Source organism: Ideonella flava (assembly GCF_051857595.1).
GTDB lineage: Bacteria > Pseudomonadota > Gammaproteobacteria > Burkholderiales > Burkholderiaceae_C > Ideonella.
Genome location: NZ_JBPZHD010000004.1, coordinates 167,677 through 222,612, shown reverse-complemented (window position 1 = coordinate 222,612; position 54,936 = coordinate 167,677). Strand labels below are relative to the sequence as shown.

General features: G+C 68.4%; 51 protein-coding genes (2 of these 51 cut by a window edge). 31 read left to right on the top strand and 20 right to left on the bottom strand.

Annotation, left to right across the window (positions count from 1 at the left end; translation table 11 throughout):
- From ACS5PM_RS10155 to ACS5PM_RS10130, 6 genes are all read left to right on the top strand, one after another.
- Positions 1-1,517: the 3' portion of a thioredoxin fold domain-containing protein gene (locus tag ACS5PM_RS10155; RefSeq protein ID WP_439387492.1), read on the top strand. The gene continues 67 nt to the left of window position 1, outside the view; the window shows 1,517 of its 1,584 coding nt (coding positions 68-1,584); its start codon lies off the left edge, out of view; the stop codon is at positions 1,515-1,517.
- 118 nt (positions 1,518-1,635) lie between these two features.
- Entirely contained in the window at positions 1,636-2,016 is a 381-nt protein-coding gene (locus ACS5PM_RS10150) for a glutaredoxin domain-containing protein (protein WP_439387491.1), read from the top strand.
- Positions 2,013-3,587: an alpha/beta fold hydrolase gene (locus ACS5PM_RS10145; RefSeq protein ID WP_439387490.1), complete on the top strand. Its 1,575-nt coding sequence runs from the start codon at positions 2,013-2,015 to the stop codon at positions 3,585-3,587. Before ACS5PM_RS10150 ends, ACS5PM_RS10145 begins: the two co-directional genes overlap by 4 nt.
- The gene (locus ACS5PM_RS10140) at positions 3,584-4,387 is read left to right on the top strand and encodes an ABC transporter ATP-binding protein (protein WP_439387489.1); all 804 of its coding nucleotides are present in this window, start codon (positions 3,584-3,586) and stop codon (positions 4,385-4,387) included. The genes ACS5PM_RS10145 and ACS5PM_RS10140 overlap by 4 nt, the downstream gene beginning before the upstream one ends.
- A complete protein-coding gene (locus ACS5PM_RS10135; protein WP_439387488.1) occupies positions 4,384-5,562 on the top strand; it encodes an ABC transporter permease in 1,179 nt (392 codons plus the stop codon). The genes ACS5PM_RS10140 and ACS5PM_RS10135 overlap by 4 nt, the downstream gene beginning before the upstream one ends.
- A gap of 24 nt (positions 5,563-5,586) precedes the next feature.
- Positions 5,587-6,801 (top strand): MFS transporter, encoded by a 1,215-nt coding sequence (locus tag ACS5PM_RS10130; protein ID WP_439387487.1) that lies wholly within the window; start codon positions 5,587-5,589, stop codon positions 6,799-6,801.
- Here ACS5PM_RS10130 and ACS5PM_RS10125 read toward each other — a convergent pair.
- The gene (locus ACS5PM_RS10125) at positions 6,789-7,019 is read right to left on the bottom strand and encodes a DUF4902 domain-containing protein (RefSeq protein ID WP_439387486.1); all 231 of its coding nucleotides are present in this window, start codon (positions 7,017-7,019) and stop codon (positions 6,789-6,791) included. The genes ACS5PM_RS10130 and ACS5PM_RS10125 overlap by 13 nt on opposite strands.
- A 248-nt stretch (positions 7,020-7,267) precedes the next feature.
- Between ACS5PM_RS10125 and ACS5PM_RS10120 the strand changes: the two genes are divergently transcribed.
- Positions 7,268-7,990, top strand: coding sequence for an autoinducer binding domain-containing protein (locus ACS5PM_RS10120; RefSeq protein ID WP_439387485.1), 723 nt, complete (start codon positions 7,268-7,270; stop codon positions 7,988-7,990).
- Positions 7,991-8,126: 136 nt separating this feature from the next.
- Complete coding sequence (locus tag ACS5PM_RS10115) at positions 8,127-8,276, top strand: hypothetical protein (RefSeq protein ID WP_439387484.1); 150 nt, start codon at positions 8,127-8,129, stop codon at positions 8,274-8,276.
- A 287-nt stretch (positions 8,277-8,563) separates the two neighbouring features.
- Here ACS5PM_RS10115 and ACS5PM_RS10110 read toward each other — a convergent pair whose 3' ends face one another.
- Positions 8,564-8,848, bottom strand: a complete 285-nt coding sequence (locus ACS5PM_RS10110; protein WP_439387775.1) for a YkgJ family cysteine cluster protein — start codon at positions 8,846-8,848, stop codon at positions 8,564-8,566.
- A 91-nt stretch (positions 8,849-8,939) separates the two neighbouring features.
- On the opposite strand from ACS5PM_RS10110, the gene mnmG reads away from it, so the two are divergent.
- The 4 genes from mnmG (at position 8,940) to ACS5PM_RS10090 (ending at position 14,371) form a co-directional block, all read left to right on the top strand.
- Positions 8,940-10,928 carry a tRNA uridine-5-carboxymethylaminomethyl(34) synthesis enzyme MnmG gene (gene mnmG / locus ACS5PM_RS10105; protein WP_439387774.1) on the top strand — a complete coding sequence of 663 codons (1,989 nt, stop codon included), beginning with the start codon at positions 8,940-8,942 and terminating at the stop codon, positions 10,926-10,928.
- A 100-nt stretch (positions 10,929-11,028) separates the two neighbouring features.
- Positions 11,029-11,724, top strand: coding sequence for a 16S rRNA (guanine(527)-N(7))-methyltransferase RsmG (rsmG, locus tag ACS5PM_RS10100; RefSeq protein ID WP_439387483.1), 696 nt, complete (start codon positions 11,029-11,031; stop codon positions 11,722-11,724).
- 138 nt (positions 11,725-11,862) lie between these two features.
- Positions 11,863-12,657 (top strand): ParA family protein, encoded by a 795-nt coding sequence (locus ACS5PM_RS10095; protein WP_439387482.1) that lies wholly within the window; start codon positions 11,863-11,865, stop codon positions 12,655-12,657.
- A gap of 112 nt (positions 12,658-12,769) precedes the next feature.
- A complete protein-coding gene (locus tag ACS5PM_RS10090; protein ID WP_439387481.1) occupies positions 12,770-14,371 on the top strand; it encodes a S41 family peptidase in 1,602 nt (533 codons plus the stop codon).
- 20 nt (positions 14,372-14,391) lie between these two features.
- Here ACS5PM_RS10090 and argC read toward each other — a convergent pair whose 3' ends face one another.
- Entirely contained in the window at positions 14,392-15,333 is a 942-nt protein-coding gene (gene argC / locus ACS5PM_RS10085) for an N-acetyl-gamma-glutamyl-phosphate reductase (protein ID WP_439387480.1), read from the bottom strand.
- Positions 15,334-15,419: 86 nt separating this feature from the next.
- Between argC and ACS5PM_RS10080 the strand changes: the two genes are divergently transcribed.
- From ACS5PM_RS10080 to ACS5PM_RS10060, 5 genes are all read left to right on the top strand, one after another.
- Positions 15,420-15,992 (top strand): RBBP9/YdeN family alpha/beta hydrolase, encoded by a 573-nt coding sequence (locus ACS5PM_RS10080; protein WP_439387479.1) that lies wholly within the window; start codon positions 15,420-15,422, stop codon positions 15,990-15,992.
- Positions 15,993-16,020: 28 nt separating this feature from the next.
- Entirely contained in the window at positions 16,021-16,944 is a 924-nt protein-coding gene (locus tag ACS5PM_RS10075; RefSeq protein WP_439387478.1) for a ParB/RepB/Spo0J family partition protein, read from the top strand.
- 405 nt (positions 16,945-17,349) lie between these two features.
- Positions 17,350-19,272, top strand: coding sequence for a PrkA family serine protein kinase (locus ACS5PM_RS10070; RefSeq protein WP_439387477.1), 1,923 nt, complete (start codon positions 17,350-17,352; stop codon positions 19,270-19,272).
- Positions 19,273-19,310: 38 nt separating this feature from the next.
- A complete protein-coding gene (locus ACS5PM_RS10065; RefSeq protein ID WP_439387476.1) occupies positions 19,311-20,594 on the top strand; it encodes a YeaH/YhbH family protein in 1,284 nt (427 codons plus the stop codon).
- 77 nt (positions 20,595-20,671) lie between these two features.
- Complete coding sequence (locus tag ACS5PM_RS10060; protein ID WP_439387773.1) at positions 20,672-22,210, top strand: SpoVR family protein; 1,539 nt, start codon at positions 20,672-20,674, stop codon at positions 22,208-22,210.
- Between the two features lie 248 nt (positions 22,211-22,458).
- Here the strand turns inward: ACS5PM_RS10060 and ACS5PM_RS10055 are convergent, their stop codons facing one another.
- Positions 22,459-23,862, bottom strand: coding sequence for an FAD-binding oxidoreductase (locus ACS5PM_RS10055; protein WP_439387475.1), 1,404 nt, complete (start codon positions 23,860-23,862; stop codon positions 22,459-22,461).
- 219 nt (positions 23,863-24,081) lie between these two features.
- Here ACS5PM_RS10055 and ACS5PM_RS10050 point away from each other — a divergent pair, with 219 nt between their 5' ends.
- Together ACS5PM_RS10050 and ACS5PM_RS10045 are read left to right on the top strand one after the other, a co-directional pair.
- Positions 24,082-25,044 (top strand): hypothetical protein, encoded by a 963-nt coding sequence (locus tag ACS5PM_RS10050; RefSeq protein WP_439387474.1) that lies wholly within the window; start codon positions 24,082-24,084, stop codon positions 25,042-25,044.
- Between the two features lie 31 nt (positions 25,045-25,075).
- Positions 25,076-26,002 (top strand): hypothetical protein, encoded by a 927-nt coding sequence (locus ACS5PM_RS10045; RefSeq protein ID WP_439387473.1) that lies wholly within the window; start codon positions 25,076-25,078, stop codon positions 26,000-26,002.
- A gap of 14 nt (positions 26,003-26,016) precedes the next feature.
- On the opposite strand, the gene ACS5PM_RS10040 is transcribed toward ACS5PM_RS10045, so the two are convergent.
- From ACS5PM_RS10040 to ACS5PM_RS10030, 3 genes are all read right to left on the bottom strand, one after another.
- Complete coding sequence (locus ACS5PM_RS10040) at positions 26,017-27,297, bottom strand: RNA polymerase sigma factor (protein WP_439387472.1); 1,281 nt, start codon at positions 27,295-27,297, stop codon at positions 26,017-26,019.
- Positions 27,298-27,310: 13 nt separating this feature from the next.
- Positions 27,311-27,724 (bottom strand): YciI family protein, encoded by a 414-nt coding sequence (locus ACS5PM_RS10035; RefSeq protein WP_439387471.1) that lies wholly within the window; start codon positions 27,722-27,724, stop codon positions 27,311-27,313.
- 88 nt (positions 27,725-27,812) lie between these two features.
- Positions 27,813-28,178 (bottom strand): YciI family protein, encoded by a 366-nt coding sequence (locus ACS5PM_RS10030; protein ID WP_439387470.1) that lies wholly within the window; start codon positions 28,176-28,178, stop codon positions 27,813-27,815.
- A 248-nt stretch (positions 28,179-28,426) separates the two neighbouring features.
- On the opposite strand from ACS5PM_RS10030, the gene ACS5PM_RS10025 reads away from it, so the two are divergent.
- Positions 28,427-29,449 (top strand): hypothetical protein, encoded by a 1,023-nt coding sequence (locus ACS5PM_RS10025; protein ID WP_439387469.1) that lies wholly within the window; start codon positions 28,427-28,429, stop codon positions 29,447-29,449.
- A gap of 40 nt (positions 29,450-29,489) precedes the next feature.
- Positions 29,490-30,074 (top strand): cob(I)yrinic acid a,c-diamide adenosyltransferase, encoded by a 585-nt coding sequence (locus ACS5PM_RS10020; protein WP_439387468.1) that lies wholly within the window; start codon positions 29,490-29,492, stop codon positions 30,072-30,074.
- Between the two features lie 25 nt (positions 30,075-30,099).
- Here the strand turns inward: ACS5PM_RS10020 and ACS5PM_RS10015 are convergent, their stop codons facing one another.
- Positions 30,100-31,248: a 3-deoxy-7-phosphoheptulonate synthase gene (locus tag ACS5PM_RS10015; protein WP_439387467.1), complete on the bottom strand. Its 1,149-nt coding sequence runs from the start codon at positions 31,246-31,248 to the stop codon at positions 30,100-30,102.
- 513 nt (positions 31,249-31,761) lie between these two features.
- On the opposite strand from ACS5PM_RS10015, the gene ACS5PM_RS10010 reads away from it, so the two are divergent.
- From ACS5PM_RS10010 to ACS5PM_RS10000, 3 genes are all read left to right on the top strand, one after another.
- A complete protein-coding gene (locus tag ACS5PM_RS10010; RefSeq protein ID WP_439387466.1) occupies positions 31,762-33,081 on the top strand; it encodes a hypothetical protein in 1,320 nt (439 codons plus the stop codon).
- 96 nt (positions 33,082-33,177) lie between these two features.
- Entirely contained in the window at positions 33,178-33,951 is a 774-nt protein-coding gene (locus ACS5PM_RS10005; RefSeq protein ID WP_439387465.1) for an acyltransferase, read from the top strand.
- Between the two features lie 65 nt (positions 33,952-34,016).
- Positions 34,017-34,751 carry an acyltransferase gene (locus ACS5PM_RS10000; RefSeq protein ID WP_439387464.1) on the top strand — a complete coding sequence of 245 codons (735 nt, stop codon included), beginning with the start codon at positions 34,017-34,019 and terminating at the stop codon, positions 34,749-34,751.
- Here ACS5PM_RS10000 and ACS5PM_RS09995 read toward each other — a convergent pair.
- On the bottom strand, positions 34,748-35,869 hold the full coding sequence (locus ACS5PM_RS09995; protein ID WP_439387463.1) for a GSCFA domain-containing protein: 1,122 nt from the start codon (positions 35,867-35,869) through the stop codon (positions 34,748-34,750). The genes ACS5PM_RS10000 and ACS5PM_RS09995 overlap by 4 nt on opposite strands.
- 12 nt (positions 35,870-35,881) lie before the next feature.
- Positions 35,882-37,345 (bottom strand): metalloprotease TldD, encoded by a 1,464-nt coding sequence (tldD, locus tag ACS5PM_RS09990; protein ID WP_439387462.1) that lies wholly within the window; start codon positions 37,343-37,345, stop codon positions 35,882-35,884.
- A 157-nt stretch (positions 37,346-37,502) separates the two neighbouring features.
- On the opposite strand from tldD, the gene ACS5PM_RS09985 reads away from it, so the two are divergent.
- The gene (locus tag ACS5PM_RS09985) at positions 37,503-37,889 is read left to right on the top strand and encodes a hypothetical protein (RefSeq protein WP_439387461.1); all 387 of its coding nucleotides are present in this window, start codon (positions 37,503-37,505) and stop codon (positions 37,887-37,889) included.
- Between the two features lie 20 nt (positions 37,890-37,909).
- Here the strand turns inward: ACS5PM_RS09985 and rsmI are convergent, their stop codons facing one another.
- On the bottom strand, positions 37,910-38,836 hold the full coding sequence (gene rsmI / locus ACS5PM_RS09980) for a 16S rRNA (cytidine(1402)-2'-O)-methyltransferase (protein ID WP_439387460.1): 927 nt from the start codon (positions 38,834-38,836) through the stop codon (positions 37,910-37,912).
- On the opposite strand from rsmI, the gene ACS5PM_RS09975 reads away from it, so the two are divergent.
- From ACS5PM_RS09975 to ACS5PM_RS09965, 3 genes are all read left to right on the top strand, one after another.
- Entirely contained in the window at positions 38,835-39,251 is a 417-nt protein-coding gene (locus ACS5PM_RS09975) for a YraN family protein (protein ID WP_439387459.1), read from the top strand. The two genes, rsmI and ACS5PM_RS09975, sit on opposite strands and share 2 nt — an antisense overlap.
- A gap of 148 nt (positions 39,252-39,399) precedes the next feature.
- Entirely contained in the window at positions 39,400-40,008 is a 609-nt protein-coding gene (locus tag ACS5PM_RS09970; RefSeq protein ID WP_439387458.1) for an SIS domain-containing protein, read from the top strand.
- A gap of 61 nt (positions 40,009-40,069) precedes the next feature.
- Positions 40,070-40,699 carry a BON domain-containing protein gene (locus ACS5PM_RS09965; RefSeq protein ID WP_439387457.1) on the top strand — a complete coding sequence of 210 codons (630 nt, stop codon included), beginning with the start codon at positions 40,070-40,072 and terminating at the stop codon, positions 40,697-40,699.
- Between the two features lie 54 nt (positions 40,700-40,753).
- On the opposite strand, the gene ACS5PM_RS09960 is transcribed toward ACS5PM_RS09965, so the two are convergent.
- The 3 genes from ACS5PM_RS09960 to ACS5PM_RS09950 form a co-directional block, all read right to left on the bottom strand.
- On the bottom strand, positions 40,754-41,641 hold the full coding sequence (locus ACS5PM_RS09960; RefSeq protein ID WP_439387456.1) for an NAD(P)-dependent oxidoreductase: 888 nt from the start codon (positions 41,639-41,641) through the stop codon (positions 40,754-40,756).
- 158 nt (positions 41,642-41,799) lie between these two features.
- Positions 41,800-42,936, bottom strand: a complete 1,137-nt coding sequence (locus tag ACS5PM_RS09955; protein WP_439387455.1) for a PilT/PilU family type 4a pilus ATPase — start codon at positions 42,934-42,936, stop codon at positions 41,800-41,802.
- A 13-nt stretch (positions 42,937-42,949) separates the two neighbouring features.
- On the bottom strand, positions 42,950-43,993 hold the full coding sequence (locus ACS5PM_RS09950) for a type IV pilus twitching motility protein PilT (protein ID WP_439387454.1): 1,044 nt from the start codon (positions 43,991-43,993) through the stop codon (positions 42,950-42,952).
- An 87-nt stretch (positions 43,994-44,080) separates the two neighbouring features.
- Between ACS5PM_RS09950 and ACS5PM_RS09945 the strand changes: the two genes are divergently transcribed.
- Positions 44,081-44,791 carry a YggS family pyridoxal phosphate-dependent enzyme gene (locus tag ACS5PM_RS09945; RefSeq protein WP_439387453.1) on the top strand — a complete coding sequence of 237 codons (711 nt, stop codon included), beginning with the start codon at positions 44,081-44,083 and terminating at the stop codon, positions 44,789-44,791.
- A 7-nt stretch (positions 44,792-44,798) separates the two neighbouring features.
- On the opposite strand, the gene ACS5PM_RS09940 is transcribed toward ACS5PM_RS09945, so the two are convergent.
- The gene (locus tag ACS5PM_RS09940) at positions 44,799-45,020 is read right to left on the bottom strand and encodes a hypothetical protein (protein WP_439387452.1); all 222 of its coding nucleotides are present in this window, start codon (positions 45,018-45,020) and stop codon (positions 44,799-44,801) included.
- Between the two features lie 138 nt (positions 45,021-45,158).
- Positions 45,159-45,641, bottom strand: coding sequence for an Lrp/AsnC ligand binding domain-containing protein (locus ACS5PM_RS09935; RefSeq protein WP_439387451.1), 483 nt, complete (start codon positions 45,639-45,641; stop codon positions 45,159-45,161).
- 108 nt (positions 45,642-45,749) lie between these two features.
- On the opposite strand from ACS5PM_RS09935, the gene ACS5PM_RS09930 reads away from it, so the two are divergent.
- A complete protein-coding gene (locus ACS5PM_RS09930) occupies positions 45,750-49,451 on the top strand; it encodes an L-glutamate gamma-semialdehyde dehydrogenase (protein ID WP_439387450.1) in 3,702 nt (1,233 codons plus the stop codon).
- Positions 49,452-49,502: 51 nt separating this feature from the next.
- Here the strand turns inward: ACS5PM_RS09930 and ACS5PM_RS09925 are convergent, their stop codons facing one another.
- The 4 genes from ACS5PM_RS09925 to ACS5PM_RS09910 form a co-directional block, all read right to left on the bottom strand.
- A complete protein-coding gene (locus tag ACS5PM_RS09925; RefSeq protein WP_439387449.1) occupies positions 49,503-50,300 on the bottom strand; it encodes a hypothetical protein in 798 nt (265 codons plus the stop codon).
- A 93-nt stretch (positions 50,301-50,393) separates the two neighbouring features.
- Positions 50,394-51,383, bottom strand: coding sequence for a Bug family tripartite tricarboxylate transporter substrate binding protein (locus ACS5PM_RS09920; protein ID WP_439387448.1), 990 nt, complete (start codon positions 51,381-51,383; stop codon positions 50,394-50,396).
- A gap of 36 nt (positions 51,384-51,419) precedes the next feature.
- Positions 51,420-52,538 carry a CsgG/HfaB family protein gene (locus ACS5PM_RS09915; RefSeq protein WP_439387447.1) on the bottom strand — a complete coding sequence of 373 codons (1,119 nt, stop codon included), beginning with the start codon at positions 52,536-52,538 and terminating at the stop codon, positions 51,420-51,422.
- 290 nt (positions 52,539-52,828) lie between these two features.
- Complete coding sequence (locus ACS5PM_RS09910) at positions 52,829-54,103, bottom strand: Glu/Leu/Phe/Val family dehydrogenase (protein ID WP_439387446.1); 1,275 nt, start codon at positions 54,101-54,103, stop codon at positions 52,829-52,831.
- 184 nt (positions 54,104-54,287) lie between these two features.
- On the opposite strand from ACS5PM_RS09910, the gene proC reads away from it, so the two are divergent.
- Positions 54,288-54,936, top strand: partial view of a pyrroline-5-carboxylate reductase gene (proC, locus tag ACS5PM_RS09905; protein ID WP_439387445.1) — the 5' portion only. It continues 179 nt past the right edge of the window; 649 of the gene's 828 nt are visible here — the first part of the coding sequence; it begins with the start codon at positions 54,288-54,290; its stop codon lies off the right edge, out of view.

Here is a 54,936-nt window from a genome sequence, read left to right as displayed (position 1 = left end):
TGGCGGCCGGTACCCAGGTCATGGCCAATCCCGCGCCCGGGGCCTCGGCCCAGGTCGCCTGGCAGGCCGCCGCGGCCGACGCCGACATCGAGCGTGCCTTCGCCCAGGGCAAGGCCGAGAAGAAACCGGTGCTGGTCTACTGGGGTGCCAAGTGGTGCCCGCCGTGCAACCAGCTCAAGGCGACCCTGTTCAACCGGCAGGACTTCATCGAGCGCTCCCGCAGCTTTGTGGCAGTGAGCATCGACGGCGACCTCCCCGGCGCGCAGAAGCTCGGGGCGCGCTTCAAGGTGCGCGGCTACCCGACGATGATCCTGTTCAACACCGACGGCGCCGAGATCACCCGGCTGCCCGGCGAGGCCGATGCGCCAGCCGTGATGAACGTCCTGCAGATGGGCTTGTCCGGCGGGCGCCCGGTGAAGACTGTGCTGGCCGAAGCGCGCGCCGGCAAGCCGGTCTCGCCCAACGAGTGGCGCATGCTGGCCTTCTACTCCTGGGATACCGACGAGGCGCAACTGGTGCCCGAGGCCGAACGGGCCGGCCTGTTGGCGACGCTGGCCGCCAGCTGCCCGGCCACCGAGGCCGAGACGGCGACCCGCCTGCGCTTGAAGTCGCTCGCCGAGAGCAACGAGATGCAGGGAGTCAAGCCGGACGCCGCCCTGCGCGCCCAGCTGCTGAAGCTGCTCGCCGATCCGGCCGCCAGCCGCGCGCAGATGGACGTGCTGGTCAACGCGGCACCGGACATCGCCAAGGCCGTCGCGCCCACGGCCGGGCCGGACCGGCAGGCCGTGGTTCGGGCGCTCGATGGCGCGCTGGTGCGGCTGGCGGGCGATGCCACGCTGTCCCGTGCCGACCGCATGTCGGCCCTCATCGGCCGCGTGGAGCTGGCCCGTCTGGACCAGCCCAAGGATGCGCTCGCGCCCAAGCTGCCGCAGCCTCTGTTGCGTGAAGTGAAAGACGCTGCGGCGCAGGCCGACCGCGAGATCGTCGACGGCTACGAGCGACAGGCGGTGATCACCGCGGCGGGCTACATGCTGGGGCAGGCGGGGCTGTGGAAGGACAGCGACGCGCTGCTGAAGGCGAGCCTGGCCAAGAGCCATTCGCCGTACTACCTGATGAGCCAGCTGGCGGGCAATGCGAAGAAACAGGGCCGCAAGGCCGAGGCGCTGGACTGGTACCAGAAGGCCTACGAAAGCAGCGAAGGGCCGGCCACGCGCCTGCAGTGGGGCTCGTCGTACGTGACGAGCCTGGTCGAGCTCGCGCCGCAGGACGAGGCCCGCATCGAGAAGGCCGTCGCGGCCCTGATCCGCGAGGCGGATGGCCAGCAGGCGGCCTTCTACGAGCGCAGCGCCCGCTCGATGCAGAAGGTGGGCGACCAGCTCGCCACCTGGTCCGCCAAGGGCCAGCACCGCGCGGTGGTGGAGCGGTTGCGCGCGCAGCTGAGCCCGGTTTGCGCCAAGCTGCCCGCGGGCGACTCGCAGCGCGCCGCTTGCGATGGCGTGCTGAAGAAGGTCGCCTGAGCGGGGGCGCCGACTTCGCCCGGCTCGCTGCCTGCCCGCGGGGACCGAGCACGCCAGGCTTCGGTGCCCGCGCCTCTGTTAGATTGCGCCGCATCGCGTTGACACCTGCCGAACGTCCATGCCGCGTGCCGTCCTAGCCGAGGAGTCGATCCACCCTGCCGTGCGGGAGCGCGTGGCCCTGCACCAGTCGGCCATCGTCCGCGAGGTGCAGGAGGCGGTGGCCGCGCATCCGGTGGTGGTCGTGGGCATGGCGATGAACCCCTTCCCTCGCAAGGCGCGCCGCCTCCTGGACGCCGCCGGCATCGCTCATCACTACCTCGGCTACGGCAGCTACCTCAGCCAGTGGCGACGCCGCAACGCGCTGAAGATGTGGACCGGCTGGCCGACCTTCCCCATGGTCTTCGTCCAGGGCCGGTTGATCGGCGGCGCTGACGATCTCGAGCGACTCCTCGCCAGCGGCGAGCTGCAACGCCTGCTCGCGCCGGCGCCGCAGCCTTGAGCGCGCTTTCTTCGCGGCGGCGCCGCTGGGCGGCTTCGTTGCTCGGCTTGGCCCTGGCCTGGCCCGCCTTCGGTGCCAAGTCGCCGCTCGCGCTGCAGCCTTGCCGCCTGAAGGGCGTGGAGCACGATGCCTTCTGCGGCAAGCTCGATCGGCCGTTGGACCCTGCGCGTGCAGACGGGCCCCAGATCGCCATCCACGTGGCGGTCCTGCCGGCCGTCGCTCGAAACAAGAAGCCCGATCCGGTGCTGTTCTTCGCCGGCGGGCCAGGGCAGAGCGCGATCGACCTGGCCGGGCTGGTGTCGCGCCTGTACACGCGCTTCCTGAACCGGCGCGACATCATCCTCGTCGACCAGCGCGGTACCGGCCGCAGCGCGCCGCTGATGTGCGATCCCGAGGCGCCCACCCGTCCACTGGTCGACAGCGTCGATCCGGCGCGCCAGGCCAAGCTGGTGCTGGAATGCCGCGACGCCCTGCAGAAACTGCCTTATGGCGACTTGCGGCAGTTCACGACCTCGATCGCAGTGGCCGACGCCGAAGCCGTGAGGCAGGCGCTGGGCGTGCCGAAGGTCAACCTCATAGGCGGTTCGTACGGCACGCGCGCGGCACTGGACTACATGCGCCAGTTCCCGCGCAGCGTGCGGCGGGTGGTGATAGACGGCGTGGCGCCGCCGGACATGTCGCTGCCGGGCTCTTTCTCGCCCGACACCCAGCGTGCATTCGATGCTCTGCTGGCGGATTGCGAGTCCGATGCCGCTTGCCATGGGCGCTTTCCCACGCTGCGAGCCCAGTGGAAGTCGCTGCTCGCGGCCATGCCACGCGAGATCACGGTGGTGCACCCGGTGACCGGCCGGGACGAGCGTTTCATGCTGACGCGAGACATGCTTCTCGGCCTGGTCCGGCTGCCGCTGTACTCGCCGGCGCTGGCGTCGGGGCTGCCGTTCGCGATCAGCGAGGCCGCGTCCGGCCGCTTTGATGCCGTCGTGGGGCTGGCCAGTGCCATGGGCAACAGCGGCGGCCGCTCGCTGGAGCTGGCGATGGGCATGCATTTCTCGGTGGTGTGCAGCGAGGACATGCCCCTGCTCGGCAAGAACGCCGACAAGCCGGGCAGCGACTTCGGCGACGCGGCGCTGAGCATGTACAAGCAGGCGTGCGCCGCCTGGCCGCATGGCAACGTGCCGCCCGCGTTCTATACCCTGCCGCCGGCGTCGGCGCCGACGCTGGTGCTGTCCGGGGGCGACGATCCCGCCACGCCGCCGCGACACGGTGAGAGGGTGACGAAGGCCCTGGGCGCGCAGGCCCGCCACGTGGTGGTGCCGCACGCCGGTCACGGGACGCTCTCGCTCGCCTGCCTGCGCGACGTCGTCTATCGCTTCGTCGACAACGAGGACGACGCCCAGGCGCTGGGCGCGGTGGAGGCGGACGCCCGCTGTGTGGGCGACCTGCCGCGTCCGCCTGCCTTTGCCTTGCCGATGCCTCCGACGGCACCGGTGCCGCTGACACCGCCTCCACCGGCGCCGCGGCCGCGCGAGAGTTCGCCCGATGCGGCCCGCTATTCGAAGGCCGACAGATGATCGAGGTCGAACAACTCGCCAAGCACTTCGTCCAGGGCCGGGGCCGGCATCGCCATGAGGTGCGCGCCGTCGACGGCATCAGCTGGCGCGCCGAGGATGGTCGCATCACCGGCCTGCTGGGCCCCAATGGAGCCGGCAAGACGACCACGCTGCGGATGATCGCTGCCTTGGTCCAGCCCGACGCCGGCCGGGTGCGGGTGGATGGCATCGAGGTGGCTGCCGACCCGATGGCGGCCCTCGCGCGCGTCGGCGTGCTGTCGGACGCGCGCGGCCTGTATCCGCGTCTGACGGCGCGCGAGAACATCGTCTACTACGGCCGCCTGCATGGCCTTTCCGATGCCGCCGCCAGCGCGCGGGCGGACATCCTGGCCCGCGTGCTGGAGATGGAACCCTTGCTGGACCGCCGCACGGACGGCTTCAGCCAGGGCGAGAAGATGAAGACGGCCCTGGCCCGGGCGCTGGTGCACGACCCACCGAACATCGTGCTCGATGAACCCACCAACGGCCTGGACGTGCTGGCCACGCGCGGCCTGCGGGAGGCGCTTCGGCGCCTGCGGGACGACGAGGGCAAGTGCATCGTCTTCTCGACCCACATCATGCAAGAGGTGGAGCGGCTGTGCGACCGGGTCGTGGTGATCTCGCACGGCCACATGGTGGCCGAGGGCACGGTGGCCGAACTCTCCGCACGCACCGGCCAGCAGGATTTCGAAGAGGCCTTCGTCGAGCTGGCTTTCACCCGCCGCGAGCGCGACGAGGCCGGCGACCACAGCGTGACGCCGATCGAGGAGGAGGGCCGATGACCGCCCACATGCTGCGCGCGGCCCGGGCGGTTTTTCACAAGGAGCTGCTGGACGCCCTGCGCGACCGCCGCACCCTGATGACCGTCTTCCTCAGCTCGGTGGCCATGGGGCCGCTGGTGCTGGTGCTGATCTCGACGCTGGTGACCAGCATCGAGCAGAGGGCCGAGGCCCGCGAGCTGACGGTCGTCGGACTGGACGCCGCGCCGACACTGCGCAACTACCTGCTGCGCCAGACCTACACCCTGAAGGCGGCGCCCAAGGACTACGAGCAACAGATCAAGGACAGCCGCCTCGCCGATCCCGTGCTGGTCGTGCCGCGCGAATTCGAAGAGGACCTGGCCCGCGGCGAGACGCCGGTGCTGGAGATCGTTTCGTCCAGCGCCAACCAGCGGGCCCAGAGCGGCGTCGGGCGCCTGGGCCGGCTCCTGGACGGCTTCAACCAGGAGCAGGGCACCTTGCGGCTGGCCGTTCGCGGCGTGGCACCCGGCGCGGTCCAATCGGTACAGATCGAGGAGCGTGACCTGGCCAACCCGGCTTCGAGGGCGGCCCAGTTGACGGCGATGCTGCCCTTCTTCGTGCTGATGGCGGTGCTGTACGGCGCGCTCAACGCGGCCCTGGACACGACGGCCGGCGAGCGCGAGCGCGGCTCGCTCGAGCCGCTGCTGATGAATCCGGCGCCGAGGCTGGCGCTGGTGCTGGGCAAGTGGGGCGCGGTGTCGGCGGTGGGAATGCTGATCGCGGTGCTGTCCACCTTCAGCTTTCTGCCCGGGCAGTGGCTGTTGCGCAGCGAGACGCTGGCGGCGATGTTCCAGTACGGCCCGGGCGAGGCCTTCGCCTTCCTCGTTCTGCTGCTGCCCCTGGCAGGCGCCTTGTCGGCGCTCTTGATGGCCGTGGCCATACGCTGCCGCAGCTTCAAGGAAGCGCAGGCCAACGCGACGGTCATTGTGCTGGCCCTGTCGCTGCTGCCGATGGTCGCCCTGTTCAGCCAGGAAGGCGAGCGGCCCTGGCACCTCTGGGTGCCGGCGCTGGCCCAGTCGACGCTGATGGCCCGGGTGCTCAAGGGCGAGCTGATCAGCTGGCCGGACCTGCTCGTGCCGGCCCTGGGTTGCTTGGTGCTGGGGGCGGTGTGCCTGGCCTATGTGACGCGCCAGTTCGCACGGGCCGCCGTTCGCTGAGACCGGCGCCATGAGGGCCGCGACATGACGGAAGGCCGCGGCGTGCATCCGGTGCGCTACGGCTTGCTGATCCTTCCATTCGGCGTCACGGCCGGCTTCCTGACGGTGACGATGGCCTGGCTGCTCCACGCGGAGGGCGTCGCGGCCACCGACATCGCGGCGCTGATCGCCCTGAGCTATCTGCCTCACACCTGGAAGTTCTTCTGGGCGCCGATGGTGGACCTGAGCTGGCGCCGCAAGGGCTGGTACCTGCTGGGTTGTACCGGTTGCGCGACGGGCACCTTCGCCACCGGTGCGCTGGCCGCGACGCCCGGAAACCTGTCGTGGATGAGCGTGGCCGTGCTGGCCACCAACGTCGCCGCGACCTTGCTCGGCATGTCCATCGAATGCCTGATGGCGCAAGCGACGCCTGAAGCGCAGAAGGGCCGTGCCGCCGGTTGGTTCCAGGCCGGGAACCTGGGCGGACTGGGCGTCGGAGGCGGCGCGGGGTTGTGGATGGTCCAGGTCAGCGGGCTGAGCGCCCCGGCTGCCGCGGCCGTCCTGGGCGGGCTTTGCGGCCTGTGCGGGCTGGCGCTGATCGGCCTGCGCGAGCCGCCACCCTCGGCGGCTTTGAATGAGGCGCGTGGCGGCCGCTTGCGCGAAGCCGCGGCCGACCTCTGGGCCGTGGCCCGCTCGCGCCGGGGCGCGCTCGCGATCCTCGTGTGCTTCCTGCCCGTCGGCACCGGGGCGGCGACCAACCTCTGGTCGGTGGTCGCGGGCGATTGGCAGGCCTCCGCCGCCACGGTGGCACTGGTCAGCGGCACGCTCGGCGGGGTGATCTCGGCCGCGGGCTGCCTGGCCGGCGGCTTCGTCTGCGACCGCCTGGACCGCCAGCGGGCCTACTGCCTGTTCGGACTGGTGATGGTCGCCGTCGCGCTCGCCATGGCGTTCGCTCCACGCAGCGAGACGTCGTTCGTCGTTTTCGCCAGTGCCTACGCCTTTGTCCAGGGCCTGACCTATGCCGGCTTCTCGGCCGTGGTGCTGGAGGCGATCGGCCGCGGGGCGGCGGCCACGAAGTACAACCTGCTGGCCTCGCTCTCGAACATGCCCATCGCCTGGGTCACCCTGGTCGATGGCTGGACCTACGAGCACCGCGGGCCCGCGGCCTTCCTCTGCGCCGACGCGGCGACCGGTCTCGGCGGCCTGCTCGTCTTCGCGGGCGCGGTGGCCTGGTCGCGTCGACGCCTTCAGGCCGCCTGAGCGGCGCGCCAGACCTCGTCCTGCCAGGGCATCTGGCAGACCAGCCGGCTCAGGTGCAGGGCCGACTCGCGTGCAGCCAGCAGCTCGCCGTGTTCGCCCACCAGGCGCAGGTTCGTCAGCACGCACAGCGGGTTGGCCATGGCCACCACGCCTTCGGCGATCTGGATCCAGTCCCAGGCGATGCCGGCCTCGCCTTCGTCGAGGTGTTCACTCCACACGGTTTGGCCCGCTTTCGGCACGCCGGGCTCATCTGTCGAGGTGACCCGGGTTCCCAAGTGAACGAATCTTGCCTTACGCTTGGCGCTCGCCTGACAAAATACGGCGGGCCAGGCGTAAAGCGCCCAGGGGGGTGGCATGGAGACGCAGGAGGTCGTGTGCATGATGGCCTTCTTCTTCGTCCGAAGAACCCGAAGTCTGGAGACCTCGTGTTGCACCGACTAGCTGTCAATCCTGTCAGGTTTGTGAAATGACCGCCGCGCTGCTCAGCTCCAGCTACCTGGCGATCGCCGAGGCCCGGTCCTCGGATGCCTTTCGCGAGCAGATCATCCGGTTCGCCAATCAGCTCGGCTTCCGGTATGTGTCGGCGATGACGGTGATCGACCATTCGCTGACGAAATCCGACTTCATCAGCGTCGACAACATGCCCGAGGCCTGGCGCGATTCGGGCGCCTTCAACGGCCAGAACCGGGACCCGGTGATGCAGCACTGCAAGCACGGTGCGCTGCCCATCATCTGGGACCAGAGCACCTACCTTCGCCAGGGCTCGATCGACCTGTGGGAAGAGCAGGCGGTGTTCGGCTATCGCACGGGCATCGCGCTGGCACTGCACCTGCCCGAGGGGCGTCACTTCATGCTGAGCGTCGATCGCGACCAGCCGCTGGAGCAGCCCGCGCAGGAGCTCACCCGCATGGTGGCCGACCTGCAGCTGTTTGCCGTGCATGCGCAGGACACCGCGCTGCGCCTGTTCGTGCCGGCGGAGCAGCTGGTGGAGACCCCTTCGCTCACGCCCCGCGAACTGGAAGCCCTTCGCTGGACGATGGAAGGCAAGACGGCCTGGGAAGTCGGCAGCATCCTGGGCATCAGCGAGCGCACGGCGGTGCTGCACATCCAGAATGCGATGCGCAAGCTGGGCTCCGTGAACAAGCACCAGGCGGTGCTCAAGGCCTTGCGACTGGGTCTGATCCACTAGCGGCGCTGCGCCGTGGGCGCCGGTGCAGTGACAGCCGGTTACCCGCACCTGTAAGAGTTGACAGTGTCCGAATCGGGGGCCGATTGCTTCAATGGCGACGTGCGCTGCATCAGCGCTTCAACGTCGCGGAGCCCCCATGAAGCAAGCCCTGTTGTCTCTGATTCGTCGTACGTTTGCTCGGCAAGTCGTTGCCATCGCGGCAGCGCCTCGCGTGCTGGCCCACGCCGAATTGCGCTTCGTGGTCGGGGGCGACGGCGGCACGGATGCGCCCCGCGTCGGTTGGTGAGCCACTGGTTGAGATGAATTGATTAAACGGGCCGTGACGACTGGCGACAAGCCGGCACGCGACCCGTTTCGGACCGTATCCCTCCACAACCAGCGTCGGGCTTGGTCAGGCCGTATCCAACCGATACAGCCCCCGGGTTTGGCTTGGTTGACTTTCCGGGTGCTGGCGTCGCTTGTCGCCGTCAGCACCTTTCTTTTTTTGGAGCGGGCTCAGACGGCCGAATCGTTGGCGAGGACGTGTTGGGGAAGACGACGGCATGGGTCGCCATCGCGAGCGGGCGCTGAGGGTCATACCGTGACGGGTATGGCGGCGACGGGCGCGGTGGCGGCCTCCAGCCTGGTCAGCCAGTGCATCGCGTGCTGCCTGTCGGGGCCGCACATGGCGGCGCTGGGCGACAGGGAGCCGCACACGGCGGGACGCCGGGGATCGCCGAAGAGTCGGCAGCGCTCCTGAGCGTCAAGCTGCACGCAGCGAACGCCTGCAGGTTTGCCGTGAGGCATGCCCGGAATCGGGCTCGAGATCGATGGTGCGATGCAGCAGGCGCCGCAATGCGCCCGACAGGCCTGAGGGATCGTGCTCACCAGGTCATTCTTGCCCCGCGACGCGAATCCGGGCGGGCTTTTAAAATCAAGCCTTTGCGCGCGCTCCGGCGCCCCAACGCCCGTGCTTTACCCCCAGGAATTCGATGTCATCGTGGTTGGTGGTGGCCACGCGGGCACCGAAGCTGCGCTCGCCGCTGCCCGCATGGGCTGCGCCACCCTGCTGCTGACCCACAACATCGAGACGCTGGGCCAGATGAGCTGCAACCCCTCGATCGGCGGGATAGGCAAGGGCCATCTCGTCAAGGAGGTCGATGCGCTGGGCGGCGCGATGGCCCTGGCCACCGACGAGGCAGGCATCCAGTTCCGGATCCTGAATTCAAGCAAGGGGCCGGCGGTGCGGGCCACTCGGGCCCAGGCCGACCGGGTGCTGTACAAGGCGGCGATCCGTCGTCGCCTGGAGAACCAGCGCGGGCTCTGGCTCTTTCAGCAGGCGGTCGACGACCTGATGGTGGAGGGCGACCGCGTCGTCGGTGCCGTGACCCAGGTGGGCATCCGCTTCCAGGCCCGCACGGTCGTGCTGACGGCGGGGACGTTCCTCGATGGCCGAATCCATGTCGGCCTGCAGAACCACAGCGGCGGTCGCGCCGGCGACCCGCCGGCGGTCAGCCTTTCCGCGCGCTTGAAGGAGCTGAAGCTGCCGCAGGGCCGGCTGAAGACCGGAACGCCGCCGCGAATCGATGGTCGCTCCATTGACTTCTCGCGTCTGGTCGAACAGCCGGGCGATGACGATCCCGTGCCGGTTTTCAGCTTCATGGGCTCGGCGGGGATGCATCCCCGGCAGTTGCCATGCTGGATCACCCACACCAACGAGCGGACGCACGAGATCATCCGCTCCGGCTTCGACCGCAGTCCGATGTTCACCGGCGTGATCGAAGGGGTCGGTCCCCGCTACTGCCCGAGCATCGAAGACAAGATCAATCGCTTCGCCGACAAGACGAGCCACCAGATCTTTCTGGAACCCGAAGGCCTGAGCACCCACGAGTTCTATCCCAACGGCATTTCCACTTCGCTGCCATTCGACGTGCAGCTGGCCGCCGTTCGGTCGATGCCAGGGCTCGAGGGGGCTCACATCCTTCGGCCGGGCTACGCCATCGAATACGACTACTTCGATCCACGGGGGCTCAAGTCCAGCTTCGAGACGCGGGAGATCCAGGGTCTCTTCTTCGCTGGCCAGATCAATGGCACGACAGGCTACGAGGAGGCGGCAGCCCAGGGCTTGTTTGCTGGCGTGAACGCAGCGTGCCAGGCCTTCGGCCGCGATCCTCTTTTGCTGCGGCGGGATCAGGCCTATCTCGGCGTTCTGGTCGACGACCTGGTGACGAAGGGCGTCACGGAGCCGTACCGCATGTTCACCAGCCGGGCCGAATATCGCCTGCAACTGCGAGAGGACAACGCCGACGCCCGTCTGACGGAGATGGGGCGGGAACTCGGCCTGGTCGACGATGCGCGCTGGATGGCCTTCGAGCGCAAGCGGGAAGCGGTGGCCCGGGAAACGGAGCGCTTGCGCTCGACGTGGGTTCACCCTGGAATCCTCCCGCGAGAAATCGCGGAGCCTGTGCTGGGCAAGGCCCTGGAGCACGAATATCACCTGGCGGATCTGCTGCGCCGCCCTGGAGTCGGGTTCGACGAGGTAGCAGCCTTGGCTGCGGCAGCGCGGCCTGAAGCGGGTGTTTCACGTGAAACGTTGGAGGCAGTGTTAGGCGCCGAAACGGCGAGGGCCGTCATTGAGCAGATCGAGATCTCCATCAAGTACGCCGGCTACATCGACAAGCAGGTCGAGGAGGTCGGTCGCGCACTGGCCTTCGAAAATCTGCCGCTGCCGGCGGAACTGGACTATTCGCAGGTCACGGCCTTGAGTTTCGAGGTCCGGCAGAAGCTGAATCGACATCGTCCTGAAACCCTGGGGCAGGCGGCGCGGATCTCCGGAATCACGCCCGCGGCCATCTCCTTGTTGCTGGTGCATCTGAAGAAGAAGCGCATGGGCGGTTTCCACGGGGCTGCCCCGGCCAACGACATACCTGCCGAAGCGCCGTCCGCCGACGCCGCTTGAGCATCCGTCCGACCGGCCGTCTCCCGAGGAGCGGCCGATTCGTCGCCGCCGTGGCAGGCGCTAAAGCAGGCCCGACCATTTGCCTTCTCGAAGCTGCACGATGTCCCCCCCATCCCCTGAAGATCCCCTGGCGCCGGCGCTTGCCGAAGGCCTCGCGTCGATGGCGCTTCCGCTGGACGAGTTGACGCAGCGGCGGTTGCTGCAGTACCTGCGACTCATCGCCCAGTGGAATCGCGTCTACAACCTGACGGCTGTGCGAGAACCCGCAGCGATGCTGACCCAGCACTTGCTGGATTGTCTGGCCATCATTCCGCCATTGCGCCGCCATTTCGCGGCTGCCGACGCTGTGGGGGAAGGGCGGGGCGATGGTTCGACCCTGCTGGACGTGGGCAGTGGCGCTGGTTTGCCAGGTGTCGTGATCGCCATTTGCGAACCTGCTTGGCGGGTGACCTGCGTGGACACGGTGGCCAAGAAGACCAGTTTCATTCGCCAGGTGGCCGTTGAGCTTGGGCTGTCAAATCTCGAGGCCCGGCACGAACGAGTGGAAGCCATGCGCGATAGCGGCTTTGACGTGGTCACTTCGCGGGCCTTTGCATCCCTCGCTGATTTCGTCAACCTCACGCGGGACCGACTGGGGCAGGGGGGATGCTGGCTGGCCATGAAGGCGCAACTGTCTTCGCAGGAGCGGGCTGGGCTGCCCTCCGACGTGGAAGTGTTTCACGTGGAACCACTTCGGGTGCCGTCGCTGGATGCGGCCCGCTGCCTGGTCTGGATGCGGCCACCCGCGGACGCGTAGGGGCGTTTCGCTCCACCGGCAGCCCACAGCCGGTCCACCGGTCATCCACCGGGCCATCCACAAGCTTGTCCACAGGTACCTCCGCTTGACGCTTGGAGGCGACGGCAGGTGAGGCATCTCAAGCGACAATCGTTCTCCATGACCCGCATCTTCTGCATCGCCAACCAGAAAGGCGGCGTCGGCAAGACGACGACCTGCGTCAACCTCGCCGCCGGGCTGGCCCGGGTAGGGCAGCGGGTTCTGCTGGTGGACCTGGACCCCCAGGGCAATGCCACGATGGGTTCGGGAGTCGACAAGCGCAAGCTCGAAGCCAGCGTCTATGACGTGCTGCTGGAGAGTGCCTCCGTCGCCGAGGCACGGGTCCGGTCGGAGGCCGGAGGCTACGACGTGCTGGGCGCCAACCGCGAGCTGGCCGGAGCCGAGGTGGAACTGGTCGCGCTGGACCATCGGAACGAGCGCCTGCGCCGGGCCCTGCACCTGACGGACGGCGACTATGACTTCGTCCTCATCGATTGCCCCCCGTCGCTCAGCCTGCTCACGCTGAACGGCTTGTGTTCCGCCCACGGCGTGATCGTGCCGATGCAATGCGAGTACTTCGCGCTCGAAGGGCTCACCGACCTCGTCAACACGATCAAGCAGGTGCATGCGAACCTGAACCGCGACCTGCAACTCATCGGCCTGCTGCGGGTGATGTTCGATCCCCGCATCACCCTCCAGACGCAGGTCAGCGACCAGCTCAAGTCGCACTTCGGCGACAAGGTTTTCAACTCGGTGATTCCGCGCAATGTCCGTCTGGCCGAGGCGCCCAGCTATGGTGTGCCGGGCGTGGTGTTCGACCCTGCTGCCAAAGGCGCCCAGGCCTTCATCGAGTTCGCGCGAGAAATGGTCGAGCGGGTGAGGGCTGCTGATCCGGTGACCAGTCGAGTGGCGTGATGAATTTGGCACGCGGTGAGGCTGTGCGTGAACTCGTCATGGCTCCGTTAGGGTGTTGGCAGGGTCCGTGAGGAGAATCCCCGGACCATTCGCTCACTCGTAGGGGACTCATTTGACTTCGACGCCCGGGACCGCGCCGCTCGCCATCGCCCGCTTCACCCACTACTTTTGCGACCACAACGCACGCCATCTTCCTCCGCTGGGTCGGCTGGCTCAGTTGCTCACAGCTGTTGGCCTTGCCAGCACGCTCGCCGCCTGTGGCGGCGGCGGTGGTGCCTCGTCTGCCCCCGCCATCGACGATTCGGCCCAGCTCTGCGCGCCGACGAACCCGTACGTCGCCGACGCGTCGGGCCCGACGACCATGGGCACCCTGGCCAACGAGAAAGCCTGGCTGCACACCTACATGAGCGGCGCCTACCTCTGGTACGGGGAAATGCCGAGCGTTGATGCGGATCTGGCGGCCTACAGCAACACGGCCGACGTCTACGGATCGCTCGACAGCTACTTCCAGGCGCTGAAGTCGCCAGCCCACACGGCCTCCGGCAAGCTGCGCGACCAATTCAGCTTCACCTACCCGACCCGGGCCTGGAGCGACCTCATCAACTCGGGTTCGGTGTCGGGCTACGGCATCGAGTGGTACATGGCCTCGCCGACCCCGCCCCGCGGCATCCGGATCGCGTACGTGGAGCCGGGCTCGCCGGCGGCCTCCGCCGGCCTGTTGCGCGGCGACGTCCTGGTGAGTGCCGATGGCGTAGGCGCTGACGACGGCACGTCGTCCGGCGTCGATACGCTCAACGCGGCCTTGTGGCCGTCCGCCAACGGCCAGAGCCACTCCTTCGTGGTCAGCCGCGCCGGCAGCAACGTGAGCAAGGCGCTGGTCAGCGCCACCGTCACCAAGCAACCGGTGCCCACCACGACGGTGATGAACAGTGGCGGTCGCAAGGTGGGCTACATCGTGTTCAACGACCACCTGGCCAGCGCCGAGCAGCCGTTGATCGATGCCATCACCACACTCAAGACCGCTGCGGTCGACGACCTGGTGCTGGACCTGCGCTACAACGGCGGCGGCTACCTGTACGTCGCCAGCGAACTGGCCTACATGATCGCCGGCAGCTCGCGCACCAGTGGCAAGGTCTTCGATCAGGCGCAGTACAACGACAAGCGCAGCGCCGAAACCAACAGCGACGATGCCAAGACGTACTTCTACGACACCTCGTGCATCCTCAACGACAGCTACGAGTGCACGAGCCGCAAGCCGCTACCGACCCTGGGCTTGTCGCGCGTGACCGTCATCACCACCGATGCGACCTGTTCGGCCAGCGAGGCCGTGATCAACGGACTGCGCGGGGTGGACGTGGAAGTCCGGCTGATTGGTGGCACGACCTGCGGCAAGCCGTATGGCTTCACGGCCAAGGACAACTGCGGCGTCTCCTACTTCCCGATCGAGTTCAAGGGCGTCAACGCCAAGGGCTACGGCGACTATGCCGACGGCTTCTCCGCCACCTGTCCGGCCAGTGACGACTTCGATCATGCGATGGGCGACAGCAGCGAGGGCATGCTCGGTGCCGCGCTGTACAACCTGCAAAACAACGCCTGCAACGTGGCGGCCGCCCAGGCCGCGCGCCGCTCGGTGCTTTCTGGCGGAGCGCACCCGCAGGGTCGCTTGCTGCGCGGGCCCGAGCGCGAGGCAAAGATCGCGCTTCCGCGCCGCTGAAGCGGCAGGCGCTCGGGACCCTACAGCCCGAGCGCCTCGTCCTTGCCCGTGTGCACGTTCATGGCCTGCACCGCCGCTCCGCTCGCCCCTTTGCCCAAGTTGTCCAGGCGCGCCATGAGAATGGCCTGGCGGTCGTTGGCGAAGACGAAAAGGTCGACGCGGTTGGTGTCGTTGCAGGCCTGGACGTCGAAGAAGCCGGAGGCCAGGGTCTGCGGATCCGACAGCGGCATTACCCGCACGAAGCGCTCCTGCGCGTAGCGCGCTGACAGCGCGTCGTGCAGCTGGGCGCCGGTCGTGATGCCTGGCAGCTGTGAAAGATGCAAGGGCACACTTACCGCCAGACCCTTGTAGAAATTGGCCACGATGGGCATGAAGACGGGCGTCTCCCTCAGCCCGGTGTGCGCCTTCATTTCGGGCAGGTGCTTGTGGGCGAGCGCCAGGCCGTAAGGGCGGGGGGCCGTCAACGCCGGGTCGCCGCCTGACTGGTACTCGTCGATCATCTTCTTGCCCCCGCCGGAGTAGCCGGTGATCGAGGTGGCGGTGATCGGGGTGTCGGCCGGCACCAGGCCGGCATCCACCAGCGGCCGCAGCAGCAGGATGAACGCGCTGGCGTGGCAGCCGGGATTCGAAATGCGCTTGGAGCGGCGAAGCAGGTCGCGTTGGCCCGGCGCCAGCTCGGGCATGCCGAAGACCCACTCGGGTGAAGTGCGGTGGGCCGTGCTGGCGTCGATCAGGCAGGTGTTCGGGTTCGTGACCATCGCCGCGGCCTCTCGCGAAGCCGCGTCCGGCAGGCACAGGAAGGCGACGTCGGCGGCATTGAGCAGGCGGGCGCGCTCGGCCGGATCCTTGCGCTTGTCGGGGTCGATCCGCAGCAGGTCGATGTCGCCACGCCGCGCCAGGTAGTCGTGGATGCGAAGGCCGGTGGTGCCTTCCTGGCCGTCGACGTAGACGCGGGTCGTCATGGGGCAAATCCTGGAAATGCGGGCGCAGCTGCCCGGGCCGCAGAATGCGGGAATTCCCGAAAGCATACGGCAAGCGCCGGACCCGAATGACGACGAACGCGACCGCTGCACCGGCCCGTGTGCTTCTGCTTCCAGGCTGGCTCGATTCCGGACCAGGCCATTGGCAGACTGTGTGGGAACTGCGACATGGTGATCAACGCGTGCAACAGGCCGATTGGCAGTGGCCGCGCCGCGGGGACTGGATGGCGCGGCTCGAAGAAGTGCTTCTGGACGATCCGCGCCCGGCGCTTCTCGCCGCGCACAGCCTGGGTTGCCATCTGGTCGCCGCATGGGCCGCCCATACCCGGCATCCCGATCGGGTGCTTGGCGCGCTGCTCGTGGCGCCACCCGACCTGGAGCGGCCCGACATGCCTCCGCAGCTTCACGGCTGGCGACCGGTCGTGAAGCAGAGGCTTCCGTTTCCATCCGTCCTGGTCTACAGCGACGACGATCCTTTCTGCGCACCGTCCACCAGCCTGGCACTTGCCGCCGCCTGGCAGGCGCAGCCACACGCGGCAGGCGCGTTGGGTCATGTCAACGGCGACTCGGGCCTCGGTGAATGGCGTGAGGGCCGCCGCTGGCTCGAGGCCCTCGCGACGAGCCGGACCGCGGCCATGTGAACCCGGTGCCGTGACGGACAATCGCGCCATGGCAACGAAGAAACCCAAGGGCCTGGGCATGGGCCTGGAGGCCTTGCTCGGACCGAAGGTCAGCGACACCCCGGCAGAGGCCCCGCCGGGCGCACCCAACGTGCTTCGTGTCGACCAGCTGCAAGCCGGCAAGTACCAGCCCCGGACCCGCATGGACGAGGGTTCGCTGTACGAGCTGGCCGAGAGCATCCGCAGCCAGGGAGTGATGCAGCCCATCCTGGTCCGCCCGGTCGGCGCCCCGGAAGGGGGCACGAGCCCGGCAGCGGGGCGCTACGAGATCATTGCCGGTGAACGGCGATTCAGGGCTGCCAAGCTCGCGGGCCTGAACGAGGTGCCGGTGCTCGTCAAGCCGGTGCCCGACGAATCGGCGGCCGTGATGGCGCTGATCGAGAACATCCAGCGCGAGGACCTGAACCCGCTCGAAGAGGCGCAAGGGCTGAAGCGCCTGGTCGACGAGTTCGGCCTGACGCATGAACAGGCGGCGCAGGCGGTGGGGCGCTCGCGCAGCGCCGCCACCAACCTGCTTCGGCTGCTGAACCTCGCTGCGCCGGTGCAGCAGCTGCTGATGACGGGCGACCTTGACATGGGTCACGCTCGCGCGTTGCTCACCCTCGACAACGCGCAGCAGATCATGGCTGCCAACGAGATCGTCGCCAAGAAGCTGTCGGTGCGAGATGCCGAGAAGCTGGCCGCCAAGGCCGCCAACCCGGGCCGGCAGACGCCGCTGCTTCGCGTGGCAAAGGAGAAGTCGCGCGATATCGTCCGGCTCGAAGAGCAACTGGCCGACGCGCTGACGGCCGATGTCGAGATCCGCGTCCAGCGCAAGACCAAGCGAGGCGAACAAGGCGAGATCGCCATCCGCTTCGGCTCGCTCGACGAGCTGTCGGGGCTGCTCGACAAGCTAGGGGCAGGCGAGCGCTGACGGCTCGCTGACGCGTTCGCTCAACGGCGGGTGGAGCGTCACGAAAGATCATCGAAGACGGGTCCGGCCTCATCGGAACGTGCAGCGCACCACGCGCGGTGTGGCTTGAATCCACTGGACGCTAGCCCTGCTGACGGGAAACGAGATATAACGAGCCAACGCGGGCAGGCCCTTCGCCTGAATCGTCGGAACTGAACTCCCGATGGCCTGCTTTTTGCTCGACTGTCTTTGAGGAGTAAGGCTCAAGCTGTCACCGTCGACGCGCACTGCCGCGTTGCATGACCTGAAGACCGGAAAGCTCTGATGACGCCCGGGTCCAGTACAGCCGGGACGCCATCAGAACTTCCCAGACGCCGCGAGGAGGGACCCACGCGGCGCCGCCCTGACATCCACAGGAGGTCTTGCATGGACGTGATGAGCAGCTTCGCCGCCCGCTACGAGCGAACCCGCGAAGAGGAGATGTCCCTCGCGGAATACCTGGCAGAGTGCAAGCGCAACCCGCTGGCGTATGCGACGGCCGCTGAGCGCATGCTCAAGGCCATCGGCGAGCCGCAGATGATCGACACGCGCAACGACCCGCGCCTGTCGCGGCTGTTCGCGAACAAGGTCATCAAGGTGTACCCCGCCTTCGCCGAGTTTTACGGCATGGAAGACTCGATCGAACAGGTCGTGTCCTACTTCCGGCACGCCGCGCAGGGGCTGGAGGAAAAGAAGCAGATCCTCTATCTGCTGGGCCCGGTGGGCGGGGGCAAGAGCTCCATCGCCGAACGGCTGAAGCAGCTGATGGAGCTGGTGCCGTTCTATGCGATCAAGGGCTCGCCGGTGAACGAATCGCCGCTGGGCCTGTTCAACGCCGACGAAGACGGTCCGCTGCTCGAAAGCGAGTACGGCATTCCGCGCCGCTACCTCAATCGCATCATGAGCCCCTGGGCCGTGAAGCGACTCGAGGAGTTCGGCGGCGACATTCGCCAGTTCAAGGTCGTCAAGCGCCACCCGAGCGTGCTCAAGCAGATCGGGGTCACCAAGACGGAGCCTGGTGACGAGAACAACCAGGACATCTCGTCGCTGGTCGGCAAGGTCGACATCCGCAAGCTGGAGACCTACGCCCAGGACGACCCGGACGCGTACAGCTACTCCGGCGGCCTGTGCCTGGCCAACCAGGGCCTGATGGAATTCGTCGAGATGTTCAAGGCGCCGATCAAGGTGCTGCACCCCTTGCTGACGGCGACCCAGGAAGGCAACTTCAAAGGCACCGAAGGCTTCGGCGCCATCCCGTTCGATGGCGTGATCCTTGCCCACTCGAACGAGAGCGAGTGGAAGGCCTTCCGCAACAACAAGAACAACGAGGCGTTCCTCGACCGCGTCTACATCGTCAAGGTCCCGTACTGCCTGCGGGTGTCCGAAGAGATCAAGATTTACGAGAAGCTGATTCGGCACTCCTCGCTGGCCGAGGCCACCTGTGCGCCGGGAACGCTGAAGATGATGGCGCAGTTCGCCATCCTCACGCGCCTGAAGGAGCCTGAGAACTCGTCGCTGTATTCGAAGATGCAGGTCTACGACGGCGAGAACCTGAAGGACACCGACCCGCGCGCCAAGAGCTACCAGGAGTACCGCGACTACGCCGGCATGGACGAAGGCATGAGCGGCATCTCGACTCGCTTCGCCTACAAGATCATCTCCAAGGTCTTCAACTTCGACAGCCAGGAACTCGCCGCCAATCCGGTGCACCTGATGTACGTGCTGGAGCAGCAGATCGAGCGCGAGCAGTTCCCGGCCGAGCAGGAGCAGAAGTACGTCGGCCTGATCAAGGAGCAGCTGGCCCCGCGCTATGCCGAGTTCATCGGCAAGGAGATCCAGACGGCCTACCTCGAGAGCTACAGCGAGTACGGCCAGAACATCTTCGACCGCTACGTCACCTACGCCGACTACTGGATCCAGGACCAGGAGTACCGCGACACCGACACCGGGGAGGTCTTCGACCGCGCCTCGCTCAACGCGGAGCTGGAGAAGATCGAGAAGCCGGCAGGCATAGCCAACCCGAAGGACTTCCGCAACGAGATCGTCAACTTCGTGCTTCGCGCCCGCGCCAACAACGCCGGCAAGAACCCCGCGTGGACGAGCTACGAGAAGCTGCGTTCGGTGATCGAGAAGAAGATGTTCTCGAACACCGAGGAGCTGCTGCCCGTCATCAGCTTCAACGCCAAGGCCAGCGCGGACGAGGCGAAGAAGCACGAGGACTTCGTGCAGCGCATGGTCCAGAAGGGTTACACCGCCAAGCAGGTTCGCCTGCTGTGCGAGTGGTACCTGCGCGTGCGCAAGTCCTCCTGAGGCATCGGCGTTTGAATCCCTGAAGACGGAGGGACCCGATGCTTCAGCAGATCATCGACCGACGGCTGGCTGGCAAGAACAAGTCGATCGGCAACCGCGAGCGATTCCTGCGTCGCTACAAGGATCAGATCCGCGAGGCGGTCAAGCGCGCGGTGGATGGCCGCGGCATCCGCGACCTGGAGCGCGGCGAGGAGGTGCGCATCCCGAAGAAGGACATCTCCGAGCCGGTGTTCCACCATGGCTCCGGCGGCCAGCGCGAGATGGTCCATCCGGGCAACAAGGACTACGTCAGGGGCGACCGCATCGAAAGGCCCAAGGGCGGCGGCGGGCAGGGCAGCGGCAAGGGCCAGGCGAGCGATTCGGGCGAGGGCGAGGACGACTTCACCTTCGCCCTCACGAAGGAAGAGTTCATGCAGGTCTTCTTCGAGGACCTCGCCCTGCCTCACCTGGTGAAGACGCAGCTGGCCGACGTGCCGGAGTGGAAGACGCACCGCGCCGGCTACTCCAGCGACGGCACGCCGAACAACCTGCACATCGTGCGTTCGATGCGCGGAGCCCTGAGTCGACGCATCGCCATCGGCGGGGATGCGCGACGCGAGCTGCATGCGCTCGAAGCCCGCGTGGTCGAGATCAAGCACTTCCACGCCGACGATCCGGTGGCCCAGAAGGAGTTGATCGAGGCGGAGAAACGCATCCTGGAATTGCGCGCCAAACTGGCCGGCATCCCCTTCCTCGATCCGATCGACCTGCGCTTTCGCAACCGCGTGCGCGTCCCGGTGCCGAGCTCGAAGGCGGTGATGTTCTGCCTGATGGACGTCTCGGGTTCGATGGACGAGGCGCGCAAGGACCTGGCCAAGCGTTTCTTCATCATCCTGTACCTGTTCCTCACCAAGCACTACGAGAAGATCGACCTCGTCTTCATCCGCCACCACACCCAGGCGCAGGAGGTGACCGAGGACGAGTTCTTCCACGCCCGGGAGACGGGGGGCACCGTGGTGTCCAGCGCGCTGGAGCTGATGAACGACATCATCAAGGCCCGCTACAACCCGCAGGAGTGGAACATCTACGGCGCCCAGGCCAGCGACGGAGACAACTGGCACCACGACTCCGGCCGCTGCCGCGAGCTGCTGGTGGAAAAGCTGCTGCCGGCCTGCCGCTACTACGCCTACGTGCAGGTGGCCGAGGAAGAACAGAACCTGTGGGAGGAATACACCCGCATCGCCGAAATGCACAAGCAGTTCGCGATGCGCAAGGCCATCTCGGCCGACCAGATCTATCCGGTATTTCGTGACCTCTTCAAGAAGGAAGGAGCACCGAAATGACGGAGTTTTCCCAGGACAGACGTTTCGTGCACAACCCCTTGAAGGTCCCCGCGACGGGCGACCGCCGAAAACCCCGCATGGCCCTCGACGCCCCCCTGCCGCCGCCGCCCCGCCCCGAGCATGCCCTGCCGGATCCGAGCGACTGGTCATTCGAACTGGTCGAGCAGTACCACGAGGTCATCAAGAAGACCGCGCAGCGCTTCGGCCTGGACACCTATCCGAACCAGCTCGAGATCATCACCGCCGAGCAGATGATGGACGCCTACGCCAGCGTGGGCATGCCCGTGAACTACCGCCACTGGAGCTACGGAAAGGAGTTCATCTCGACCGAGAAGAACTACCGCCGCGGCCACATGGGCCTGGCCTACGAGATCGTCATCAACTCGAACCCCTGCATCAGCTACCTGATGGAGGAGAACACGATGGCGATGCAAGGCCTGGTGATTGCCCACGCGGCCTACGGCCACAACAGCTTCTTCAAGGGCAACTACCTGTTCCGCATGTGGACCGATGCGGGCTCGATCATCGACTACCTCGTCTACGCGAAGAACTACATCGCCGAGTGCGAAGAGCGCCATGGAGTGGAGACGGTGGAGGAGTTCATCGACTCCTGCCACTCGCTGCAGAACTACGGTGTCGACCGTTATCGCCGGCCGAGCAAGAAGTCGCTGGCCGAAGAGCTCGCGATGCGAAAGGACCGCGAGCAGTACGCGCAGCAACAGGTCAACGACCTCTGGCGCACACTGCCCAAGCGCATCGAGAAGGCCGAGGAAGAGAAGGCCGCCAAGCGCTTCCCGGAGGATCCGGAAGAGAACCTGCTGTACTTCATCGAGAAGAACGCGCCGCTGCTCGAGCCCTGGCAGCGCGAGGTGGTGCGCATCGTGCGCAAGATCGCGCAGTACTTCTATCCGCAGCGGCAGACGCAGGTGATGAACGAGGGCTGGGCCACCTTCTGGCACCACAAGATCCTCAACACCATGTACGACGACGGCTTCCTCACCGACGGCGTCATGATCGAGTGGCTGAAGTCGCACACCAACGTCGTCTACCAGCCGAAGGTGGGTGACCGGGGCTACTCGGGCATCAACCCCTACGCGCTCGGCTTCGCGATGTACACCGACATCAAGCGCATCTGCGACAAGCCGACCGACGAAGATCGCGCGTGGTTCCCCGACATCGCCGGCAAGCCTTGGCTGCCCACGCTCGACCAGGCGATGCGCAACTACAAGGACGAGAGCTTCGTCGGCCAGTTCCTGAGCCCGAAGCTGATGCGCGACTTCCGCCTGTTCGCCATTGCCGACGACGAGAAGGAGCCCGAACTCGAGGTGAGCGCCATCCACGACGACAGCGGCTACCGCCGCGTGCGCGAAGCGCTGTCGCGCCAATACGACCTCGGTGCGCGGGAACCCAACATCCAGGTCTGGAACGTGAACCTGCGCGGCGACCGCTCACTGACCTTGCGACACACCCAGCACAACGACCGCCCGCTGGATGACTCCGCCCACGAGGTGCTCAAGCACGCTGCGCGGCTGTGGGGCTTCGGCGTGCAGCTGGAGAGCGTCAATGCGAAGGGCGACGTGACGCGGCGGTGGAGCGTGGCGGGGCCGGTGAACTGAGGCCCCCACGGCCCCTCCGGGGCCTGCCCCCCGAGGGGGCTCGCGCAGCGGAAGGAATGTTGGCCCCCACCGCCCCTCCCGGGGGCCTGCCCCCCGAGGGGCTCGCGCAGCGGACCGGCAAAGCCGGATCCGCGCACGCCCTGGTATGTGGCGGCTCCTTCGGAGCGCCAGGGTGGGGCGCTGGGGAGGGAAGGGGTGGGCTGACACGCCCGCCCTTTGAAAGGGGGCGGTGCGGACGCGCCCGTCGGTCAGGCGGAGAAGATCTTGCCGGGGTTCATGATGTTGTGCGGGTCGAGCGCCTGCTTGATGCTGCGCATCATGGAGACGGCGTTCGGGCCGGCTTCGTCCAGCAGGAAGCCCTGCTTGTGCAAGCCCACCCCATGCTCGCCGGTGCAGGTGCCTTCCAGTCCCAGGGCGCGGGCCACCAGGCGGCTGTTGAGCGACTCGGCCAGTTCGCGCTCTGCAGGGATGTCGGGGTCGATGAGGTAGGCGACGTGGAAGTTGCCGTCGCCCACGTGGCCGACGATGAAGTACGGCAGGCCGGAGGCATCCACCTCGGCCACTGATTCGACGATCGCCTCGGCCAGGCGCGAGATCGGCACGCAGGCGTCGGTGGTCACGGCGCGGCAGCCGGGCTTCATCTGCAGGCCTGAAAGATAGGCGCGGTGGCGGGCCGTCCACAGGCGGGTTCGCGCCTCCGGCGTCGTCGCCCATTCGAAGGCCTGGCCTCCGAACTCGGCGGCGATCTCCTGCACCGTCTCGGCCTGCTCCTTCACGCCCGCTTCGCTGCCGTGGAACTCCATCAGCAGCATCGGCGACTCGGCCAGCGTCATCTTCTCCGCGCGGTTCACGGCCCGCACGGCATTGGCATCGAGCAGCTCGCAGCGAGCGATGGGCACGCCCATCTGGATGATCTGGATGGTGGTGTTGACGGCACTGGCCACGTCGGGGAAGTGGCACACCGCGGCCGACACGGCCTGCGGCAGCGGATACAGCCGCAGCGTGACCTCGGTCATCACCCCCAGCGTGCCCTCGCTGCCGACGAACAGGCGGGTGAGGTCATAGCCGGCGCTGGACTTGCGAGCTCGCGTGCCGGTGTGGATGGTCTCGCCGCTGGCCGTGACGACCGTGAGACCGAGCACGTTCTCGCGCATCGTGCCGTAGCGGACCGCGTTGGTGCCCGAGGCCCGCGTGGCGGCCATGCCGCCCAGCGACGCATTCGCACCCGGGTCGATGGGAAAGAACAGCCCCGTGTCGCGAATCTCGCGGTTGAGCTGCTCGCGGGTCACGCCGCCCTGCACGGTGGCGGTGAGGTCCTCGGCATGGACGCGCAGCACCTGGTTCATGCGGCTCAGGTCAATGCTCACGCCGCCCTGGATCGCCAGCAGGTGGCCTTCGAGCGAGGAGCCGACACCAAAGGGAATGACTGGTACGCCATGCTCGCTCGCCAGCTTGACGACAAAGGCGACGTCTTCGGTCGATTCGGCGAATACCACTGCGTCCGGTGGTGGCACGTCGAATGGCGATTCGTCGCGTCCGTGCTGCTCGCGCACGGCCTGGGCAGTGGACAGTCTTGCACCGAAGCGCGCGGCCAGCGCTTCGCGCATGGCGGGTGGCATCGGGCGCGGATGCAATTCGAAGGGCGCGTTCATGGCTGCATTCTGCGCCGCTCCCATGTGCGGAGGCGGCGCATCGGGCGCTCGTCAAGTCCCGAATTGGGGAAGGGCAAGTACCGAGCGCACGCTCAGCAAATTGTTGGGGATGACGCCAGCAAGGGCAGATACAAACGCACCGCGCCCGAGACCGGTGAGATGGGAGGGCCGGGCGTACTTCGTCGTTCCCATTGACAGTCTCTGACCGGAGAGAACTGAATGCACAAGCATTTCCTCGGCGCGACCTTCCTGGCCGCGCTCGGACTGGCCACGGCCGCCCAGTCCGCGACGCTCGATGCCGACGCGTTGCGTCACATGTCGCCTCGACAGGCGCGCGCCGCGCTCGAGCGGCAAGTCCAGCGCAGTCAATCGCACAGCAGCAATCTCGGGGCAGACAGTACGCCACCGGTGTTGACCGCATTCAACGCGCCGGCGACCTTCGACGTCGGCATCCCGGACAACCCGATGTTCGTCCCGCTGAAGGCCACGGATGATCGGTCCGGCGTGTACTACGCCTACGCCTATGGCACGGGCCCGAGCGGGCAATTCGTCGGCGGCTCGATGACCAACCAGCTTCCGGCCAAGAGCTACGTGGGCGGGATGGAGGTCTACACCCTGTCCGGATTCTCGGAGCCCGGCACCTACACCTTCACCGACCTCTACATCGCCGACCTGGCCGGAAACATGCGCCACCTGGAGCAGGCGGAACTGGCGGCCCTGGGACGGACGAGCTTCGTGGTTGCCAACAAGCGCGGCCATGACGCCCAGCAGCCTGTGCTGCAGGCCGGCAAGGTGTTGACGCCGCAGCTTTCGCTGTCGGCAAGCCCCCCGGGAACGACCCACGCGCCGTACGCGGGCGTGCTGCTCGAGGCACTCGACGTTGGCGCCACGGTGGTGGCCGGCGTCGCCTACGCCTCCATGGACTTCTGCACTCTGGATCAGAGTTCCTGCTTCAGCGTCTGGGCCAACGACACGCGTGGCTCGCGGCGCGCCGCAGCGATCTCCCTGCGCCTGGGCGGCGAAGTCAGCTCCTCCTCGGTCGTCGCCGGCGAATACCACCTGCGCAACCTGTGGATCACCGACTACGCGGAAAACACGGCCTTCCTGAGCAGCACCGAGTTCGGGGGCAACACCGACTTCAGCGCCTACTTCCCGTCGACGGTCATCACGGTCACCCCCTGAGCACGACAACGCATCTACCGGAGGAAAACAAATGCCGTCACCTCTCATCCGCCTGGCCGCCGTAGCCTCGGCCGTGGTTCTGGTCACCGGTGCGCAAGCCAAGCCGCTGGCCGATGCCGCCGGTCTTACCCCGGCGCAACTGGCCCACCTGGCCAGAAGCCAGGCCCACCAGCGCGCCATCTCACCGCTCTACAACTACGACATCAAGCCGCCGGTGCTGAAGTCCGTCGGCGTGGGCGGCAAGGTCCACGCCAACCTCAAGAATGCGCAGGCCGTGGTGTCGCTGTCCGTGGCCGACAACCTGTCGGGCGTCGACACCGTGGTCGTCACGCTCGTGAGCCCGACCGGGCAGACCGCCTCGGGCAGCTGGGACAGTCCTTTCGAGGCCACGCGCAACGAGTTGCAGATCGGTGTGGACATGTCCAACGTCGCCGACGACGGCGAGTGGCACCTGTACAGCGTGTCCGTCGTGGATGCCAACGGCAATGTCGCCAGCTTCGACGAGGCCACGCTGGCGTCGCTTGGACGCACCACATTGCAAGTCGTCGGGGCGACGGGCGACTACGCCTGGCCCAGCGCCCAGGCCGGTGGCGTCAACCTCACGCCGACTGTCTCGCGTTCGACGCCGCCGCGCGGCATGCTGCCGGGCTCCTGGGCGCGCGTCGGGGTCAAGCTGAAGCTGGTCGACACCGGCGGATCGGGCCTTCGCGCCGCGTCGATGACCTACTGCATGCAAGACACCTGGTGGGATTGCATCTACCTGAGCGCGGACGTGCCCGTGCGCGGCAAGGACAGCCAGACGCTGACGCTCGGCGGCAAGATCACCGCGTACACCACGCCTGGCGTGTATGTGCCGTACTCGCTCGAGGTCTACGACTACGCGGGCAACAGCAACACCTTCTACCAGGACGAGATCAGCAGCTACCTCGACAACCCGGCGATCACGATCACCGAGTAGGCGGTGCCGGCGAGTCAGGGCGCTGCCCGTGCCATGAGCAGCGCCTTTTCTCTCTCGTTCTTCGCCAGCGCTGCCGCGCGGAGGAACTCGTTGCGGGCTTCGTCGGCTCGGCCGAGCTTTGCGAGCAAATCGCCTCGTACCGCGGGCAGCCATTGATAGTTCTTCAGAGCTGGCTCGCTCACCAGGGTGTCGACGATCGCCAGCCCGGCGGCCGGTCCGAAGGCCATGGCCACCGCCACTGCGCGATTGAGCTCGACGACGGGCGAAGGTGTGGCCTGTGCCAGCGCGTCGTACAGGGCAGCGATGCCGGCCCAGTCCGTCGCCTCGGCCTTCGGCGCGCGGGCGTGGCAGGCCGCGATGGCGGCCTGCAGCGTGTAAGGACCCAGGGGCTGGCCTTGCCTGGCGCTCAGTTGCTCGGCGCGTGACAAGGCCGCCAGCCCGCGTCGGATGAGCAAGTGATCCCAGCGGGCGCGGTTCTGGTCGGCCAGCAGCACCGGGCGGCCTTGCTCGTCGGTGCGCGCCGCAATACGCGATGCCTGCAGCTCCAGCAGCGCGGCCAGGCCGTGCACCTCGGCTTCCTCCGGCGCGAGCTCGGCCAGGATGCGCGCCAGGCGCAGCGCCTCGTCGCACAGGGCCGGCCGCATCCAGTCGTCGCCGGCGGTGGCGGTGTAGCCCTCGTTGAAGATCAGGTAGACGACCTCCAGCACCGAGGCCAGACGCGGTGCCAGATCCTCGCCGCGCGGTACCTCGAAGGGCACGCGGGCTTCGGCCAGCGTCCGCTTGGCGCGCACGATGCGCTGGGCGATCGTCGGCTCCGGCACGAGGCAGGCGCGGGCGATCTCGGCGGTGGTCAGGCCGCCCAGCAGCTTCAGCGTCAAGGCGACCCGGGCGTCCGGCGAAAGCAGCGGGTGGCAGGCCGTGAAGACCAGCCGCAGCAGGTCGTCCCCGATGTCGTCCTGGCGCGCGGCATCCAGGGCGTCGACGAAATCCGGCACCACCAGGGCTTCGCGCGCTTCGAGGTCGAGACCGATCTGCTCCAGCTTGGCGGCGAGGTTCTTGTCGCGCCGCAGGCGATCCAGCGCCCGGTGCTTGGCGGTGGTCATGAGCCAGGCCCCCGGATTGGCGGGCACGCCTTCGCCGGGCCAGTGCTCGAGCGCTGCAACCAGGGCGTCCTGCGCCAGCTCCTCGGCCAGGCCGATGTCGCGCACCATGCGCGCGACGCCGGCCACGATGCGGGCCTGTTCGATGCGCCAGACAGCGGCGATGGCCTCATGGGTGGTGCGCTCGTTCGGCATGGATGAAGGGGGTTCAGCGGCGGGTCGCCTCGAGGTCCTTGAAGCGGCGGACCGGCTCGTCGTGGGCGAAATCGTCGAGTTCGTAGAGCGGGCGGACTTCGATCTCGCTGTCTACGGCGTCGCCGAAGGGGGCCGGGAAACGACGCGCCCACTCCACGGCCTCTTCGCGTGAGCGGGCCTCGATCAGGGTGTAGCCCGCGATCAGCTCCTTCGTCTCGGCGAAGGGCCCGTCGATGAGCGTCGGCGTGCCGTGTTGGTAGCGAACGCGGAAACCCTGGGCACTGGGCTTCAGGCCGTTGGCGTCCAACAGCACGCCGGCTCGCGCGAGCTGCTCGTGGTAGGCCGCCATCGCGGCCATGAGGGCTTCCTCGGGCATCTGGCCGGATTCGCTTTGCGCGTTGGCGCGAACCATGATCATGAATCGCATCGTTGCTCCTTCGTCGTTGAGGGCCGGTATGCACACACGACGAAGCACGACGGTGGATTTCGACACAGGCGCCCGCCAGCGCGGCGATTCAGGCGTCGGACTCGTCGTAGCAGGGCGATGCCGGCCGCACTTCGACCGTCGCCCATTCGGCGGCGGGGCACCGCTCGGCGATGGCCAGTGCCTCTTCCGGGCCGGCGCAATCGACCAGGTAGAACCCGCCGACCATCTCCTTCGCCTCGGCGAACGGGCCGTCCAGCAACTGGCGCTTGCCGCCTCGCACCTGCACCCGCGTCGCCTGGCGCAGCGAAGCGAGCGACTCGACGGCCAACAGCTTGCCTTCGGCGTGCAGCTCGTCGGCGAAGCGGCGCATGCGGGCATAGGCCTCCTCCCCTTCGGCGCGGGTGCGGGTGGCACGCTGGCCGGTGGGCTCGACGATCATCAGCATGTAGCGCATGGTGGTTTCATCCTCGGGGTCGGTTCGGGCGGTGACCCGCAGCCGCGGATTGAAGCATGGCACGCCCGAGGGAGTCGAGGCGTGACCGCGGGCAACCAGTGCGACGCGACGCGGGCCCATGCCGGGACAAGCATAAAAGGTGCAAGGCGCGGCGCGATCGGGCCGCTATAAACCGGCAGCGCTCGAGACCGGGGTGGGGGAGGCCGGGCGCGACCTCTGCATGCCCCTGCGTATCGTCAAGCCTTCACATGATTGCAATCAGGGAACTGCGCGCCACTGCCTTGTCGGCCGCACTGGTGGCCTGCTCCGTGGCACAGGCCGCCTCCACCTACGCCTTCAAGGCACTGGACAACTTCGGTGGCTCCTGGGCCACCGGCTCCGCGGTGAACGCGGCCGGCACCGTCGTGGGCACCGGCACGCAGGCGCCCAACAACGACGACCCGCCGATGGAGCCGACGCGCCCGGCCCGCTGGGCCCTTGCCGCCCCGACCGACCTGGGCGTCGTCGACGGCGGGCCTTTCGGCCGCGCCAGCGGCATCAACGATGCAGGCACCACGGTGGGCATCAGCTTCCTGCCTGGCAACACCGGCGTGCGCGCCACCTTGTGGAGCGCGGGGACCATCACCGACCTCGGCACCCTCGGCGGCACCGAAAGCGGCGCCTACGCGATCAACAAGGCCGGCGTGGTCGTCGGGTATTCGATGACGCGGGACAACAGGCGCGTGCGCCCTGTCGCCTGGAAGGACGGAGCGGCGAAAGTCCTGAAGGATCTCGGGGGCCAATATGCCTACGCCACGGCGATCTCGAACAAGGGCCATATCGCCGGCTACAGCGAAAACGCCGTCGGCGAACGCCGTGCCGTGGTCTGGAAAAGCGGCACGCTGAAGGACCTCGGCAACGGCGAAGCCAACGGCGTGAACAGCGCCGGCACGGTGGTCGGCTACGCCGGTTCGCCCGTCCACGCCACCCAGTGGGGCGCGACGGGCGCCGTGGATCTCGGCACCTTGGGTGGCGACCAGAGCTTCGCCGACGGCATCAACGATGCGGGCGACGTGGTGGGCATGAGCTCGGTTTCCGGCTGCTGCGATTACCACGCGACCTTGTGGCGCAACGGCGTGGCGATCGACCTCAACGACATGGTCGATGCCTCGGTCCGCGACGCAGGATGGGTGCTCGTGACCGCGACGGCGATCGATCGTCTCGGCCACATCACCGGCAGCGCGCGAAACACGCTGCAAGGCGTGTCGCGAGCCTACCTGCTGACCCCCTGAAGCGCCCGGCGCCGGTGGGCCACGGATCTACACTCGCCGCATGGCCAACCGACTTTCCCAGATCGCCACCCGCACCGGCGATGACGGCACCACCGGCTTGGGCGACGGCCAACGCGTGCCGAAGAGCCACGCGCGCATCGCCGCCATGGGCGACGTGGACGAGTTGAACTCCCAGCTCGGCGTGCTGCTGGCCGAGCCCCTGCCGGACGACGTGCGCGAGTTGCTGGTGACGATCCAGCACGAGCTGTTCAACCTGGGCGGCGAGCTGTCGATTCCCGGCTTCGAGTTGCTCAAGTCCGACGCCGTGGCGCGCCTGGACGAAGCGCTGGCCCACTACAACGCCAGGCTGCCCCGCCTGGCCGAGTTCATCCTGCCCGCCGGCACGCGAAGCGCGGCCCTGGCCCACGTGGGCCGCACCATCGCCCGCCGCGCCGAGCGGGCCGTCGTCGCCCTGGCCGCCACCGAGGCAGTCAACGTGGCGCCCCGGCAGTACCTCAATCGGCTGTCGGACCTGCTGTTCGTGCTGGCGCGGGTGCTCAACCGCGCCAACCTCGACGGCCTGGGTGGAGACGACGTCTACTGGCACAGCGAGCGCCTGAAGCGCGCCGAGCCAGACGAGGCCTGAACCCTGCCGCGGCGGGCCGGTCGACTCAGCCGGCCACCTTGTGCGCGGCACGACGTGCCAGCACGGCGTCGCTCAGCACCTTCAGCACCTCGAGCGAATCGTCCCAGCCGATGCAGGCATCGGTGATGCTCTTGCCGTAGGCGAGGCTCGCCGGGTCGTCCTTGCCGGGCGTGAACTTCTGGGCGCCGTCGTTCAGGTGGCTTTCCACCATCACGCCGAAGACCTGCCGGCTGCCGCCCGCCAACTGGCCGGCGATGTCGCGGGCCACGTCGACCTGGCGCTGGTGCTGCTTGCTCGAGTTGGCATGGCTGCAGTCGACCATCAAGGTGGGCAGCAGCTTCGCCTCGGTGAGGGCCTGGCACGCGGCGGCCACGCTGCCGGCGTCGTAGTTGGGCAAGCGGCCGCCGCGCAGGATGACGTGGCAGTCCTTGTTGCCGCGGGTCTCGACGATGGCGACCTGGCCGTTCTTGTGCACCGAAAGGAAGTGGTGCGGCCGGGCCGCGGCCTGGATGGCGTCGCAGGCGATCTTCAGGTTGCCGTCGGTGCCGTTCTTGAAGCCGATCGGCGCCGACAGGCCCGAGGCGAGCTCCCGGTGGACCTGGCTTTCGGTGGTGCGGGCCCCGATCGCTCCCCAGCTGATCAGGTCGCCGATGTACTGCGGGCTGATGGTGTCGAGGAACTCGCTGCCGGCGGGCATGCCCACGCGGTTGATCTCCACGAGAAGCTGGCGCGCGATGCGCAGGCCCTCGTCGATGCGGTAGCTCTCGTCCAGGTACGGATCGTTGATCAGGCCCTTCCAGCCGACGGTCGTGCGCGGCTTCTCGAAGTAGACCCGCATCACGATCTCCAGCGTGCCGGCGTACTTCGAACGCTCGGCCGACAGTCGCCGCGCATAGTCCAGCGCCGCGGCCGGGTCGTGGATGGAGCACGGCCCGATGATCACCAGCAGCCGGTCGTCCTTGCCGTGCATGATGTGGCGCACCGCGCTGCGGGTGTGCTTGATCAGCTTCTCGGTCGGCGTGCCGGCAATGGGGAAGAAGCGGATGAGGTGCTCGGGCGGCGGCAATGGCGTCACGTCCTGGATGCGCTGGTCGTCGGTCTCGCTGGTTCGTTCGCTGAGGACCAGGCCCGTGCGGGCAGGGCTGTCACTGGCGGTGGTGGCTTTGGCGTTCATCGGCTGGATCTCCAAGGGTCTGCGGTGTGCGCCGGCGAAAAAAAACCGCCGGGGGCTGCCGGCGGTCTTTCGGGGGTGTTCGCTTCGCGTGATTTCAGGTGCGTGCGATGGCCTTCCCAGCCGCCGATAGGGGCGAGAACCAAAAGTACGCAAAGAAAAATCGCGGGGTACGCATCACGGCCGGGAATGTAGCACGCGGCGGCTGGTGCCAGGCTGACTGGGCGACGCTGCCTCGTTGGCTGTGGCGCGTCTCTTGCCAGGCAAGCATCGGCCGCTCGTGGCGCAGGGCCGGTGCCGGACCGCCTGTCGGCAGGCCAGTCAGGAACTTGAGCTCCGCTTGGGGCCGACAGACCCGCAATTCAAGCCGACGATTCCCTTCAGGCTCGCGGCTGAACGACCGAAACCACCTGCATGCGCTGCCGCGGGTGCGGCGTGCGAAAGCAGCCAACGGGATCGGCCATGCGAGCGTTCGGATACAACGGTGAATCTTCTCCCACGACGAGGTCGTTCGCGATGGTGTCGGTTCTGATGATGGCCGTGCTGGCCGCCGCCTGTGGCGGCGGTGGTGGGGGCGAGGGCTCCACTGACGAGCCGGTGAGCGGTGGCATCGACGAGCAGCCGCAGGACACCGGTGGGTCCACCGGTCCGGCGCCGCAGGCCGGACCGGATGCGCTGTACTTCCGGCCCGCGTCCGCCTTGGCCGCGGCCGGCGCGATCGATCGGGTCTCCGGTGGCTCGCAACTGTTCGCGGCCTGGGATCCCAACGATCCGAAGACCGTGCTCAAGCCCGGGATGAAGGTCATGTTCTTCGGCGCGGCACCAGGCTGTGCGGCAGGGACGCAGGGGCCGCTCACCAGCTTGTCTGACAGCCGGCTCGCGGCCGTGGCCGGCCTGACGTCATTGCCGCACGCCGCCGCCTTGCCGACGCTGCGCTGGACGCCATCCGGCGCCGCCAGCGGCTGCAATGCCCAGGCCCAGGGGCGGGAAGGCGCCTCGGCGGTCTACCTCAATGCCGACGACTCCGCGGGGGCCGTGGGCATGCTGACCACCTCGGGCAAGCAGGACGACGGCGCGACGCCCTTCTTCGGGCCGTACGGCTCCGGCGGCCAGAACGGCAAGGGCACCAATGCCTACATCACCGGCACCTTCGTCAGCTTCCGGCAGGCGTGGGGGGTGGCCGATCCGCTGCAGCCCTGGAAGGGCGGCGCCGTGGCGCGTGTGCGCAGCGTGCAGAGCCTGGGCGGGATCCAGCTGGACACCGCCGGGCCGGCCGTGCAGGCCAAGCAGCAGATGATGGCCACCTTCCTCAACACCACCTGCCAACGCACGCTCAGCGGCCAGCCCTGCCAGGTGCAGTACCTGTTCAACACGGCCATCGCCCGCTCCGGCGTGAGCGACTGGTCGCAGGTCAGCTGGTTCAAGAACGGTGACGTCTGGTTCGATCCGGCCCAAGGCGGCATTCCCATCGTGGATGGCCCCGTCTACGCCAGCGGCCAGATGACGACGGACTCCAAGACCCGTTGGCCGCTTTTCGTCTCTCAAGGCTCGGCGACGCAGCATGCGGCTTTCTCCGGTCGCACCTTCGACGTGACGATCGGTTTCGACCAGCTGCAGAACGTGCTGCGCATAGTCGCCGCCCGCAAGCTGGGCGTCGAAGTGACGAGTCTTACCCATGCGCAGGTCGCGCGGGTCTGGGGCAGCGCCTGGAATGACCGCAACGCCTGGGTGGTGCTGAGCGGCCAGGTGGGCCAGGAGGTCTACAACCCCAGCCCGGACCACAAGGTCCAGATCGGCGGCGGCTTCAGGAGCCTGTACGTCGGCCCCCAAGGCTAGGGGGTGGGCGGGCCCCGCGGGGCGGGCTCCGCTGGCTAAGATTTCAGGCCTCGCCGGCAGCGGCGAGGCCTTTGTGCTTTTCAGCCGCCTGCCGTGATGATCGAACAACCCCTGCTGCTGGATCCGCTGCTGCGCCTGATGCCGCTGCCGGCCACTCTCGTGCGGCACGCGAGTGCGTCGGTCGAGCGCCGCCTGAGAACCTTGCGCCTGGCCGACACCTCGCTGGCCATCAACGTAACGGCGACGTTCGATGACAGCTGCTGGCTCACCCTTGGCGAGGACATGGAGCCCGAGCAGTTGCCGGTCAAGCTCGCCGTGCCGAAAGGCCGGCGCCATTTCAGCGGTGTGCACCTGACCCTGCTCAGCACCAAGGGCCAGGTCCACCTGCTGATCGGCGATGACCAGTGCCGGGCCTTCATCGGCAGCCACACCATCATCCGCGGCGCCCTGCAGCTGTTTCGCGGCGCCACCGCCTTCATCGGCGATCACACGGTCATCGGCCACTCGCGCCTGATCGTCAACCATGCCGACCTGGTCATCGGCGAGGACTGCCACCTGGTCGAGGATGTGCTGCTGCAGTGCAACGACCCGCACCTGATCACCGATCTCAGCAACGGCCGGTTGCTCAACGGCTCGCGCCAGCGAACCTACCTGGGACGCCACGTGCTGGTGAACCGGCGCGCCCTGCTGATGCCCGGCGTGCGCATCGGCGACGGCGCCATCGTTCAGGCGGGCGCGGTGGTCGTTTCCGATGTGCCGCCGAACACCTGGGTGGGGGGCTCGCCCGCCCGCGTGCTGCGCGAGCAGGTGGGCTGGACGCGCGAGGCGCAGCCGGCGCCATCGCGGCAGAAGGCCCGGCGGGCCGGCTGACGGCGATCCCGTAGCATCGACCAGCGGGCTGGCCGCATGTCCGCGGCCGCGTTGGATTCCCCCGAATGAGCACGTTCGTCGAAAAACCCCATCTCGAGCCCTTGATGCGCATCATGGGCCTGCCTCCTTCCCTCGTTCGCTATCTGCCGGTGACCGCCCAGAAGCCCTTGCGCACCATGCTCCTGCGAGAGTCTTCCCTGGCCAGGTCCTTGGCCATGGACTGGGCCGACGACTGCTATCTCACCCTTTTTGAGGGCGAGGACGAGCGGCTGACCCATGTGAGTCTCGCCGTGACGGGTGCGCGACGCACCCTCAGCGGGGTGCACCTGGCCCTCCTGGGCCACAAGGGCCAGCTCAACCTCGTATTGGGCGGGGATCACCTGAAGGTCGTCGTCGGCGCGGAGACCACGGTGCGCGGGGCGCTTCACCTGGCGGCCAAGGCCACCGCCTTCATCGGCGACCGCACGACCATCGGCCAGGCGCGGATGAACGCCTCGAACGCCGATCTGGTCATCGGCGACGACTGCCAGCTGTCGGAGGACGTGGTGGTCCAGTGCAGCGACCAGCATGCGATCGTCGAGCAGGAGGGCGGGGCGCCGGTGTTCGGCTACCGGCGGCACGTGCGCATAGGCCGCCATGTGTGGCTCGGGCGGCGAGCGATGGTGCTGCCGGACGTGACCATCGGGCAGGGCAGCGTGATCGAATCAGGTGCCGTCGTCCGCTCCGACGTGCCGGCCAACACGCTGGCGGGCGGTTCGCCGGCGCAGGTGCTGCGCGAGAAGATCGACTGGCGTCGCTAGCGGCCGGGGGCGTCGGTAGCCGCGCCTTCGACGTAGTGCCTGCGGAACAGCGTCATGACGTGCGACACCAGCTCGGCGCTCACGTGCCGCCCATCCCAGGCCCAGGCGCGGCGAGGGTCGGCGAAGGTCACCAGCTCGTAGCTGGGAAAGTAGTCGACGTTGTCGTGCCCGGCCGCGAATTCCTGCGCCGCCGTGCGCAGCATCGCTTTCGAATAGCTGTTCGTCGTGACCACGTCCTGCGCGAGAAAGCTGCGCTCCAGCGGCACGGGCGAGACTGTGATGACCACGCGAAAGTCGTCGCCGTGCACGGATCGAAGCAGTTGGTGCAGCGACTCCAGCGCCGCGCGGTGCTGTTCGAAGCGCGTCAGGTGCACCGCGAGCTGCTCGCCGAATGCGGCAAGCACGCGAGCGCCCGGCGTGTTGTTGAGATAGCGGCCCGCCTTCTCGTCGAACCAGCATTCCGCCATGCCCAGGGTCAGCACGAACAGCTTGCACCGGCGCAACAGGGGGCCCAGGTGCTCCCTCACGGCTTGCCGGCGGGCCATCGTGGTTTCGAGGTTTGCCTGTCTCAGGGACTGCGTGTAGTGCAAGTCGGCCGCACTGCCGCGGTCCAGCCCGTAGGTCAGCAGGCCCCGCTCGAGCTCGGGAGCCAGCCCCAGCAGATGCCGGAACTCGTCGAGCATCGACATGCTGTTGTAGCGATTGAGGTAGGCCCGGGGCCGGGCGCCGGGATTGAACGCCTCGTCGTGGACCAGGGGTGCCCGGCTGAACAAGCCATCGCAACGCGACGGGACCTCCAGCCCCAAGTCGACCAGCGCGTCCTCGACTTCTCGGGCGAAGCACGATCCGAAGGCGAACACGGCCTGATCGCGCCCCACCCGGAACTTGGGCCGGATGCCGAGTTCTGGCTTGCTGGCCCAGATCCGGTGGCAAGCCAGCGTCCGGTCGGCCTGGTTGGCCTCCTGGGCGCGCGCGGCCCAGGTGCTGTGCGGGTTGGTCTTGTGCGCTGCGCGGGCCGCGGCGGCGTCGACCCGGTCCAGCGGCCGCGTGCCGGACGGAGCCCAGGCGGGCTCTTCAGGCGTCGGGCCGCCCAGCACGCGGCCAAGCAGCCCCTTCATGCGCCGCGGCTCTCAGGCCGTGCCGCCGACGGTGATGCCGTCGATGCGCAGCGTCGGCTGGCCCACGCCCACCGGCACGCTCTGGCCATCCTTGCCGCAGGTGCCGACGCCGGTATCGAGCTGCAAGTCGTTGCCGATCATGCTGACGCGGGTCATGGCCTCCGGGCCGTTGCCGATCAGGGTCGCGCCCTTGATCGGATACAGAACCTTGCCGTTCTCGACCCAGAAGGCCTCCGAGGCCGAGAAGACGAACTTGCCGCTGGTGATGTCGACCTGGCCGCCGCCGAAATTGGTCGCGTACAGGCCGCGCTTGATGCTGGCGACGATCTCTTCCCTGGACTTGTCGCCGGGCAGCATGTAGGTGTTGGTCATGCGCGGCATGGGCACGTGCGCGTAGCTTTCGCGCCGGCCATTGCCCGTCGGCTTGACGCCCATCAGGCGGGCGTTGAGGCTGTCCTGCATGTAGCCGCGAAGGATGCCGTCTTCGATCAGCACGTTGCGCTGCGTCGGGTTGCCTTCGTCGTCGACATTCAGCGAGCCGCGGCGGTCGGCGAGCGTGCCGTCATCCAGCACCGTGACTCCCTTGGCCGCGACGCGCTGGCCGATGCGGCCGGAGAAGGTCGAGGAGCCCTTGCGGTTGAAGTCGCCTTCCAGGCCGTGGCCCACGGCTTCATGCAGCATCACGCCGGGCCAGCCCGAGCCGAGGACGACGGTCATCTCGCCGGCCGGGGCAGGGCGGGATTCGAGATTGGTGAGTGCCGCGTTCACCGCCTGATCGACGTACTCGACCAGCTGCGCCTCCTGGAAGAAGCCCAGGCCGAATCGCCCGCCGCCGCCGCCCGAGCCGATCTCGCGGCGGCCGTTCTGCTCGGCGATCACGGTGACCGACAGGCGCACCAGCGGGCGCACGTCGGCGGCGCGGGTGCCATCGGCGCGGGCCACCATCACCACGTCGTATTCGGCGGCCAGGCCGGCCATCACCTGCACGACCCGCGGGTCGCGCGCTCGGGCCAGCTTTTCCACCCGCTCCAGCAGGGCCACCTTCTGCGTGCTGTCCAGCGTGGCGATCGGATCCATGGGCGCATACAGCGTGCGGCTGCCGGCGACCTTGATCGGCCGGTCGACCTTCACGCGCCTGCTCTGGCCGGCCGCGGCGATGGAGCGCACGGTGCGGGCCGCATCCAGCAGGGCGGCCTCGGAGATGTCGTCCGAATAGGCGAAGGCCGTCTTCTCGCCCGCCACGGCTCGCACGCCGACCCCCTGGTCGATCGAGAAGCTGCCGCTCTTGACGATGCCTTCCTCCAGGCTCCAGCCTTCATGGCGGGTGTACTGGAAGTACAGGTCGGCATCGTCGATGCGGTGCGTGGCGATTTCCGCCAATGCACGCTGCAGCGCGGCCTCGCTGAGTTGGTAGGGCTCCAGCAGCAGCCCTTGGGCCACGGCCAGGCGCTCGAGGGTGGGTTCGCGGGCAATCATCGGCCGATTGTAGGAAAGCGGGATTGCCACGCCACCAGGAAGGCGGCTTTACATGCCTTTTCAATTCCTGGTCGGCTCGGGCCTAACGGCCGGCGTTGTGGTGACACCTGCGCCGATATCCTCTTGCGGCGCTTCATCCCAAGACGAAAGGACCTTCATGAAACTGCGCCACGTCATTGCCGCCGCCGCCTTCGCCGCCGTCTCGGCCACCAGCTTCGCCCAGACTGCCACCCCGGCGCCCACGCCCGTGCCGGTCGATCCCGGCGTGCAGCGCGGCACCAACACCCCGCTGATCGACAAGCATGAAGCCAGCCAGGAACAGCGCATCAAGGAAGGCAAGCAGTCCGGCGAACTGACCCGTCACGAGGCGCGCCGCCTGAAGGGCGAGCAGAAGGCTGTCGACCGTGCGCAGACCAAGGCCGCGGCTGACGGCACCGTCACCGCCCAGGAGCGCCAGCACATCCGCAAGGCGCAGAACAAGGCGGGCAAGGACATCTACCGCCAGAAGCACGACGGCGCGAGCGCCCCTTCGAGCGGCAAGTGAGCCGGCGCGCCGGGCCGCCTTCAGCCGCCCGGCGACTTGAGCGCCAGCGCTCGCGTGTACAGCGCGTTGCGCGGCGCTCCGCAGAGTTCCGCGGCCAAGGCGACCGCCTGCTTGAGCGGCAGCTCGCGTAGCAGCACCTGCAGCGTGCGCTCGGCGGCATCGTCCAGCGCTTCGGCCTCGCGAACGGGCAACGCCGCCGCATGCAGCACCAGCACGAATTCACCCTTCTCGCGCACCGGCTCGGCGGCCAGCCAGGCCGGCAGCGCGTCGGCGGTGTGTGTTTCGATCTGCTCGAACTGCTTGGTGAGTTCGCGGCACACCGTCACCAGGCGGCCAGGCGCACGCTCGGCGAGCTGGTCGAACAGGGCACCCACGCGATGCGGTGCCTCGAACAGTACGCAAGGCAGCGTCTGCGCCAGCGCGACATCGAGCGCTGCGATGCGCTCCGCGCCCTTGGCGGGAAGAAAGCCGGCGAAGTGGAAGCCTCCTCCACCGGCGTCGGCTCCCGCGGCACTGAGGGCGACAACCACGCTGCTCGGCCCGGGGACCGGCAGCACGCGATGGCCGGCGGCACGCGCCTGCGCCACCAGGACGGCCCCCGGGTCCGACACTGCAGGCGTGCCCGCGTCGCTCACATAGCCCACCCGCTCGCCCGCGGCCAGGCGCGTCAGCACGCGCTCGGCCGCCGAGCGCTCGTTGTGTTCGTGCAGGGCGATGAGGGGCTTGCTCAGCCCCAGGTGGCGCAGGAGGCCGCCGCTGACGCGGGTATCCTCGCAGGCCACCGCGTCGACCAGTGCCAGCACATGGATGGCACGCAGGCTGAAGTCGGCGAGGTTGCCGATCGGCGTGGCCACGACATAGAGCGCGCCCGTCGGGAAGTGCTGGCCGCCAGCGGCGAGCGCTGCAGCGTCCAGCAAGGTCGGCGCAGGTGGGGAAGGGGAGTGCATGTTCTGGAAATCGAAGCGGGCCGCTGCGAGCCCGCCGGACGCCTCATCGACGACTCGTCTCGCCACAGGGGACCATGGCGAGTCTCGAGCCCTGGCACATCTGCAGCGCCACGGCCTCACGCTCGTGGAGCGCAATTATCGGGTGGCGCGCGGCCGCTCCCGCCATGCCGGCGAAATCGATCTGGTGCTGTCCGAACGCGATGGCACGCTGGTGTTCGTCGAAGTCCGGGTCCGAAGCACCCGGGACGCCGGGGGTGCTGCCGCCAGTGTGACGCACGCCAAACGCTCCCGACTCGTCTACGCTGCCCAGCACTACCTGCAGCGCTTCGACCGCCTGCCGCCCTGCCGCTTCGACGTCGTCGCGATCGACGGGGACGATCTGCAGTGGCTGCGTGGCGCCTTCGACGCCGGTTGAGCGGCGCACTCCCCTGGACGTTGGCGACGGTCCTCCGGGGCCGGGTGCCTCGCGCGGCCAGCGCACGGCCGCTGTCGAAGCGGCCGCGCACCCTCTCGGAGGGTGGCCCCGGTCCTCCGGGGCCGGGTGCCCCATTTATCATCCCCTCATGCTCGAAGCCCGCATCCAACAGCAGTTCTTCGAATGTGCGGACCTGATGTACCAGCTCGCGGATGGCCTGGCGCGGCCGATCGCCGAAGGCGCGCAGGCCATCGTGGGCTGCCTCACCGCCGGCGGCAAGCTGCTCGCCTGTGGCCAGGGCGGCGGACAGTGGCTGGCGCAGTGGTTCGCCTCGGCGCTGATGCTCCGCTTCGAGCGCGAGCGTCCGCCGCTGGCCGCGCTGGCGCTCGGGCCAGCGCTGACTCAACCGCTGGTGCCTCACCACGAACTCGTCGCGGACCCGTCGCTCGCCGTGGCGCTGCAACTGCGGGCGCTCGGCCAACCGGGCGACCTGCTTATGGTCTGTTCAGCGGCGGGCGACGAGCCTGCCATGCTGGCCGCCGTGCGCGAGGCCCACGCCAAGGAAATGAGCGTGCTTCTGCTCGGCGGGCCGGTCACGGAGGGCACGACCCTGCCGGGGCTGCTGGGCGAGACCGATACCTGGATCGCCGTGCCGCACGAACGGTCGGCACGGGTGCACGAGCTGCACCTGCTGGTGCTGCATGCGCTGTGCGACGCGATCGACCTTCAACTCCTGGGCGACGCCGAGCCGGCGTGAGCGCGAGGCCGGGCCCAGTACCGGCCGGCGCCCCGATTGCCCCTTTCATCGAAGAATGGACATGAACCACACCCAACGCCCCCGCCTGACATCCACCCTGGCCGTTTTCGTCGTCGCCGGTGCCGCCAGCGTGCTGATGAGCGCCTGCGCGCCCCTGCTGATCGGCGGCGCAGCGGTTTCCGGCGCCTTGATGTACTCCGACAGGCGCACCTCCGGCGCACAGCTGGAGGACCAGTCCATCGAGCTCAAGGCCGGCCCGCGCCTGAAAGAGGCGCTGGGCGACCGCGCCCACCTCAACGTGACGAGCTACAACCGCCTCGTGCTCATCACCGGCGAGGTCGGGACGGACGCAGACCGCGAGGCGGCCGAAAAGGCGATCGCCGCGATCGACAACGTGCGCTCGGTCGTCAACGAGGCGGCGGTCACGATGTTGACCTCGCTGAGCACCCGTTCGAACGACGCGTTGCTCACCACCAAGGTCAAGGCCGCCTTCATCGATGACGGCTACATCCAGGCCAATGCCGTCAAGGTCACGACCGAGCGCGGCATCGTCTACCTGATGGGTCGCGTCACCGAGAAGGAAGCCGCCAAGGCCACCGAGGTGGCGCGCGGCGTCGGCGGTGTCCAGAAGGTGGTGCGGGTGTTCGAGATCATCAGCGACGCCGAGCTCAAGGCCATCGAGGCGAAGTGATTCCACGCCCGTGGCGGCCGAGCGCCCGGCCGCTCCCAAGCCGGCTGTCGAGCATCACCGCAGTCTCTTGACGAGGCTGGACGTGTCCCAGCGGTGGCCGCCCATGGACTGCACGTCGGCGTAGAACTGGTCTACCAGCGCCGTGACGGGCAGCTTGGCGCCGTTGCGCCGGGCCTCTTCGAGCACGAGACCCAGGTCCTTGCGCATCCAGTCCACCGCGAAGCCGAAGTCGAACCGGTCCTCGAGCATCGTCTTGCCACGGTTGTCCATCTGCCAGCTCTGAGCGGCGCCTTTGCCGATCACCTCCAGCACCTGGGCCATGTCCAGGCCGGCCTTCTGGCCGAAGGCGATCGCCTCGGACAAGCCTTGGACCAGCCCGGCGATGCAGATCTGATTGACCATCTTGGCAAGCTGACCCGCGCCGCTTTCGCCCAGCAGCGTGACGGCGCGTGAATAGGCCGATGCGATCGGCTTCATCGCCCCGAAGGGCTTGGCATCGCCGCCGCACATCACGGTGAGCACGCCGTTCACGGCGCCGGCCTGGCCGCCGGAGACGGGCGCGTCGATGAAGTGAATGCCGTGGAGCAGTCCGGCGCGATGCAGCTCACGGGCGACCTCGGCGGAGGCGGTGGTGTGGTCCACGAAGACCGTGCCCGGCGCCATGCCGGCAAAGGCCCCCTGCTGGCCCAGCGTGATGGAGCGCAGGTCATCGTCGTTGCCCACGCAGGCGAACACGAACTCGGCGCCTTCGGCCGCCGCCCGCGGCGTCCCTGCCGACGCCCCGCCATGTTCGGCCACCCACGTCTCGGTCTTGGAAGAAGTGCGGTTGTAGACCGTGACGGCATGGCCGGCGGCCGCCAGGTGGGCCGCCATCGGCCCGCCCATCACGCCCAGCCCCAGAAAGGCTACGCGCCTCGGCTCGATCGATTCATACGTCTTCATTCCAGCCTCCGGTGCAGTGTGGCGGCCGCTCCGCAGGAGCCGCCGCGCTCCAAGTGGCGTGCGCGGATCCGGCTTGGCCGGTCCGGCGGCGCGAGCCCCAGGGGCCCTCGGGGCCCTTGATGGGCCCCGAGGGCAGCCCCCGGAACGGGGCGTGGGGGCTAAACAATCGTCAGGTGCTCAGTTCCGGCCGACAGGTCGCTGACCCGCGCGCGCTGGCTGTTCAGCTTGATCTGCAGCCGCAGGTCGTTGACCGAGTCGGCGTTGCGCAGGGCATCCTCGTACGAGATGACGTTGCCTTCGTAGAGGTCGAACAGCGCCTGGTCGAAGGTCTGCATGCCGAGCTCGCGCGAGCGCTTCATCAGCTCCTTCAGCTCGCCCACCTGGCCCTTGAAGATCAGGTCGGCCATCAATGGCGTGTTGAGCATGATCTCGACCGCGGCTACGCGGCCCTTGCCCTCCTGGCGCGCCACCAGGCGCTGCGAGATCAGGGCCTTGAGGTTCAGCGACACGTCCATCAGCAGCTGGTCGCGCCGCTCTTCGGGGAAGAAGTTGATGATCCGGTCCAGCGCCTGGTTGGCGCTGTTGGCGTGCAGCGTGGCCATGCACAGGTGGCCCGTCTCGGCAAAGGCGACGGCCAGCTCCATGGTCTTGCGGTCGCGGATCTCGCCCATCAGGATCACGTCGGGCGCCTGGCGCAGCGAGTTCTTCAGGGCGACGTCCCAGTCCTCGGTGTCGAGGCCCACCTCGCGCTGGGTGATGATGCAGTTCTTGTGCGGGTGGACGAACTCGACCGGATCCTCCACCGTGATGATGTGGTCCTGCGCGTTCTCGTTGCGCCAGTCGACCATCCCGGCGAGCGACGTGCTCTTGCCCGAGCCGGTCGCCCCCACCATGATGACCAGGCCGCGCTTGGTCATGGCGACGTCCTTCAGGATGGTCGGCAGGCCCAGCTCGTCGACCGTCGGGATGTGCGCGGGAATCGTCCGCAGCACCATGCCCACGTGGCCCTGCTGCATGAAGGCACTGACGCGAAAGCGCCCGACGCCGCCGGGCGAGATCGCGAAGTTGCACTCCTTGGTGCGCTCGAACTCGGCCGCCTGCTTGTCGTTCATGATGGCCCGCGCGAGGGTCATCGTGTGGGCGCCGGACAGCGGCTGCGGCGAGACCTTGCTGACCTTGCCGTCGACCTTGATCGCGGGCGGGAAGTCGGCCGTCAGGAACAGGTCGGAGCCGTTGCGCGTGACCAAGAGCCGCAGCAGGTCGTTGACGAATTTCGATGCCTGGTCGCGTTCCATGAAGCTCTCCTTGTCAGCCGGGGAAGTTCTCGGGGAACTTCGCCTTCACGCGCGCCTCGGCCGCGCTGATCAAATTGCGCCGCACCAGGTCGGCGAGGCATTGGTCCAGCGTCTGCATGCCCAGGTTCTGGCCGGTCTGGATCGACGAATACATCTGCGCGATCTTGTTCTCGCGGATCAGGTTGCGGATGGCGGCGGTGCCCAGCATGATCTCGTGCGCCGCGACGCGACCCGAGCCGTCCTTGGTCTTGCACAGGGTCTGCGAGATGATGGCCTGCATCGACTCGGACAGCATCGCGCGCACCATGTCCTTCTCGGCGGCGGGGAAGACGTCGACCACGCGGTCGATGGTCTTGGCGGCGCTGGACGTGTGCAGCGTGCCGAAGACCAGGTGGCCGGTCTCGGCGGCCGTCAGCGCCAGGCGGATGGTCTCCAGGTCGCGCAGCTCGCCGACGAGGATCGCGTCCGGGTCTTCGCGCAGAGCCGCGCGCAGTGCGTTGGAGAAGCTCAGCGTGTGCGGGCCGACCTCGCGCTGGTTGACCAGGCACTTCTTCGATTCGTGCACGAACTCGATCGGGTCCTCGAGCGTGAGCACGTGGCCGTACTCGTTCTCGTTCAGGTGGTCGATGATGGCGGCCAGCGTGGTGGACTTGCCCGAGCCCGTCGGCCCCGTGACCAGCACCAGGCCGCGCGGCTTCATCGCCAGCTCGGCAAAGACGGGTGGGCAATTGAGCTGGGCCAGCGTCAGGATCTTGGACGGGATGGTCCGGAAGACGGAGGCCGCGCCGCGGTTCTGGTGGAAGGCGTTGACCCGGAAGCGGGCCAGGCCCTGCACCTCGAAGCTGAAGTCGCACTCCAGCGTGTCCTCGTACTGCTTTCGCTGGGTGTCGTTCATGATGTCGTACACCATGGCGTGCACCTGCTTGTGCGTCAGCGGGTCGATGTTGATGCGGCGCACGTCGCCATGCACCCGGATCATCGGCGGCAGGCCGGCCGACAGGTGCAGGTCGGAAGCCTTGTTCTTCACCGAAAAGGCCAGCAGCTGGGTGATGTCCATGAGCAGTCGAGGGGGCGGCTACCGAGGCGGGCGGGCGGGTGCGGCCAGCCAGGGCCGCCGCGCCGCTGCCGTATGCTCGGGCGGGTGATGGAGATGAACCTGGGCAGTATCGCTGAGAACCTCGACGAGGTGAGGGGGCGGATAGGGGCCGGCTGCACCGCGGCGGGCCGATCGCCGCAGCATGTCACGCTGCTGGCGGTCAGCAAGACCTTTCCGGCCGACGCCGTGCGCGAAGCACTGGCCGCCGGCCAGCATGCCTTCGGCGAAAACTACGTGCAGGAGGCGCTCGCCAAGATCGAGGCGCTGGCCGATCGGCGAGCCGAGATCGAATGGCACCTGATCGGGCCGCTGCAGTCGAACAAGACGCGTGCGGTGGCCGAAGCCTTCGACTGGGTGCACACGGTGGATCGCCTGAAGATCGCCGAGCGCCTGTCGGCACAACGACCGGCGGCGCTGCCGCCGCTGAACGTCTGTCTTCAGGTCAACGTCAGTGGCGAGGACAGCAAGAGCGGCGCGTCCTTCGACGAACTGCCGGCCCTGGCGCGCTCGGTGGCGGCCCTGCCGGGCCTGCGGCTGCGTGGTTTGATGTCCATCCCCGAGCCGGCGGATGACCTGGCGGCGCAGCGGATCCCGCACCGGCGCCTGAAGCAGGCGCTGGACGGGCTGCGCGAGCAGGGCCTCGCGCTGGACACGCTTTCCATGGGCATGAGCGCGGACCTGGAGGCGGCGGTCCTGGAAGGCGCGACGATCGTGCGCGTGGGCAGCGCCATCTTCGGCAGCCGGCCTCGGCCGGCTTGAGCGAGGCTCATGCCGCGACCAGGGTCCCTGGGCACTCGTTCAGCCATTCGCCCGGTCCGAGATCCCGCACCTCCAGGCCGCGCTGCAGATCCAGGCTCGAGCCGAACCAGCCGCCGATGTTGGCAAGCTCCTGCGGCGCGACGTCCTCATCCGACGCGCGCTGCATGCCGGTCTGATGCGGCTGGGAAGGCGGGCGCAGCGCGCCCATGCTGAAGGTGGCGATGTACACGGGGAGGTCCTCGATGCTTGGTCCGTTCGGCCTGTCTGGTGGCCATGAACGGCATCGTCGCCTTGCCGGGAAGGCGCAACCATCGCCCGCATGAGGGAGCCAGGCTCCCCCAATGGAGGGAATGCCGAGCCCTGGATTTCAGAAGCTCAGCGACGTGCTGTTCTTGACCTCCTCCATCACCGCATAAGTGCGCGTTTCGCGCACGCCGGGAAGCGACCAAATGACGTCGCCCACGAAGCTGCGGTAGGCCGCCATGTCCGACACCCTGGTCTTGAGCAGGTAGTCGAAGCCGCCGGCCACCAGGTGGCATTCGAGGATCTCAGGCCGCACCTGGACGGCGGCGCGGAAGGCGTCCATCACGTCGTGCACGGTGCGGTCCAGCAGCACTTCGACGAACACCATCAGGCCGGCGCCCAGCTTCAGCGGATTCAGTCGCGCTTCGTAGCCGAGGATGAAGCCGTCGCGGGTCAGGCGCTTGACGCGCTCGAGCACGGCGGTCGGTGACAGGTGCACCTCCTCGGCCAGCTTCAGGTTGCTGATGCGCCCGTCCTTCTGTAGAACGCGCAGGATCTTCAGGTCGATCTTGTCGAGCCCACGGTCGGCGAGGTTTTGGTCGTTCATCAAGGGCGGCACGCTTGCGAAAAGTTCGTCACGGGCAAGGAACTCCGAATCTTTTTCAGGAATTGTCCGCGTAACCTGCCAATCCTTCCAGTCAGGATTTCTACCGCCATGGGCTCGCTCTCCACCTCGGAATCCACCCCGGAACACGCCTTCGCGTGCCCGCCGCCCCGCCCGCGCCTGCCGCTGCCCTATCGGCGCGAGCACGTGGCGCTGGAGGCCGCGCGCCAGCGCCTGATGCCGGGGGTGGACTGGCCGGCGGTGGTTTCCACCGCCCGGCCCTGGGTGCAGGCGGTGCGCGACAGGCCGGCGCCGTTCTGGGCCATGGAGTCGCTGCTCAAGGAGTACCCGATCTCCAGTGCCGAGGGCCTGGCGCTGATGCGCCTGGCCGAGGCGCTGCTGCGGGTGCCGGATGTCGAGACCGCCGTCGCCCTGACGGCCGACCAGCTCGGCCGGGCCGAATTCGACACCGCCGACGGCTCCGGCGGCATGCTGGCCAGCCTGTCGGCGACGGCGATCGGCCTGTCCAAGAAGTTCCTGCCGGAAGGCGAGGAGGAACCCGGGCTGATCAAGCGTCTGGGCGCACGCACCGTGGTGGCCGCCACCGTGCGCGCCATCCAGCTGCTGGGCCGCCAGTTCGTGCTGGGCCGCACCATCGGCGAGGCGATGGCTGAGGCCGCCTCGCAACGGCGCGAGCAGCCCAACCTGCGCTTTTCCTACGACATGCTGGGCGAGGGCGCGCGAACCGAGCGCGATGCCGAGCGCTACCTGGCTTCGTACGCCCACGCGATCGACAGCATCGCCGCCCAGGCCCGCGGCGAAGGGCCGGAGGCCAGCGACGGCATCTCGATCAAGCTTTCTGCGCTCTTCTCGCGCTACGAGGAGCTTCAGCGCGGACGCGTGTTCGCCGAGCTGCTGCCGCGGGTCTGGTCGCTGAACGAGCGTGCCGCGCCGGCGCAGCTGAACCTGACGATAGATGCCGAGGAGGTGGACCGCCTGGAGCTCTCGCTCGACGTCTTCGAGGCCCTGGCCGAGCGCGTCGCGCAGCACTATCCGCAATGGCGCGGTTTCGGCCTCGCGGTGCAGGCCTACCAGACCCGCGCCCTGGCGGTGGTCGACGAAGTGGCGGCCATCGCCCGGCGCCACGGCCTGCGCTTCATGGTGCGGCTGGTCAAGGGCGCGTACTGGGACGGCGAGATCAAGCGCGCCCAGGAGATGGGCCTGGCCGGCTATCCGGTCTACACCCGCAAGCCGCACACCGATGTCTCGTACCTGGCCTGCGCCCGCACGCTGCTCGGCCACCGCGACGTCATCTACCCGCAGTTCGCCACCCACAACGCCGGCACCATTGCCGCCCTTGTCGGCATGGCGCGCGAAGCGGGAGCCGAGCCAGGGACGCACTTCGAGATGCAACGCCTGCACGGCATGGGCGACGGCGTCTACCGCGAGGTGCTGAAGGACCCGCGCATGGCCTGCCGCGTCTACGCGCCGGTCGGCGAGCACCGGGACCTGCTGGCCTACCTGGTGCGCCGGCTGCTGGAGAACGGAGCCAACTCTTCCTTCGTCCACCAGCTGGCGGACGACAACGTGGCACCGGAAGAACTGCTCGCCTCACCGCTTTCGCAAGCGCATGCCGGCGAACCGGCGGACACCGAGGCCCTGCCGCTGCCGGTGGCGCTCTATCGCGACGGCGGCGGCTCGCAGCGGATCAATTCCACGGGCGCCGACATCACCTGCCTGGCCGAACGCGAGCCCCTGATGGCGGCCGTGGCGAGCGCCCGCGTTTCCCCGGTGCCCGAGGCGACTGCGCAAGACATCGCCGCAGCCCTGTCGAGCCTGCAGGCCGGCTTCGCGGCCTGGTCCGCGAGGCCGGTGAGCGAACGTGCCGCGATCGTGCGCCGCGCCGGTGACCTGCTCGACGTCCGCCTGGCCGAGTACTGCGGGCTGCTGGTCAAGGAGGCGCACAAGACGCTCGGCGACTGCGTGGCCGAGGTGCGCGAGGCGGTGGACTTCTGCCGCTACTACGCCGACCAGGCCGAGGCCCACGCCGCCGCGATGAAGGGCCGCGGCGTCTTCGTCTGCATCAGTCCCTGGAACTTCCCCCTGGCGATCTTCAGCGGCCAGGTGGTGGCGGCCCTCGTGGCTGGCAACACCGTGGCGGCGAAGCCGGCCGAGCAGACGCCGGCGGTGGCCGCGCGCATGGTCGGGCTGCTGCACGAGGCCGGGGTGCCGGCCGATGCGCTGGCGCTGCTGCACGGTCCGGGCGAGACGGTGGGCGCAGGCCTGGTGGCCGATGCGCGCACGGCCGGCGTGTGCTTCACCGGCTCCACGCAGGTGGCCCGCATCATCCAGCGCACCTTGGCCGACAAGGGCGGCGCACCGGTGCCGCTGATCGCCGAGACCGGCGGCCTGAACGCCATGATCGTCGACTCCACCGCGCTGCCCGAGCAGGTGGTGGACGCGGTGGTCCAAAGCGCCTTCCGCTCGGCCGGCCAGCGTTGTTCCGCGTTGCGCCTGCTGTGCGTGCACGAGAGCATCGCCGACGGCGTGATCGAGATGCTCCAGGGCGCGATGAACGAGCTCGAGGTCGGCGACCCCGCCCGGCTGCAAACCGACGTCGGCCCGGTGATCGACGACGAGGCCCATGAGGGCATAGCCAGGCACGTACAGCGCCTGAAGCGCGAGACGCGCCTGCTCGGCGAGACGCGGGTCGATGTCAGCGCGTTCCCGCGCCTCGTGCCGCCGGTGGCCTTCGAACTCCCTGCCGTGCGCGACCTCAAGGCCGAGATCTTCGGGCCGGTGCTGCACGTCGTGCGCTGGCGCGGGGAGCCGGAGGGCGTGGTGCGCGAGGTCAACGCGCTGGGCTACGGCCTGACCTTCGGCATCCAGACCCGCATCGACAGCCGCGCCGAGCGGCTGGCCAGGCTGGCGAACATCGGCAACGTCTACGTCAATCGCAACATGATCGGCGCGGTGGTCGGCGTGCAGCCCTTCGGCGGTGAAGGCCTGTCGGGCACGGGGCCGAAGGCGGGCGGGCCGAACTACCTGCTGCGCTTCACGGCGGATGTGGGAGCCGCATCGGCGATCGTGGCTGCGGGCCCTGCCCCCGCGACGAGCGCGGTGCCCACGAGCGACCTGAGCGCGACGGTGCGTTCCACCGTCGATGCGTTGTCGGCTTCGCGCGCCGCCTGGGCCGGTCGTGCGGCCGCTGAACGCGTTCGCTGGCTCAGTCGGGCGGCCGATGCGCTCGACGACGTCGCCATCGCCCAGGCGTGGAGGCTGCTGGCCAGCCACGCCGAGCGCGCCCTCGCGCCGCAGGCCTTGCCTGGCCCGACGGGAGAGAGCAACGAGCTGCGCCTGCATGCCCGCGGCGTCTTCGCCTTCGTTGGCGACGTCGTGGACGCGCCGCCGCCGCAGCTTGCCTCGGCGGTGGCCGCCGCGCTGGTCTGCGGCAACCCGGTGGCTTGGGTCGTCGACGATGCGGTCCTGAAGAAGTCGCAGCCCTGGCTGGACGCGCTTCGCCAGCCGGGGCTTCCGGCCGATTCGCTTCGCACCATCCCGGGTTCCTTCGCCACGCTGGGCACGGCACTCGCGGCCGATGCGCGCATCGCAGGCGTCTGCGCGCTGGACGCCGCACGCCTGCCCGCGCTGGCGCGCCAGCTCGCAGCGCAGGAGGGCGCGATCCTTCCGCTGCTCTCACTGGCCGAAGCGGCTCGTCCCCTCAACCTCTACCGCTTCTGCGCCGAGCAGACCGTGACGATCAACACCGCCGCCGCCGGCGGCAACGCCGCCCTCCTCGCCGGCCTCCATTGAATATCACCCCGTCGCGCGCGGTCCTGCCGCCCGGCGGGGTTCGGTCAATGGTTATCGCGTGCCGACCGCCAGGGTGCCGATGTACGCGGCATTCGAGTCCACCGTGCCGACGATCAGCTGGTGCGAAGCCGAGCCCTCGATGGGCGAATAGATGGCAATGCCGCTGCTGGTGGCGCCGGGGGCCTCGCAGGGCGCCGGGCCGGCGGCCAACGTTACGTTGAACACGTTCTTGCCCGAAGGCCGGGAGACGAACGTGCCCGTGCTGATGCATCCATCCGAGTTGCTGGTGAACGTACCGTCGGCGGCCACCGTCGCTACGACGGGACTGCCGTCCAAAGCGGTCAGGTTCCAGTTCCCCACCAGCGACGAGAGCGAGGCCGCCTGCTCGTAGTCGTAGGGCGCTGTTGCGGCCGTGGTGCCCTGGAGCCACATGGAGCCCCCGGGATAGACGACCGACCCCTGAATACTGGCGCCGGCCACGTAGCTCAATGACATGCTGGGCTGCGTCGGGGCGTCGTTGCTGTAGTCCCAGCCCGAGGAGGCGAAGCTGCCGGCCCCGGAAACACCCGTGGCATGGATGAATCCGCCCACGTAGAAGGTGTCGTCCACGGTATTGCCGTAGATGGTCCACGACTCGTCGTTCTCGAGCACCACCATCTTGAAGCTGTTCCACGGCTTGACTGTGCCGGTCAGCGTCCCAGCATAGGCGCCCTCCGGCTTGCCGGCGGCAGGCGGCGGGTTCGTGCCTGAGCCGTCATCGCCATTCCCGCCACCGCCACCGCCACCGCCGCAGGCAGCCAGAGCGGCCAAGGCCGCATATGCGGCCATGCGGCCGACCCAACGTTGCATGAGTTTCCCTCCCAATGGGCAAAGCGCGGGATTATCGATTTGGCTGCCCGAAGGCCAGCGCCGAAGCTGGAAGAATGTCCACCGACCGAGAATTCAGTCCAGCGTCACTCCGATCTTGCGGATGATCGGCCCCCAACGCTTCTGTTCGGCCTCGACCACGTGCCGGAAGTCGGCCGCGCTGCCGCCGACGGGCGTCAGGCCTTGCGAGTCCAGGGCGGTGCGCACGGCCGGTTCGGCCAGCACGGCGTTGACGTCGGCGTTGATCTTGGCGATCACGGCCGCGGGCGTGGCGGCCGGCGCGAACAGGCCGTTCCAGGCCATCGATTCGACGGCCGGATAGCCGGCCGAGGCCAGCGTCGGCAGCTCCTTCAGCGACTCCACCGGCTGCGCGCTGCTGACGGCGATCAGCCGTACCTTGCCCGAACGCACATGCGGCAAAAGCGCGGGGGCCACCATGAAGACCGCATCGGCCTCGCCCTGTGCGACGGCAAGGGCCGCGGGCGGCGAGCCGTTGAAGGGGATGTGCGTGGCCTGGAAGCCGGCCTCGGCCATGAACAGTTCCATCGTCAGATGGGCCGAGCTGCCGTTGCCGAGCGAGGCGTAGTTCACCGCGCCGTGCGCTGCCTTGGCCCACTCGACGAATTCCTTCACCGTCTTCGCGGGCACCTTGGCCGCGTTGACCGCGAGCACGTTGGGCTGCGAGGTCGTCATCACGACCGGCGCCAGGTCGCGCGCCGCGTCGTAGGGCATCTTGCGGTAGAGGAAGGGCGCGAAGGCGACGGGGCCGTTGAACGACAGCGTCAGGGTGAGGCCATCGGGCGGGGCCTTGGCGGCCACGTCGGTGCCAATGAGACCGCCGGCGCCGGGGCGGTTGTCCACCACCACCGGTTCGCCCCAGCGGGCTGCGAGGCGCTCGCCGAGCAGGCGCGCGACGATGTCCAGCGAGCTGCCGGCAGGCGCCGGCACGGCGATGTGCACCGGCTTGGAGGGCCAGTCCGCGGCGCGCGAGGCGAGGGGAAAGGCGGCCAGGGCCAGCAGGCCGCCGACGGCGCGCCGCCGGCGTAGGGAGCGAGGGGAAGTCATGCGGCGATTGTCGATCGCCGCGGCCTCGCCGATTCGCTACTGCTTGCGGCCGTTGAAGGTCCCCTGGCCCTTGCCGTTGGACTGGCGCCAGGTGCCGACGACCGAGCCGCTGCCCTGGTCGATCATGCCGGTGAACTGCGCGCCGCCGGCCTGGCCGGTGCCGCTCATCACCATCGAGCCGCTGGCGTTCGCCGTGCCGGTGATCGACAGGCTCTGGCCGCTGGAGGACTGGCCCACGCCCGAGATGCGACCGTCGGCCGCCACCAGCACCGAGAACACGCCGCTGTCGGCGCCGCTGTACTGGCCGGAGAAGGCACCGACCATCATGGCCGGCAGGGCGCCACCGGACTGTGCGACCTGCGTCGTCTGCACCACCGGCTTGGCTGCCGCGGCGCCGCCGCCGGTGGCCTGGATCGAGTTGGCCGCGTTCTGCTGAGCGGCGACCGAGGTGCTGCGGATCAGCTGCGGCTTGTTGCGGATCTGGACGACGATCTTGTTGAAGTTGTCCAGCAGGCTGGCCGCGATCAGCTTGCCTTCCGGCGTCTTGCTGTAGCCGCCGCCCGAGGCCCAGCCCAGGCCGCCCCAGCCCCAGCCGCCGAGCGCGAAGTTCATCTTGCTGGCCTTGCCTTCGGCGCTGGCGACCTGGATGCCGGAGCGCACGTCGGCCACCAGCAGCGTGGTCTCGGCCTCCTTGAACTGCACGCCGCCGGCCAGGCCGCCGATCTGGCCGAGCACGCCGCCCGCGCGGCCGAGCAGGCCTCCTACCGCACCGCCCACGCCACCCGTGTCGGCGCTGAACTGCACCGCGGGCGTCATCACGAAGTCGGCGGCCTGCATCTGGCCGCCGCCGATGTTGGAGCCGCTCTGAAGCTGGCCACCAGAGGCCAGGGCGCGCTCCTGCTGCATGTTCTGCATGGCCACGCCTCGCTCGACCACCGCGAAGCAGCCGGACTCCTGCGCGATCATGCGCAGCATCGTGCTCGGCGAGCCGAGGTGGTAGCGGCCCAGGCTGGCGAGCACGTAGTCTTGCGGCTCGGCCACCGCCAGGCTGCCCATCTCGCGGTCGCACTTCTCCACCGTGGGCTGCTCGTCCGCCGCCCAGGCCCCCGTCGCGGCCAGCAGCAAGGCGGCCAGCGTGGTCAGGCTTCGCTTCATCGGTCTCTCCACTTGTCGGTCATGTCCACAAAGACGCAAGCCGGGCGCGGGCCCGGCTTGACGCACCGGCCGGCGCGCTCGAAGCGGCGCCGGCGAGGCTGCAACGCGAAGTCTAGCGGTGCCAATGGCGTGCTCGCGCCAACCCCCCACGATCAGAGCCCAGGCTGACGCAGATCCTCCCAAATGGCGTGCGCGGATCCGGCTTCGCCGGTCCCGCGGCGCGACCCCCAGGACCTTGAAAAGGCCCTCAGCGGGCCCTGGGGGCAGCCCCCGGAAGGGGGCGTGGGGGCTCACGGATACAGACCGCGCTCTTCCCGAGCGGCGAGGATGCGCTCGCACGCGACCGCGAAGGTCGCGGTGCGCAGCGTGATCTTGTGCTGGTCGGCGACGTCCCAGATGCGGCGCAGGGCGCCGACCATGATCTTGTCGAGCCGCAGGTTGATCTCGTCCTCGGTCCAGAAGAAGCTGGAGAAATCCTGCACCCACTCGAAGTAGGAGACGGTCACGCCGCCGGCATTGCAGATCACGTCGGGCACGACGAGGATGCCGCGGTCGGCCAGGATGTCGTCGGCCGCCGACACGGTCGGGCCGTTGGCGCCTTCGAGCACGAGCTTCGCCGTGGTCCGGCGAGCACGGTCCGCGGTCACCTGGCCCTCCAGCGCGGCAGGGATCAGGATGTCGCACTTGACGTCCCAGAACTCCTCGTTGCCCATCGGCTCGGCGCCCTTGAAGCCGGCCACGCCGCCGGTGGCCTTGACGTGCGGGATCAGCTCGGCGAGGTCGAAGCCGCTGCCGTTGTAGATGGTGCCGGTGTGGTCCTGGGCGGCGACGATCTTCGCGCCGGCCTGGGCGAACAGCTCGGCGGCCGAGGAGCCCACGTTGCCGAAACCCTGCACGGCCACGCGGGCGCCGCTGAGCTCGAGGTTGATGCGGCGGGCCGCTTCCCGGCCGGTGACGAACACGCCACGGCCGGTGGCCCTCACGCGGCCCAGCGAGCCACCCAGGTGGATGGGCTTGCCGGTGACGACGCCGGTCGCGGTGGCGCCGGTGTTCATCGAGTAGGTGTCCATCATCCACGCCATGATCTGCGGGTTGGTGTTCACGTCCGGCGCAGGGATGTCCTGCTGCGGCCCGATGATGATGCCGATCTCGCTGGTGTAGCGGCGCGTCATCCGCTCCAGCTCCTTGTTCGACAGCAGCTTCGGGTCGACGCGGATGCCGCCCTTGGCGCCGCCGTAGGGCAGGTTCACCGCGGCGTTCTTGATGCTCATCCAGGCCGACAGCGCCATCACCTCTTCCAGCGTGACGTCCGGGTGGTAGCGCACGCCGCCCTTGCCGGGGCCGCGGGACATGTTGTGTTGCACGCGATAGCCCTCGAAGTGGGCAACGGTGCCGTTGTCGAGTTCGATGGGGATGTCGACGATGAGCGCGCGCTTGGGGCGCTTGAGGGTGTCGACCCAGCGGGCCAGGTGGCCGAGGTAGGGCGTGACGCGATCGACCTGCGACAGGTAGGTGCCCCAAGGGCTGTCGGCGGTCGGGTGGACGAAGGAAAGCGGGCTGGTCATTTCATGACTCCATGAGTTGAGGGCGGCGGCGTTCGTGTGTGAGCACAGAAGGCCGTCGCGACATGGGGGCGCACTCTAGGGCCGGCAGGGCCGAATAAATCTCGGAGCTGCATGCATTTTTTGCATGACCCTCGCCGGCTTCGCTCATGGCCCCCGGTTCTCGGCCGCTCCTACACTGCCCGGCATGTCGCACGAAACTCCCTCACTTCCCGTCGCCTTCATCGGCGGCGGCAACATGGCCAGCGCCCTCATCGGCGGGCTGATCCAGTCGGGCCACGCGCCTTCGGCGATCCGCGTCGTCGAGCCGTTGGCAGCGCAGGCCGCAAAGCTGCGCGAGCGTTTCGGCGTGAGCGTCGACGAGGCGGCAGGGCCCGCGCTGGCCGACGCGGGCCTGGTCGTCTGGGCCATCAAGCCCCAGCTGTTCCGCGAGGCGGCCACGCCCTGTGCGGCGCACGTGCGCCAGGCCCTGCAGTTGTCGGTGATGGCCGGCATTCGCATCGGCGCGATCGAGGCAGCCACCGGCAGTGCACGCGTCGTGCGCAGCATGCCCAACACGCCGGCGCTGGTCGGTCGGGGCATGTCGGGGTTGTTTTCCAGCGCGGCCGTCACCGTCGAGGAACAAGTACAGGTCGAACGGCTGCTGCAGCCCACCGGCGCGCTGCTTTGGGTGGAGCGCGAGGAGCTGCTCGATGCGGTGACTGCCCTGTCCGGTTCGGGGCCGGCCTACGTCTTCTATTTCCTCGAGGCGATGATGCGTGCGGGGGTCGAGTTAGGTCTTTCGGCAGATCAGTCGCGCCGCCTGGCCGTGGGCACTTTCGACGGCGCGGCCGCGC

What these genes read in the sequence shown, in the direction of transcription:
- ACS5PM_RS10080 (WP_439387479.1), top strand. Translation starts at nt 15,420, where the DNA reads ATGACGACGAACGCGACCGCTGCACCGGCCCGTGTGCTTCTGCTTCCA.
- ACS5PM_RS09930 (WP_439387450.1), top strand. Translation starts at nt 45,750, where the DNA reads ATGGGCTCGCTCTCCACCTCGGAATCCACCCCGGAACACGCCTTCGCG.
- ACS5PM_RS10015 (WP_439387467.1), bottom strand. Translation starts at nt 31,248, where the DNA reads ATGAACGCCAAAGCCACCACCGCCAGTGACAGCCCTGCCCGCACGGGC.
- ACS5PM_RS09985 (WP_439387461.1), top strand. Translation starts at nt 37,503, where the DNA reads ATGAAACTGCGCCACGTCATTGCCGCCGCCGCCTTCGCCGCCGTCTCG.
- ACS5PM_RS10060 (WP_439387773.1), top strand. Translation starts at nt 20,672, where the DNA reads ATGGCCCTCGACGCCCCCCTGCCGCCGCCGCCCCGCCCCGAGCATGCC.
- ACS5PM_RS10050 (WP_439387474.1), top strand. Translation starts at nt 24,082, where the DNA reads ATGCACAAGCATTTCCTCGGCGCGACCTTCCTGGCCGCGCTCGGACTG.
- rsmG (WP_439387483.1), top strand. Translation starts at nt 11,029, where the DNA reads ATGTCCCCCCCATCCCCTGAAGATCCCCTGGCGCCGGCGCTTGCCGAA.
- ACS5PM_RS10095 (WP_439387482.1), top strand. Translation starts at nt 11,863, where the DNA reads ATGACCCGCATCTTCTGCATCGCCAACCAGAAAGGCGGCGTCGGCAAG.
- ACS5PM_RS10020 (WP_439387468.1), top strand. Translation starts at nt 29,490, where the DNA reads ATGGCCAACCGACTTTCCCAGATCGCCACCCGCACCGGCGATGACGGC.
- ACS5PM_RS09920 (WP_439387448.1), bottom strand. Translation starts at nt 51,383, where the DNA reads ATGACTTCCCCTCGCTCCCTACGCCGGCGGCGCGCCGTCGGCGGCCTG.
- ACS5PM_RS09925 (WP_439387449.1), bottom strand. Translation starts at nt 50,300, where the DNA reads ATGCAACGTTGGGTCGGCCGCATGGCCGCATATGCGGCCTTGGCCGCT.
- ACS5PM_RS09965 (WP_439387457.1), top strand. Translation starts at nt 40,070, where the DNA reads ATGAACCACACCCAACGCCCCCGCCTGACATCCACCCTGGCCGTTTTC.
- ACS5PM_RS10005 (WP_439387465.1), top strand. Translation starts at nt 33,178, where the DNA reads ATGATCGAACAACCCCTGCTGCTGGATCCGCTGCTGCGCCTGATGCCG.
- ACS5PM_RS10120 (WP_439387485.1), top strand. Translation starts at nt 7,268, where the DNA reads ATGACCGCCGCGCTGCTCAGCTCCAGCTACCTGGCGATCGCCGAGGCC.
- ACS5PM_RS10000 (WP_439387464.1), top strand. Translation starts at nt 34,017, where the DNA reads ATGAGCACGTTCGTCGAAAAACCCCATCTCGAGCCCTTGATGCGCATC.
- ACS5PM_RS10025 (WP_439387469.1), top strand. Translation starts at nt 28,427, where the DNA reads ATGATTGCAATCAGGGAACTGCGCGCCACTGCCTTGTCGGCCGCACTG.
- ACS5PM_RS09945 (WP_439387453.1), top strand. Translation starts at nt 44,081, where the DNA reads ATGGAGATGAACCTGGGCAGTATCGCTGAGAACCTCGACGAGGTGAGG.
- ACS5PM_RS10115 (WP_439387484.1), top strand. Translation starts at nt 8,127, where the DNA reads ATGAAGCAAGCCCTGTTGTCTCTGATTCGTCGTACGTTTGCTCGGCAA.
- ACS5PM_RS09970 (WP_439387458.1), top strand. Translation starts at nt 39,400, where the DNA reads ATGCTCGAAGCCCGCATCCAACAGCAGTTCTTCGAATGTGCGGACCTG.
- ACS5PM_RS09960 (WP_439387456.1), bottom strand. Translation starts at nt 41,641, where the DNA reads ATGAAGACGTATGAATCGATCGAGCCGAGGCGCGTAGCCTTTCTGGGG.
- ACS5PM_RS10150 (WP_439387491.1), top strand. Translation starts at nt 1,636, where the DNA reads ATGCCGCGTGCCGTCCTAGCCGAGGAGTCGATCCACCCTGCCGTGCGG.
- ACS5PM_RS10010 (WP_439387466.1), top strand. Translation starts at nt 31,762, where the DNA reads ATGGTGTCGGTTCTGATGATGGCCGTGCTGGCCGCCGCCTGTGGCGGC.
- ACS5PM_RS10135 (WP_439387488.1), top strand. Translation starts at nt 4,384, where the DNA reads ATGACCGCCCACATGCTGCGCGCGGCCCGGGCGGTTTTTCACAAGGAG.
- ACS5PM_RS09935 (WP_439387451.1), bottom strand. Translation starts at nt 45,641, where the DNA reads ATGAACGACCAAAACCTCGCCGACCGTGGGCTCGACAAGATCGACCTG.
- ACS5PM_RS10030 (WP_439387470.1), bottom strand. Translation starts at nt 28,178, where the DNA reads ATGCGCTACATGCTGATGATCGTCGAGCCCACCGGCCAGCGTGCCACC.
- ACS5PM_RS10130 (WP_439387487.1), top strand. Translation starts at nt 5,587, where the DNA reads ATGACGGAAGGCCGCGGCGTGCATCCGGTGCGCTACGGCTTGCTGATC.
- rsmI (WP_439387460.1), bottom strand. Translation starts at nt 38,836, where the DNA reads ATGCACTCCCCTTCCCCACCTGCGCCGACCTTGCTGGACGCTGCAGCG.
- ACS5PM_RS09955 (WP_439387455.1), bottom strand. Translation starts at nt 42,936, where the DNA reads ATGGAACGCGACCAGGCATCGAAATTCGTCAACGACCTGCTGCGGCTC.
- ACS5PM_RS10065 (WP_439387476.1), top strand. Translation starts at nt 19,311, where the DNA reads ATGCTTCAGCAGATCATCGACCGACGGCTGGCTGGCAAGAACAAGTCG.
- ACS5PM_RS10070 (WP_439387477.1), top strand. Translation starts at nt 17,350, where the DNA reads ATGGACGTGATGAGCAGCTTCGCCGCCCGCTACGAGCGAACCCGCGAA.
- ACS5PM_RS09910 (WP_439387446.1), bottom strand. Translation starts at nt 54,103, where the DNA reads ATGACCAGCCCGCTTTCCTTCGTCCACCCGACCGCCGACAGCCCTTGG.
- ACS5PM_RS09975 (WP_439387459.1), top strand. Translation starts at nt 38,835, where the DNA reads ATGTTCTGGAAATCGAAGCGGGCCGCTGCGAGCCCGCCGGACGCCTCA.
- ACS5PM_RS09995 (WP_439387463.1), bottom strand. Translation starts at nt 35,869, where the DNA reads ATGAAGGGGCTGCTTGGCCGCGTGCTGGGCGGCCCGACGCCTGAAGAG.
- ACS5PM_RS10045 (WP_439387473.1), top strand. Translation starts at nt 25,076, where the DNA reads ATGCCGTCACCTCTCATCCGCCTGGCCGCCGTAGCCTCGGCCGTGGTT.
- ACS5PM_RS10040 (WP_439387472.1), bottom strand. Translation starts at nt 27,297, where the DNA reads ATGCCGAACGAGCGCACCACCCATGAGGCCATCGCCGCTGTCTGGCGC.
- ACS5PM_RS10055 (WP_439387475.1), bottom strand. Translation starts at nt 23,862, where the DNA reads ATGAACGCGCCCTTCGAATTGCATCCGCGCCCGATGCCACCCGCCATG.
- argC (WP_439387480.1), bottom strand. Translation starts at nt 15,333, where the DNA reads ATGACGACCCGCGTCTACGTCGACGGCCAGGAAGGCACCACCGGCCTT.
- ACS5PM_RS09915 (WP_439387447.1), bottom strand. Translation starts at nt 52,538, where the DNA reads ATGAAGCGAAGCCTGACCACGCTGGCCGCCTTGCTGCTGGCCGCGACG.
- ACS5PM_RS10035 (WP_439387471.1), bottom strand. Translation starts at nt 27,724, where the DNA reads ATGCGATTCATGATCATGGTTCGCGCCAACGCGCAAAGCGAATCCGGC.
- ACS5PM_RS09950 (WP_439387454.1), bottom strand. Translation starts at nt 43,993, where the DNA reads ATGGACATCACCCAGCTGCTGGCCTTTTCGGTGAAGAACAAGGCTTCC.
- tldD (WP_439387462.1), bottom strand. Translation starts at nt 37,345, where the DNA reads ATGATTGCCCGCGAACCCACCCTCGAGCGCCTGGCCGTGGCCCAAGGG.
- ACS5PM_RS10075 (WP_439387478.1), top strand. Translation starts at nt 16,021, where the DNA reads ATGGCAACGAAGAAACCCAAGGGCCTGGGCATGGGCCTGGAGGCCTTG.
- ACS5PM_RS10140 (WP_439387489.1), top strand. Translation starts at nt 3,584, where the DNA reads ATGATCGAGGTCGAACAACTCGCCAAGCACTTCGTCCAGGGCCGGGGC.